Raw genomic sequence first — 57,671 nt, 5'->3', positions numbered from 1 at the left:
ACCTAAAAAACTAGAGTGGGGGCAAAAATCACGGGGGTAAAAAAAGCCACTGCATAGACAATGGCTGACTAATTATAATGACGTTAATTGCAAAATATGTGCAATTAAATATGACAATAATAAAAATTCTAATAGAAAATAACGGTGGAAATAAGAAGGTTATATTAACAGATTAGCGTGTTGGCTGTTTTTGCAATAAGTGCCTGATAAGTAGAGTTATTCTTTCTTTAATCCTATATCGTTTGCCAAATCAAGGCTGCGCTCTTCTTTAATCAAAATTTTCGCTAAAAATAATCCCAGCTCAAACAACAACCACATCGGAATGGCGAGCATCAACATCGACACGCCATCAGGTGGTGTAACGATTGCAGCGACGGCAAAACAGCCAACGATAATATAACGGCGTTTGTCTTCTAAGCTCTGAATGGAGACGACACCCGCCAATATCAATAGTAAAGTGACAACCGGAATCTCAAATGTCAGCCCAAATACCATAAAGAGCTTGAGGGAAAAACTTAAATAACTGTCGATATCTGTCATTGGTAAGACATTCTGCGGCGCAAACATGATAAAGAACTTTAAAACGCCTTTCAGTACAATAAAATAAGAGAAAGCCACGCCTGCATAAAATAAAAATATGGAAGACATCAGTACGGGAATAGCGACTTTCTTCTCTTTTTTATATAACCCAGGTGCCACAAACGACCAAATTTGATACAAGATATACGGCATGGCAAAAAAGGCCGCGACAAATATCGTTAAGCGTATCGGTGCCATAAAGTTAGAAGTGATATCAGTCGCAATCATCGTCGAATTGGTGGGCAACTGAGCAACTAATGGGTCAGATAAAAAATCATAGAGCTCGCGTGAAAATCCGACCAAGGCTAAAAATATCACCAATACCGCGACGCATATCTTAATCAGATGCCGACGCAACTCAATCAAATGCTCGGTAATCGGCATATCGCCCAGTGAGCTTAAGATGTCATCAGAGTCCTCATTATCAAGCGCCTCTGGTGCAGCCTTGCTCTCTGTATCCATTACTTTTTCTTGACGGCTTTTTTTACGTTTAAATAAACCCACTACTCAATCTCCTGCTTATTAACAGAAGCCTGTTTATGTAAAGGATTCTCTAAACGGTTGATAGCGCTGTTTAATAAAATGTCGGCTTTATAATTGGGTAAATAGGGCGGTTGCGGCAAACGTCGCGCTTTATCGTAAGCGCCAAGACGGAACCACATATTTTCCCAAGGTCTAGTTGTGATGGTTTGAATCACTTGATTGGCATTGTCACTACAGTTAGTTTTTAGACTATCGTCATTATCTTGAGCCGCTGACTCTGCTTGCTCAGACTCTTCTGACTTTTTATCTGACGGATAACTGTCATAGGTATAGTCAAACTCTTTTGGTGTTGCTAATGAATTATCGCGTTTTTCATTGTCACCGTTATCGTTTTCGGCATCTACTTCAGCATCCTTCACGTGACGCGCTGCTTTTAGATGCTGGTTTTGTGAGGATTCAAACTGTTGCATACTGCCGCGCATCTCTGCCATTTCACGTCGCATTTCCGCTTCAGTTCGGCGGATTTTGGCAAGCTCTTTTTGCATCAGTTGGCGAGTTTCAGCCAAATCAAGTTCCGCTTCGATTTCAGACTGCAAGGTAGAAACTGTGCGACGAATTTTGGCATACCATTGCCCAGCAGTGCGTGCCGCTTGGGGCAGCTTTTCTGGCCCCAAGACGATTAAGGCAATGACGCCAAAAAGCAATAATTCAGAAAACCCAATATCAAACATAAGCGTTAAATATCACTATCTAGATGCGACCAAGGTTATACCCAGAACTATACATTGTGCTTATCGTCAATAGGAGCAGGACTGATATCAGCGTCAGTCGCTTTATTGGCTGCCGGACGATCGGTTGTATGTGCATTACCATCATGATCGAGCACCACCTGCTTTTTAGCATGTTCGGTATTTTCGTCTTTGACGGCTTCTTTAAAACCTTTGACCGCGCCGCCCAAATCTTTACCGGCATTTCTTAGTTTGGAGGTGCCAAATACAACAACCACCACGACCAATAAAATCAGCCAATGCGTAATGGAAAAACTGCCCATAATGCTATCCTTATGTCTTGGTTTTCAGTCTTTATATGAATACGTTGAGTGTATAGAATATTGCTATCGTAAACAAAAGATATCGACATCTCATACGAAGTAACACGTCACTATATTATAACCTGCACTTGTGACAAAAAGGTGAAAGCAACAATAATCAAACAGGGCAGTGGTTTCGCTTGTTATTACTGTTAATACCCTCTTAAATGACAAAACATACTCATATTATAAATGTTATTGACCTTACAAAAGCTAGCGAGCGGCTTTTTCATCAATACCTGAGAGACCAAAGCGTCGACCTAGCTCATTTAATACCGCATCTGACTCTATATCGAACCAAGCCAAACCTACTAAGGTATGAAACCACACATCAGCGACTTCATAGATAAGCTCATAACGTGCTTCGTCATATTGGGTTTTATCAGTGCTTTCATCGCAATTAGCAAAGTCTTTGGCAGCGATAATGCTTTCTGTACTTTCTTCGCCCACTTTTTCTAAAATTTTATTGAGACCTTTGGCGTATAAGCTGGCTACGTATGAGCTGTCAGCATCTGCATGTTTACGTTCTGCCAATACACCATCGAGCTGTTGCAAAATAGAGTTAGTGGTGAGGCTACGGTTATTCTGATTGGTATCCGAATGAACTCTATTTTGAGATGGTACATTATTAATTTGAGGAGTAGCTTGTGCTGTAGCATTTGAATGATAAATTTCTGTTGGATCTTTCAATACTTTGTCGACCGTTTGCCACTCAGGGGTTTGCCCTGATAAATCCAAACGCTGATAAAAACAAGACTCACGACCAGTATGACAAGCGATACCACCTGCTTGAGTCACACTCAGCACAATCACATCGGCGTCACAATCTAGACGAATATCATGTACACGCTGCGTATGCCCAGAGGACTCGCCCTTGTGCCATAACTTGGCACGCGAACGTGAAAAGTATACTGCGGTCTGCGTTTGCGCAGTCAATTGTAGGGATTCGGCGTTCATCCACGCCATCATCAAAATACGTCCTGACACATGATCTTGCGCAATTGCAGGAATCAAACCATCAGCATTAAAATTCACGGCAGTCAGCCAAGCAGGTAAAGTCATCATCTATCGTCTTATAAGTAGAAAGTAGTCAGTAATAAAAAGCCGCTAAGTATTCGCTAAATAAAGGTCATTCAGCCTATCTATCATTTATGTGAGCGCTTTATCAGTGCGCAATCTCTACTTAAACACAGCTTAAGCTGACATTCAATATGTTAAATCAGTCATTAAAGCACAATTATACCTGAGCGGAGTTTTGATAAACCAATAATTGTAAATAATACCCAACTATTCACTTAGCTAACCTTAGTTTCTATTAACTGTCTATTGATAGTTTTTTGTAGCTCAGTTTTTACTTTTAAGCTTGTACTTTAAGCGGCTAACAATCAAGGTTTGGAAGATAAAAATAAGTGGTAGGGTGTTTGTTATTAGAAAGAACAACATACGATAAAGGCGGCCAAAACTTTCCTTGGCAAAACTGCGCATGATCTGTTAAAATAGCGCCTCCCACCTCGAGGCAAATAGAGGTTTAGTGCTTTTTTTCACAGCCACTATTCAGTTTTCACTATTTGACGACCAGGTTCTATCAAAGACAAAGAGGCAAATCATCATGAAAGTTAAGATGAAAACCAGAAGCGGTGCAGCTAAACGCTTCAAAAAAACAGCGAACGGCTTTAAGCGTAAGCAAGCATTCAAAAGCCATATCTTGACCAAGAAATCAGCTAAGCGTATTCGCCAGTTGCGCGGTCTGAAGATGGTGGACAAGTCTGACGAAGCAGCAGTTCGTCGTATGTGCCCATACATCTAATAGGCTATCGTCATTTATCTTTAATTAAGCGCTGTTTAATTAATAGCTACTGAATTAAAAATACCTGACTTTGCAATCTGATAACGATGTCTGTTATTCAACTATTTAATGACATCGTGACTCGCTTAACAGTAATTAAAGAAATCTTGGAGTAATTTATGGCCCGTGTAAAACGTGGTGTACAGGCGAATCGTCGTCACAAAAAAATCCTAAAACGCGCAAAAGGCTACTACGGTGCCCGTTCACGTGTTTACCGCGTAGCGGTACAAGCAGTGACCAAAGCTGGTCAGTATGCTTATCGTGACCGTCGCAACAAAAAACGTACTTTCCGTCGTCTTTGGATTGCACGTATCAATGCTGGTGCACGCTTAAACGGCTTAAGCTATAGCCGCTTTATCAATGGCATGAAAAAAGCTAACATTGCAATCGATCGTCGCGTACTTGCTGACATCGCTATGCATGATGCAGCAACTTTCACCGCATTGGTTGAAAAAGCTAAAGCGGAATTGGCCTAAATATTAACCGTCCTTTAGGTATTCAGCTTTTTTGATTACTTAAATGGGTAGGACTAATATTGATTAATAGTACGATATTAATAAAAGCTACCGCTGGTCGGTGGCTTTTTTTATATTAAATTATTTTACTGCCAGTTTTATCATCGCTAAGATGCAACATGCTTTTTATAAAGTTGCACTTTTCATTGTTTAAAATCATCATTAAAAGTCATTGTCTAAATATTCAAGCCATTTATATAACTTGCCCTTATATTAAAATGATTGGCTAAATGGTTTGCAATATTTGGTCAAATCCCTACAATTACCTATCACTATAATTAATAGTCCGTTTAAATCAGGAAGAATGCGTCTTATGACTACCCCTGCTGCTACCACCGATTTGTCGGCGCTACCGACCTTGTCCTCAGAGCTAAGCGAGCTTAATGAAGCGCAGCTAAATGAGTTGGCCAGCGCCGCTGAAGCGTTGGTTTTACAAGTAACCGATGTGCGTGCGTTGCAAGATTTGCGTGTACAATTAACGGGTAAAAAGAGCCCCTTAACTGGCTGGTCGAAGCAGATGGGCAAACTGAGTAGCGACGATAAAAAAACCTACGGCGGCTGGTTACACCAAGTGCGTAGCCGTATTCAAGATGCGTTAACAGCGCAGCAGCAGCAGCTAGAAGTCGCAGCATTAAACGCTAAACTTGCGAGCGAGAGTATTGATATCACTTTACCAGCTCGTGGTGGTCAAAAAGGTCATTTGCATCCAGTTACGATGATTACCCAGCGTATGCAGCAGTATTTTATACAAGCAGGTTTTAATGTCGCTACTGGCCCTGAAGTTGAGAGCGACTATTATAATTTTGAAGCGCTCAATATTCCGTCGCATCACCCAGCACGTGCGATGCATGACACCTTCTATTTTGATGCGCACTATCTACTACGTACGCACACCAGCCCAGTACAGATTCGTACCATGGAAAAGAACGAACCACCGATTCGCATTATTTGCCCCGGTCGCGTCTATCGCAACGACTCGGACCAAACCCACTCACCGATGTTCCATCAGCTAGAAGGTTTGATGGTTACCGAGTCGAGTACCTTTGCTGAGCTAAAAGGCTTGATTAGTGAGTTTTTAGAAGCATTTTTTGCCAAAGAGCTGACCGTGCGTTTCCGTCCTTCATTCTTCCCATTTACTGAGCCTTCTGCTGAAGTCGATATCCTCGATGATAATGGTAAATGGCTTGAGGTCATGGGCTGCGGTATGGTACATCCACAGGTGCTGACCAATTGCGGTATTGATAGCGATAAATACACTGGCTTTGCTTTTGGGATGGGTATTGAGCGCTTTGCGATGTTGTACTACGGTATCGATGATTTGCGCCTGTTCTTCCAAAACGACGTACGCTTCTTAAAGCAGTTTGGCTAGAGTGTTCTTTGTTTATATAAAAAGTGCTCCTTGTTAATATAACAAGTTAATTTGCCAAGCTTTAATCCAAAATCTTTATTATAAAATTCTGATCCGAGATATTTATGAAAATTAGCGAACAGTGGCTACGTCAATGGGTAAATCCCAACAATAGCAGTGAGCAATTGGCCGAACAACTCACCATGGCAGGGCTAGAGATTGATGATCGCTTTGCAGTCGCCCGTGCTTTTAGTGGTGTGGTCGTCGGTGAAGTCATCAGCGTCGAGCAGCATCCAGATGCTGATAAACTGCGTGTCACACAGGTCAATATTGGTGCATCTGAACCGTTACAAATCGTTTGCGGTGCACCCAATGTAACTGTTGGTATGAAAGCGCCAGTTGCAACCGTTGGTGCCGTTTTACCTTCTGATAATGGTGCAGGTTTTGAAATTAAAAACGGCAACCTACGCGGTGTCGACTCTAACGGTATGCTCTGCGGTGCGTCTGAAATTGATTTAACCGATAGTATCGATGGTCTGCTTGAATTGCCAGCTGATGCACCGATTGGTATGGATATCCGTGAATATTTGGGTTTAGACAATCAAATCTTAGATATCTCTATCACCCCAAACCGTGGTGATTGCTTTAGTGTACGCGGTATTGCGCGCGAGATATCAGTGATTAACGATTTACCAATGCAGTCGCCTGAGATTCCAACTAATGTAGCGGTGACGGATAACGGCGCAACTCTTGCCGTCACCGTTAGTGCAGTTGAGGCGTGCCCACGTTATTTATTACAGTCGATTAGCAATATTGATCGTAGCATCGATACCCCAAAGTGGATGCAAGATGCATTAGTGCAGTCGGGATTACGTTCGCACAATTTCTTGGTCGATGTGACCAACTATGTGTTGATGGAGTTGGGTCAACCGCTACATGCGTTTGATGCTGATACCATTGTTGGTGATATCGTTGTGCGTTTGGCAGAGCCTAGCGAGACCATTACCTTATTAAATGAGCAAACTATTATTCTAACCGGTGATGAATTGGTCATTGCTGATGATAAAGGCGCGCTTGCACTTGCTGGTATTATGGGTGGCCAGCGTAGCAGTGTCACTGATAGCACCACCAATATCGTCTTAGAAAGCGCTTTCTTTAATCCATTGGCAATCGCTGCACGCGCACGTCGTTTTGGTCTGCATACGGATGCCTCACAACGTTTCGAGCGTGGGGTAGACTTTGAGTTGCCAGAGCTAGCATTAGCGCGTGCTGTTGATTTAATTACCAGCGTCACAGGTAGCCAAGCGGGGCAAATAGTAAAAGCAGAAAGTAATGAAAACCTGCCAGCACGTGCGCCCATTACATTGCCAATCACTAAAGTTCGTGATGTCATCGGTATCGAGATTGAGCCAGCAGTGATGGTGCGTATTTTGACTCAATTAGGATTTGAGGTCGAGCAGCAAGCAGATAGCCTAATTTGTACGCCGCCATCGTATCGCTTTGATATGAGTATCAAAGAAGATTTGATTGAAGAGATTGCCCGTATCTATGGCTATGATAATATTCCAAGCGTCTTGCCGCATTTGCAAGTCAGCATGGATTATGATGATACGGCAGACTTAACGCATCAAATGAAGCTGGCATTGGTCGATAATGGCTATATGGAGGCGATCAGCTTTAGCTTTAGTGATGCCAAAATAGAAGCCTTGCTCGATGACAAAGCGCTCGGAGAAGTGTTAGCACTGGCCAATCCTATCTCTAGTGATTTAGCAGTAATGCGCCGTACTTTGCTGTCAAGCTTATTGCCTTGTGTGCAATATAACCTCAATCGCCAGCAGCCACGGGTACGCTTCTTCGAAACGGGTCTTAGCTTTGTTGGTCAAAGCATTAGCGAATTGGTGCAAACACCAAGTATTGCTTTGGTCGCAGTCGGCGATGTCTGGGACGAGCAAGCGTATCAAAACCGCGCCTTCGATTTTTACGATCTTAAGCATGATATTGAGCAATTATTACCCGCGCAAGTAGATAGTGCGCGTATCCGTTATGAGCGTAGCGCGCTTGCCTTCTTACATCCTGGTCAAAGCGCCAAGCTTTATATCGATGACCAGTATGTTGGTTGGTTGGGTCAACTGCATCCTAATACGGCCAAGCAGTTAGATTTGCCGGCTACTTGGGTGGCTCAATTATCACTTGCGCCGCTACTGACTCTTGTACGTGAGCAGCATGCCATCACTACCCCAAGCAAATTCCCGCAAGTACGTCGTGATATTGCCATCTTAGTCGATAGCGATACTAGCTTACAGACTTTGCAGTCGACGATACGCGCGGTAGCTGGTGAACTATTGACAGATTTATGGCTATTTGATGTTTATCAAGGTGATAAAGTGCCAACCGGTCAGCGTTCATTGGCTTTTGCTTTGATATGGCAGGACAGAACGCAGACACTATCTGATGAAGCGGTGAAAGCAGCAACCGATAAGGTAGTGCAAGCCCTAACCGAACAACACGCTGCCCAGTTGCGTGACAGCTAATATCTACTCATAAAAATATAAGATTCTCCATAGCCTCCTGATAAGTGAGGCTATGGCGCTTTGCTATTGGTAAAAACACATAACTAATAGAGATTTTTATACATAAATTACGTTAAGTGGTTATTAATAAAGGATTTTATTAAAATGACGGCAAAAAACCTTTATAATAGCTAACATTAATCTTCATACCGCTAAACCATGATATTCGACATCACGACATAGCATAGGAGTCGTACTGTGAGCACCTTAACCAAATCTGACATGATTGAGCATTTGATGAGTCATCTGAATCTGACACGTCAAGAAGGCCGCTGTTTGGTGGAGAACTTTTTTGATGAGTTGTCAGAGAGTTTGATTGATGGCAAAGAGGTCAAGCTTTCAGGCTTTGGCAACTTCGAGCTTAAAGATAAAAACAGCCGTCCCGGTCGTAACCCAAAGACAGGTGAGCCTGTTGCCGTATCGGCACGCCGCGTCGTCACCTTTAAAACCGGTCAAAAATTTCGTCAGCAGGTGGATGAGCGCTTATTTGATGAGTAAGCTTTGCTAATAGGTTATTTCTGTTGAGCCAATAGCGATGATTAAAGTCATCTTATTGGCTTTTTAGATTTATAAAGCCAATGAATTAACAGATAGGGTAATGAATACTATCCGGCTATTTTAGCGCCATAGCTCAACGTATTTTTACCTATTCCCTTTTTCGCCTAAACTTTTAAAAGCTGATAGAATCCTAAATAACAGACATAAAAAAAGAGAGCCTAAGCTCTCTTTTTTCACTGCAGTATTTTTATTATGAAAAATAAAAATTACTGAGCTGGTTCTTCAACTACAACTTCGTCAGCTGCGTCAACTGCTGGAGTTTCGCTAGCTACGTCAACGCTAGTAGTAGTACCGTCTACAGGTACTTCAGCATCAATTTCGTTAGTAGCAGTATTAGCTTGTGCATCAGCGATGTCAGCTTCAGCAGCGTCTACAGCTTCAACAGCATCAGCAGGAACAGCTTCGCCTTCAACAGCAGCTTGGTCTAGATTTTCTTGCGCGTCAGTTACTTCTTCTTTCGCGTCAGATAAATCTTCAGCAGCGTTTTCTTTGTTGCTATCACAGGCAGTAAGGCCCATAGTTGCAGTCATGATACCAGCTAGAGCAAGTAATTTTAAGTTCATAAGGTTTTCTCCGGGAAAATGAAATGATCAGTAGCAGCAAAAAAGGTTGAATATCCAAGATGTCTCAGAATTCAACTAGTATTAATCACAGCTACTCAGCTTCCACGCATTCTATATGATTTCTTTCTGGATAGAAAGGGCCTGTACAATTAAGTAACAATAAAATTGTAAATAGGGTTTTACTTTGCCTATTTACTATAATTTTTAATACAACTAGCCAAATTAATCGACGTATAATCAATAACATCAGTGTGATTTAAGAGCTTTCCTATCAAAGGTTTTCTCTAATGACTAGGATGCTATTTTATACCCATTTTTTGAGTATTGTTAGTACAAATACCATCAAATATAGCCATTGAATGATGAATATTAGCAAGGTATAAATAGCAATGGTATTCGTAAAAGCTTTTAATAAAAGTGATAAGAAATTAATCTTTAGGAATCAAGTAGTATGGACTTCAGAAGCACGGTTTGACCTCTTTTTTTACTACTAATGGTCAATGAAAAATTAAAAGCGGCAAAATAAAGTATGCAATCAAGGGATTGAGCGCAATATTATCTAATATCCATAACTATATAACAGCACTAACGACGATATGTATAGCAATATCTATATCTATCGTATTTTTTAGGAGAAATAGTATGAAATGGCAAGACAGACGCGGTAGCTCCAATGTACGCACAAGCACTGGCGGTGGTAAGATGATAGGTGGCGGTATTGGCGGTATTATTATCGCTGGTATTTTATGGTTGGTATTTGGCGTCAATCCGATGACCGCACTACAAACAGGGCAAGTGGTCGCGGGCGGTGGCAGTAATACCTCTACTGAGCCTGCAACCAGCGATGATCGTGATACACGCTTTGTAAAAGTAGTATTGGCGGATACGGAAGAAGTTTGGCATCAAATATTTAATGAAGCGGGCAGTACCTATAAAGAGCCATCACTGATTTTATTTAATGGGCAAGTAAGTTCCGCTTGTGGTAGCGCTAGTGCGGCAACCGGACCTTTTTATTGCCCAGGCGATCAAACGGTGTATTTGGATACGTCTTTCTTTGTAGAAATGCGCCAAAACTTAGGCATTACTGGCGATGAGCAAGGCTCTGGTGATAGTGAAAATCAAGGAAAAGCGGGAGATTTCGCTCAAGCGTATGTCATATCTCATGAAGTTGGTCATCATGTACAAACCTTGTTAGGTATTACCCAGCAAGTAAATGAAGCGAGCCGTCAAGTGACGCGCGCCCAAGCCAATAAGCTGTCGGTATTGCAAGAACTACAAGCGGATTGTTTTGCCGGCGTTTGGGCACAGCGTAATCAAGAGCGAGTGCAGTTCTTAGAGGCGGGCGACATCGATGAAGCTATTAACGCTGCTGGTCAAATCGGTGATGATCGCTTAGCGCGTGCCAGTGGTGGAGCAGTGGTACCTGATAACTTTACTCATGGCACCAGCCAGCAGCGCGTTCAGTGGTTTACTCGTGGATTAGAAAGCGGCAATATTCAATCTTGTGATACTTTTAGTGGGGCATTATAAATAGTGGAGCATTGTAAAAGTCTTGCGTAATTGATAAATATAAAAAAGCCTGCAATTAATTGCAGGCTTTTAGCTTTAATAACCCCAGTTCGGGATAAACCACATTGTAACTCATTGATACTATTTACAATGTGGCTACCTGTCCCTGCTGAGGCATATTTTTGATGGTGGGTTTATAGGGAAACCAGCAATAAGCAATTAAACCTGACAGCAAGTTTGTGATAAACCCCGTGACACTACGATGGCGTGAGTGTTCGATTTGGCACAAGTTTTTAAGCTCTCCAAACACCGTTTCAACCAAAGAGCGATGATTGAGTAGTGCCTCATCCATAGGCTCAAGTAATTGGGGTTTCATATTACGCCGAAGTTTGGTTATCAACGTGGTATCACTGTGTTTTGTGAGCCACGCGTTTAGTGCTTTACTGATGTATCCTCTATCACCAAACACCTTGCCAAACACAGACGTTGCCATATCCTTAACAGGCACTCTGTCATCGGTATTACCCGCAGTGACTTTAACAGATACAAGCTCGCCCTTATGATTGATAATGGCGTGTAGCTTAAAGCCATAGAACCAGCCCATGCTGCTTTTGCCTCGGGTTGCAAGTCCTTCAAAGACTTTATGACGGTAGATACGCTTGTTATGACAAACTGCTATCTTGGTTGAATCAATATAGCTGATACCCGTACAGTCACCCATTATGCTTTGCAAGTAGCTGCACAGTGGCATGATACTGCGCGGCACAAGCTCTATAAATCGCGAGTAGCTCGGCAGATTTGGAAACTCTCGTTTCATCATGCCTAGCATATGATGGTAGTAAAACGCCTTAAACTGTCGATAACGCAATTGATGAAACAGTACCAAGATGGTCATAATCTCTGCTACACTTATCTGGCATGCTCTTAACCTTTGGTGTCCCGTTGCGATTAAATGAGCGTCAAACTCAGGTTTGAATTGCTGATAAAAGTCGTCAATATGGCAGTATAGTTCGGTTAGGTTGTCCATGTAAGAAGTCCTTGTTGTGAAGTTTGTCTTGGTAAACTTACTTTAGCAACTTCGGGCTTCTTTTTTATCTTTTTTTTGAGCGCTTATCCCGAACTGGGGTTTTAATAGCTAGAAATTTCGTAATATAAAATCTTATAACATAGCTATTAAAATCTTAAAATAAATTAGCGGCGAGTTTGGTCAAGAATGTACGCGCCAGCGCCACCGATTGCAGCACCACCTAAGGCACCGCGAGCGATACCTTTACTATTGCTGCCACTTTTAAGAAGAGCACCAGCAGCTGCACCAGCGGCTGCGCCTTTAGCAGTGTTGTTTAAGCCAGAGTTATAACCATAACCATTATTAGCACAACCGCCCATCATAAGAGCAGAGCTAGCGATAGCTGTTAGTGCAAAAGTTTTAGCAAATTTCATGGTGTCACCTATTAAGTCGTCAAGTTTGAAATCCAATATACAGGATGTATCTAAATATGTCTGTACTACTTTGCATAATAGCCTGTTTATCTCTTTCTAGTCGTAGTAAAAAAGCTAATCTTTGCAAATAATCTGTAAAGTATGTTGCTTTACTATATCGTCGGTAGGGCTTTTGCTTACAGTCATTGTATTAATAATGAAAGTCCGCTAACTCTTTTTAAGGATTGTCTTAGCTATTTCTAAAATAGTTGATGGTTTTTAAAACTATAAGAAGAAAGTCTTTAAATAAACATTTAAAAGCAAAAAAGACCGCCCTAAGGCAGTCTTTATTTTTGTATATTCATTATCTAATCAAGCTAATAAAATACGACTATGAATTAGTTTTGTGATTTACGTTTCATTTGCTCAAAGAACTCGTCGTTGGTCTTAGCTTCTTTTAGACGGTCTAGCAAGAACTCAGTCGCTTGGACGCCATCCATTGGTTGAAGCAGTTTACGTAAAATCCAAACTTTACGTAGCTTGTCTTCATCAAGCAGGCGCTCTTCGCGGCGCGTGCCCGATTTTTTGATATTAATGGCTGGGAAGACGCGTTTTTCCGCCAAGTCACGCTCAAGCGTAATCTCTTGGTTACCGGTTCCTTTGAATTCTTCAAAGATAACGCTGTCCATTTTACTACCCGTATCAATCAGCGCACTGGCAATAATGGTCAAGCTGCCGCCTTCTTCGATGTTACGTGCCGCACCAAAGAAGCGCTTCGGACGCTCTAACGCATTGGCATCCAAACCACCGGTCAATACTTTACCTGATGATGGAATCACGGTGTTATAAGCACGCGCTAAACGAGTAATAGAGTCAAGTAAGATGACCACGTCTTGTTTGTGCTCAACCAAACGCTTGGCTTTTTCTATGACCATTTCAGCCACTTGTACGTGACGTTGTGGCGGCTCATCAAAGGTAGAGGCTACGACTTCACCGCGTACGGTACGCACCATTTCGGTCACTTCTTCTGGACGCTCATCAATCAAGAGTACGATTAAATAACACTCAGGGTTATTACGGGTAATCGATTGCGCGATGGTCTGTAGTAGCATCGTTTTACCGGCTTTTGGCGGGGCGACGATAATTGAACGCTGACCTTTACCAATTGGTGCAATTAGGTCAATAATACGACCAGTCAAATCTTCAGTCGTACCATTACCCAGCTCAAGTTTTAACTGCTCAGTAGGGAATAGCGGCGTTAAGTTCTCAAAAATCAGCTTATGACGCGAGCGATCAGGTGTATCAAAGTTAATCTCACCGACTTTTAACAGCGCAAAATAACGCTCAGAATCTTTTGGTGGACGAATGGTACCAGCGATACTGTCGCCAGTCTTTAAGGTAAAGCGACGTATTTGACTTGGGCTGACATAGATATCGTCAGGACCTGCTAAATAAGAGCCTTCAGATGAGCGCAAAAAGCCAAAACCATCAGGAAGAACCTCAAGCACGCCGTCACCATAAATGGCTTCACCGTTACGGGCATGGGTTTTTAAAATAGCAAAGATAATGTCTTGTTTACGGCTACGCGCCATATTATCAAGACCCATGTCTTTGGCGATGGCCAAAAGCTCAGCGATTGATTTTTTCTTTAATTCAGTAAGATTCATAGATAGGTCATTAGCAGTTGGTCAGATAAGAGATGCCATTATCAGCACAAATCAAGACGTTGGTTAAACAAGGGGATATAGGGCGATACAGGTATATACACAGCATTGGGGTTTATGTAGGATAGATTTTATGTGCCAGCTTATGGAAGCGTTGCAAGAAATATAGGCACGCTCATAAGAGGTAAAAATAAAGAAGTCTACATAAGAGTCTGCGTCAAAAACTCAATATCAGTAATTGTGTTTAATCATTGCGTTCAGTAGTGGTGTTTTATAATGACGATTGTGTTTTTGTTGATAAACACGAGGAGAATAGCGACAAGACACTTAGGAAAATAGTTAGTTTTCTCTTGTCAGCAGACTATACGACCTTCAGGCTGGCATTGTCAATAATTTTTGCCAAAAAATTCTTATAATCTCGTTTTTTGCTCAGAAAAGCAGCAAAAAAGCCATTATCTGCTGCAGACAATAGCTTTTTTGATGTCGGTTTTTATATAAAAATCTTTTAGTAAACAACTACTAGAAAACGATTATAGATGTTTATCTAGTACGGCTGCCAATGCTGCTTTTGGCTGTAGACCCATCACTGAATCGACTTTTTCGCCGTCTTTAAAGACAAATAAGGTAGGAATGTTGCGAATACCAAAACGGCTAGCCGCTTGTGGGTTATTATCGACATCGACTTTAACGATTTTAACTTTACCTTGGTACTCAGTCGCTAAATCTTCTAAAATAGGCGCAATGGCTTTACAAGGACCACACCAAGTTGCCCAAAAGTCTACTAGAACTGGCACGTCTGATTGTAGGACATCTTGGTCAAAGTTTGCATCGGTAGTGTTAACAATAAGGTCTGACATAATTTATCTCTCTTGTTTTATTATTTCTATTACCAACCATCGATATAAATATGAGGGTCATATTAAACAGATGAATGGCCAAAGAATGGTTAAGCAGGGGTGAAATTCTGCCATTATATTAACATGTTTGCTCAAAGTTGACAGACGCAGGCTGGTTAAATTGTTTAACAATTACTATTAGCACAATAAATCGAAACATAACGATACAGGTTATGTTTTATCTGTCACTTGTCATCGCTGTCGTCATTTTTAACGCAAATCCAGTCGTCGCTTTTAATACTGGTCAAATACTGATTCATTATTATATGTAATAGGTCATTCAAAGTCGATTTTGTTCAAAGTGAACTTTATTCAAAATTAAGGGTAGCTTTATTAACAATGGCTTTGATCTTGAAGTTAATGAATATCAAAACCTTATCAATATATAACCCATTACTATAAGTAGCTAAGTTTTATGCCTTTCACTGATAAAAAAATAGACGCCCTGAACGCTCAAGAAAATGCGTATCCACTGGAGTTTTTTCAAGAATTTGCGCAAGCTGTGACCGTTTATGAAGACGATGATATTTGGGTCGTCGATAAGCCTGCAGGACTATTGAGTGTCGATGGTAAAACGCTCAAGGTGAGCTTATTGGCACGGCTTGAGCGCGCCAATCCGGCGGTTAAGTTGATTCATCGTCTAGATATGGATACCTCAGGGCTGCTGATTTTTGCCAAAAATGCCGCCGCCCAAACCCATATCAGTAAGCAGTTTATTGAGCGGCTGCCACAAAAAAGCTATCAAGCACGTGTTTTTGGTCAGTGGCAAAGCGTCGGTGCTAAAGGGGAGATATCAGTGCCAGTACGTTATGAGCCTACAACCAAACCGCGTCATATCGTCGATCCTAATTGGCCAAAGCATGCATTAACGCTGTATGAGGTGCTGGCGCATGAAGAATGCAATGGTGAGCCAGTCACGCGCGTGCTGCTAAAGCCCGTGACCGGTCGCAGTCATCAGCTGCGCGTGCATATGGTATACGTCGGACATGTGATGATTGGCGACCCAATTTATGCCGAAGGTGCGGCATTAACCATTGCGTCACGGCTCAATTTACATGCCCAGCAGTTACGACTAAAGCATCCCACACTTGGTGCTTGGATGGATTGGGAAAGTCCAAGTCCCTTTTAAATGGCTTGCTGTTAAAATCAGTTTATAAAAACCATCATGTAAATTAAAACCCATCATGCAAAAACAAGGATCGTATTATGCTTGATATGAATACCGCCAAAAAGGCGCTTAAACAGCGCTTTAAATCTAAATCGTCGTCATCTGCCTCAAATATGCCAGTCGATTGTGAAGTGCTTATTATCGGCGCTGGTATTGCCGGTACCGGTATGGCGTGTCGATTACAGCAGCAAAAGCATAAAGCGCTGTTTGGCCATAAAAGTCCAAGTCGCTTAAAACAGCGAGCAAAAAACAAGCAGCAAAAAACCACCCAGAGATTTATAGTATTAGAAAAACGCGCAGATTTGGGTGGTACGTGGGATTTATTTACTTATCCTGGTGTACGTTCTGACTCCGATGCCTTGACCTTTGGTTATAGTTTCCGTCCGTGGTTGGACCATCGGGTATTGGCAAAAGGCGGTGATATTAAAAACTATATTGCCGATACGGCGCGCGAGTTTGGTGTCACTGAGCATATTCGCTATCAGCATGAAGTAAAGCAGCTATCATGGTCAAGCCATAACCAGCAGTGGACAGCGACGGTAAAAAATCATGTAAGTGGTGAGGTATTTACCTTAACGGCAAAGTTTGTCGTGGGTGCCACAGGCTACTATGATTATAAGCAAGGCTATCGTCCTGCTTTTGAAAACGAAGCAGATTTTCAAGGTGAAATCGTCCATCCACAGCATTGGCAAAATCTCAATTATGACGATAAAAAAGTGGTCATTATCGGTAGTGGCGCCACGGCCATGACGTTATTGCCAGCGCTAGTAGATGAGGCGGGCGAGCAGTGCGCGCAGCATGTTACGATGCTACAGCGGTCGCCGACCTACGTGGCAAGTGTACCCGGCGATGATTATGCGCTTGATTGGTTGGCAGGTAAGTTTTCGCCATTATCAAAAACGCAAGCTTATAAGCTACTGCGCGCGCGTAATGTGTTGATGCAACAAGGGACTTATCGAGCGGCTGTGTTTGCGCCAAAGGTGATGAAAGCATTATTAAAACGTGGCGTTAAAACCGAATTAAAGGGCAGCGGTATTGATATTGCGCACTTTATGCCTGCTTATAATCCGTGGGATGAGCGGCTTTGTGCCGTGCCAGACAGTGATTTGTTTATGGCATTACATGGCAACAGAGCCGCCGTAGTGACCGACCAAATCAGCCACTTTACCAAAACTGGCATTATGCTTAATTCTGGTAAACAACTCGATGCTGATATTATTGTGACCGCAACGGGGCTAAAGCTGCAAATGCTTGGCGGCGCTAAAGTATATATCGATGGGCAAGCAATCGATATCGGCTCGCGCATGACCTATAAGGCGGTGATGATTGAAGGCGTGCCAAATATGGTGGCACTATTTGGTTATACCAATGCTTCGTGGACGTTAAAAATCGATTTGGCTTGTCGGTATGTGCTGCGCTTGCTCAACCATATGCATAAGCACCGTTATCAGGTGGCATTACCGCAAGCAAAAACTGCACATAGCGAGGCGCATACGCAGCCAGATACGGTCATGGGTGCGCTATCGGCAGGTTATGTGCAGCGCGCGCAACACGAATTACCGAAACAAGGCGACATCTATCCTTGGCGGGTCACCAATAATTATCTGAGTGACCGCGTGATGCTAAAATACCGTAAGATAAAAGACGATTGGTTACGCTTTAGTCGTTAATCTTTATTAGTGGTTATCTTTTAATGCTTATCGATAAATTCTGAGACTTGCTTGCTTAAAATTTGCCATAATGTTTCTTGCGCGCTTTTGCTGCCCCAGGCGTTGTGTGGACTAAATATCACCCGCGGATGATTAGCAAGGGTTAATAGAGGGTCGTCTTTGACAAGCGGCTCTTGCTCAAATACATCAGTGGCATAACCGATAATTTGCTCGTTGTTAATGGCATCGGTCAGTGCTTGGCTATCGACGATACCGCCACGGGCGACGTTAACAATCAACGGCTGCTTAACCATCTTCCCTAAGGTATCTTTATTAATCAAATGCTTGGTTTGCTCGTTTAATGGGCAATGTAAGCTTAATACATCAGACTGCGCCAGTACCTCCTCAAACGCCGTATAGTCATCATTACGCGGCGTACGCCTTTGGTGCTCCGCCCACAATACCGTCATACCAAAGACGCGGGCGATTTCGGTGACGCGTTTGCCAATGTGACCAACACCAATAACACCAAGCGTCTTATCCTCCAAATCTATCAGCGGTATATCGAGCAAGCAAAAATTACCATTGTTTGCCCACGTACCATCAGCGACTTTTTCATGATAATGAATGCCAGCGCGCATGGCAGTTAGTATCAGCATAAAGGTATGCTCGGGCACGCTTTTGACCGCGTAACCCGCGACGTTATATAGCGCAACATCATGCTTAGAGCAGGCGTCTTGATCGACATTATTCATGCCTGTTGCGGTCAGTTGGATAAGCTTAAGCTTGGGCAAATTGGCGATGATGTCAGCGCTGATTTGGACTTTATTGGTAAAAATAATGTCGGCATCTTGACAGCGCTCAATAATCAGCTCCCGAGGCGTATCATCGTAGGTAATGTAGTCAGTAACGCCAGCGGGTGCTGGCAAGTCGACATTGTCAGAGAAAGTACCTTTGTCTAAAAAAACCGCTTGCATGATGCTTCCTTATCTCATTGTTATTTTAAATAGGCTGACATAGTTATCCGCTTAATGTAGCACGTTGCAGGGTTTAGTCAAAAAGCGTGTCAAAAACCCCGTTAAAAGCACGTCAAAAAGCCTACAGCAAAAAACCTCTACTTCAAGGTGAAGTAGAGGTTTTATTTTATGAAACAGTCGTTTTTGTGCGTATATTGTTTTTGTGCTTATAAAGAAAAACGCTTACGCAGTTTACCAATCAGACTACGTACGCGACTGCTTAAATCAATGCGCACATCGTTTTCAGGGTCATGTTCGACTTCATAACGTTTGACCAATTCAGGGCTGGCTTTTAATTTCGCATGATGCTGGAACGCACGATTGACGCTAATTTCAAGTAGGCTGGCGCGCATTGGTTTTGGTAAGCAGCGATAGACCTGACCTTTATTAATCAAATCAATCAACAAGCCTGCATCTTGGAATTCAGTCTGTACTAAAACCACTAAATGCGGCGCATCTTGTTTTAAGGTAAAGATAATCGGCGCGATATTTTCGCCGCTGACATTGATGTCGGTAATACACACGCCGATATCTTCATTGGCCAAATAATCGTAAGCTTCTTCTAAGCCTTTAGCATGCAATACTCTATAACTGTTAGAAAATTGCTTACGTATTTGCTCAATCAGATCGTTGGTCTCATCGATGACCAATAGCGTTTGCTTGTTGCCTGAGCTGTCGAATTGCTCAGCGTCTTCGTCTGGGTTATAGGTCAAAGCAATTTCGGTGGCGCGACCAATGACCGCAAGTAGCTCCTCAGATTTACAAGGCTTGGTCAAATAACGATAAATCTCACCATCGTTAATAGAGCCGATAATTGCATTCAAATCAGCGTAGCCGGTTAATAAAATGCGCATGGTAGACGGCGATACTTCTTTGACTTCACGCAAGATATCTACACCCACGCGCTCAGGCATGCGTTGGTCACTAACCGCCACGTGTACGTGGTTGTTTTTGATATAGTCGATATACTCAGTCGGGTCAGTAGTGATAAAAACGTCATGCGTTTTACGAAACAACAGTTTCATCGAACGTAAAATACGTTGTTCATCGTCAATAAACGCCAACTTCGGCTTTGGTTCAGATCCTAGCTCAGCGCTAGAGGTTTCCATTTCATTTTCAAATTCATTCATGATGTTATCCTTATGATGAAGAATAGTGCTACAACTGCCAATGATTATTTATATTGGATGGCGCGTAGCCATGTTTAACTTATTTAATTTGGGGCTTACGCGATCAAGCTTAACCCAGCGCTTACGCCGCTAGGCTTTGTTCGGTTAAATCATTATCAATTGGTAGCGTTAAGGTAAAGGTGGTGCCAACGCCTTCGGTCGAGACGGCTTTAATGTCGCCATTATGCTGCTCCATAATCTGCTGACTGATTGCCATACCAAGACCTGTACCTTCACCTGCGCCTTTAGTGGTAAAGAACGGCTCAAAGATTTGATTAAGAATCTCTGGACTCATACCTTTACCGTTATCGCTGACATCGATATATACATTGCTGTTATCGGCGCGCGTGCGCACTTCGATTTTGCCATCCGGTTTTTCTCCCATGGCTTGCGCGGCGTTATTGAGCAAGTTTACCAAGACTTGGTTAATTTGCGATGGTGAGCATTTAACCTCAGGTGTCGGGGCAAAGTCAGTGACAATTTCTTGATGTCTAATAGAGTTACCAGCGATTTTCAATGACGCTTCGATACACTCACGCACATCGATTGTTTTCACTTTTGACTCATCAAGACGGGCAAAGTTACGCAAGTTTAGGACCATTTCTGTGATTTGCTCGACACCAAATAGCGAATCTTTAATCAGCTCTTTAAGCTCAGCGGACAAATCATCTTCTTGGATTTCATCGGAAGCACGGACGATATCAGCCAATAGCTTATCAATTTTGCCATCAGCAGTGGCGTCAGTTTTAACGGCTTTTAACCCCTGTACCAACTCAATCAGCTCTTCATATTGCTCAGTCAACTGACCGATAATTTCAAGGTTGTTTTGCACGTAAGACAATGGTGTATTTACTTCATGGGCAACACCCGCAACCATTTGACCTAAAGTCGCCATTTTTTCTGAACGAATCAATTGCAGCTGTGAGTTTTTCAGCTCTTTTAGCGTGTCTTGTAGCTCAGCCGTACGTTCTTCAACTTTAATCTCTAGCTGCTGGTTAATATTGGCAAGCTTACCTTCGTTAGATTGGATACGGTCTAGTAGGTCATTAATAGAGCCGTTTACCAGTCCAATCTCGTTACGACCTTCCACGAATTTAACGTCGCTTAGCTTATTATATTGCTTATCGTTAATCAGGTTTTCCGCTTGCGAGATTTTATCGGTGGTTTCTTTTAATGGTTTAAACGCTAAATAAGTGAGCATAAAGTAAATCAAACCAGCGGTGATGAGTAGTGCCAGTGCAATCCAGTTAATTAGGTTTTTACTTAGATTGTCAGCGATGGCGTTAATTTCAGCATCAGGCTGGACGACTATAAGTTTCCAATAAGTCTCAGGAATCTCAAACACATAGGCTTGGCTACCATTATAGTAGCTGTCTTTTTCTAACTCAAAGCTCTGCAATAAACGGCTGTCCATCGCATTTTGTTTGTTTTCACCGTTATTTAAGTAAGCGGCGTAGTTGACGAGATAATAACCTTTTGACGTACCGGTTTCGGCTTTATCAAGCGTGGTCAATACCTGCTGAACTTGCGGTGATACGCTGGCGGCAACGCGCTCGATAGTTTCGTTACGCTGAGTATCTAAGAAGTTTAGTACCGGATTCCAAGCAGGGTCAGAGTTAATAACTTGCTTGATATCAAGTGGTGTACCGGTTTTTTCGTCGATATAGCTTAAGCGCTCAGGGTTAGATGAGGCGATAACTTTATCACTGTTATCCAAGAGTAAAATATAACCTGAACCAGAGCTTTCACTTAACTTAACGATGTTTTCTTGCAGCTGGTTTAGGGTAAAGTTGACGGTACTGGCACCCCAGAACTGGTTGTCACGCTCAATAGCGACACCGCAACTCATCGCCAGCTCGCCTTTGGTTTGGCTCGCGCGTACATGGTTCCAGATACAGCTTTCAGGTTTGAGCAATTTCAAAACGCTAAACCAGTCTTCTTGATAATAAGGATTGGCAGGATTTGGATCGCTGAGTACCGCTTGATAATCGCCATTTTGACGCACCATCAAAAACGGATGGGTCGCAGTATTTGCGCCCAATGCGCCTTTTTCGGGCCAAATGCCGCCACTACCTAATAAGTTATAATCGCGTTTATCAAAGGCGTTGGCGGTACTGGCTTGCAAAATTGCTTCTTGTGGTGGCAGCGTTTGCGCGCTTTGCTGCAATAGCAAGGCACTACGCATCACGCGATTGATATCAGCTGAAATACTATTTACCGCTGTATTACCACGCTCAGCGACCAGTTTTGCTGATTCAAGGCGAATTTTTTCATAGCCTTCTTTATCAACAACATACACAACAACCGCTAGTACGACCGCAAAAGCAATAAATAGAATGGTCGTTACTTGGGTACTGACTTGGTTAAAAAAGCCAACTTTTTTGGAGGCACTCATGAGGGGATTGTCCTTGGATGATCGTGACCACAAAGCAGACTGCGGATAATATTTGCTGCTAGCAATCGATGATGTGGTTATACATCAGCTCTATAAAAATGGGATTTGAGCATCAATACAGCATTGTAATCGGTTAAAATTTTTATAACTAATAGGAATTTAGAAATTATTAATTCATAACTTAATAGAATATATTGAACAATATTAGGCCTATTTGGTGATTTAAGAGACGTTCATAATCGTTTTTAAGTGTTTAAAAGATATAGAAATTAAGCGCTACTACTAAAACGGCTATCAATAAGCTGATAAAGTAAATGGAATAAATAGAGAATAAGATTGGCTAATAAGTTTTAATAACAATAAGAAATGTTATATTGCATATATTAACAATATAGAAACAATTTTATGATAGCAATATTTTGTGCTTAGTTGCGAGGTTTTTACGTACTTGCGAGTCGTTATATGTTGATTTCTAAAAATTTACTTAAGCTGAGTGTTGCAATAATCTTGCCAAAAACTGCTCTTGAAAAGTCAACTTAACGCACTCATCTAGGCGCTAACGTTATATAATGGTCTGTTTTATCATTCGACCTAGCTTTTAAGTTGGGTGCCCCTGATATCGCCAATGACCAGCAGCTTATTAATGACATTGAGCTATCGAGCTATTAATTAAGCCAGTAACGCTAGCTTGACCAGTAAACATAGCTTGCTTCATTAACTATCTATTTTCTTATCATCTGAGTACAAAAGACATCGCCTTATGACTATCTCTATCGCTTCATTGCACAGCACCGAATTCGCCGTTGGTCAACGTTATTTATCTGATACGGAGTCTGAGCTTGGCTTGGGGGTGGTCATCGATGTAGACGACCGCTGTGTGCATATCCTATTTCCGCAAAGTGAAGAGACCCGCGTCTATGCCAAAAATTCTGCACCGTTGTCGCGGGTGGTGTTCAAAGAAGGCGATAGCATTTCTGACCAAGCCGGTAAAACCTATACCGTAACCGCGGTCGAAGAAGTGATGGGTGTGCTTAAATACAGTGTCGATGAGCACGAGCGCGGCATTATGGAAACCCGTCTAGCAGCCAATATCACGCTTGCCAAGCCGCTTGAGCGTCTGCTTGCTGGTCGTATTGAACGTGGTGATTGGTATGAGCTACGCCAAGATATCCTGCGTATGCAGTCGGCGCTTGCCGGTCATCCGCTCAAAGGCTTGATGGGCGCGCGCGTCGATATTATTGAGCATCAGCTTTATATCGCTCATGAAGTTGGCAAACGTATCGCGCCACGTGTGTTGCTTGCTGATGAAGTAGGTCTGGGTAAAACCATTGAAGCGGGTTTGATTATTCATCAGCAGCTATTGACTGGCAAAGCTGAGCGCGTATTAATCCTTGTACCAGACAGTTTGCAATATCAGTGGATGATTGAGCTACGCCGTCGTTTTAACCTAAACTTTGCTTTGTTTGATTTGGTGCGTACGGCAGCGATTAAAGAACACGACCCTGAGCAAAACGTTTTTACTACTGAGCAATGTATCATTGCGGGCATGGATTTATTACTTGACCATCCTGACTTGTATGACCAAGCGATGGAAGCAGGGTTTGATTTATTGGTGGTCGATGAAGCGCATCATCTGCATTGGGATGAGGTGCAAGGCGGCAATGATAAATATGACTTAATTGCTGACTTTGCTGAAGAAACACCGGGTGTCATGCTATTGACAGCAACGCCTGAACAGCTTGGCGCGCAAAGTCACTTTGCCCGCCTGCGTTTATTAGACCCAGCCCGCTTTGATGACTTGGATGAATTTATTGATGGTCAAGAAGCCTTTGCCGAAACAGCAGCGGTTGCTAGTGTCTTAATCGAAGATAAGCCCTTAAGCGACAGTCAAATTGCGGCATTAGGCAGCTTGCTTACTATTAGTATCGATGAATTAGCAAACATTAACGAAGATGAAAAACTACGTACTTATGCGCTCAATGAACTCCTTGACCGTCATGGTACCGGACGTATTTTATTCCGTAATACCCGTGAAAGCGTCAAAGGCTTTTATGGTCGTAGCAGCCAGCCGTATCCATTGCCGCTACCTGAAGCATGGGTCGATAGCTATCAAACCAATGGTAAATTGCGCGAGCAACTTTGGGGCGAAGAAAATCAACCTGATGGTAGCTGGTTAGAAGATGACCCGCGTGTGCCGTGGTTGATTGATATCTTAAAGGGTGAGCTTAAGCATAAAAAAGTGCTATTGATTGCCCGTAGTGGTGCGACGGTTGAAAGTTTAGAGGCGGTATTGCGCCTGCATGCCGGTATTAAGACCGCTATTTTTACCGAGCAGATGACTTTACTTGAACGTGACCAAGCAGCAGCGTTCTTTGCCGATAGTGAAGGCGCGCAGATATTATTATGCTCGGAGATTGGTTCAGAAGGTCGTAACTTCCAGTTTGCAAGCCAATTGATATTGTGGGATTTACCGGCCAATCCAGATACCTTAGAGCAGCGTATCGGTCGCCTAGACCGTATTGGGCAAACGCAGCAGATTATGCTGCACGTCCCTTATGTCCAAGGTACCGCGCAAGAGCGTCTCTATCGGTGGTATAACGATGCACTAAATATGTTTAATCAGATTTCACCGACTGCGCAGAGCGTGCAAGAGCAATATATCCAAGACCTAAAGCCGATGCTCGAAGGCGCAGATAACGACGCTAACCGTACGATATTGCAAGATATTATTGATTCGGCGCTACAGACGCGTTTGGATCTAGAGGCGCAGTTGCAAGCCGGTCGCGATCGTCTTTTAGAGTACAACTCATGCCGTCCGCGTGTCGCTGGTCGTATCGCTGATGCCATGCGTGAATTCGATGGGCATAATCTATTGCCGCAATTTATCGAGCGCTTTTTTGCTTCCGCCAATATTGACCACAATATCCAGCGTGATGGTTCGTGGGTGATTGCACCGATTGATAGCACCGAGATTAGCGATTATATTGACGGTCTGCCACTGGGTGATGAAGACGGCATGACCTTGACCTTTGAGCGTGAACAAGCGCTGCAGCGTGAAGATATCGAATTTATCACTCATGAGCATCCATTGATGCGCGCCATTTATGAGCTGGCAAGTACCAGCACCTTTGGTAATACCACCGTTGCGATGCTAAAAAGCGCTGCCGTACCACAAGGTATGGTATTGCTTGAGGTGAACTTCCGCGTCGAAGCCATTGCGCCAAGGTTACTTAATTTGCCTGCAACCTTAACCACGCAAAATATCCGTGTCTTTATCAGTGAGCAGGGCAGTGATTTATCAGCCCGTATCAGCGCCGATATGATTATGCCGCACATTGAACGTTTGGATAAAAACCGCGCCCGCCAAGTGATTAAAGTACGCGGCGATGTGATTGAGCAGCGCTATTATGAAGCAGAGGACATTGCCCGTCAGCAGTTGGCTGATATTGGCGAACAAGCCAGTGCCCGTTTTAGCCAGCAGTGGTCGCGTGAAATCAAACGTTTAAAGCATCTGCAAACGATTAATCCTAACGTCCGCCCAGAAGAGATTGAGCGCTTAGAGCAATTAAAAGCTCAAGGTGAACAAGCATTAGGTAATTTATCGCTCGTGCCAGACTCTATTCGTGTGCTGGTCGCTGTAAAACCATAGTTTTAAGGCCAATAAAAAGCGAGGTGTCTAATCGTCTCGTTTTTTATTTATGTTTGCTGTGTTAGATAGTGGTTTTCTCATTATGATTAAGCTACTAAAATTAAACTACTAAACCGAACCACTAAGCGGCGACTGTCTAGTCAAAATCTCTAATATTCGTTAAGATGATTGTCTTTTCGCTTTATAATGAGTTACCAGTAATCATTTTACTGGTCATTTATTATGTGCTCTAAGCGTTATCTTGTAGATTACTGCAAGCCATTACATATTATTTTAAATTAAAATGCCGAATTGGCTTAAGCCATATCGTATTGATATCGTTGAGTGCTTATATCCAAATGCTTGGCGTTATTGATCAAAATAAGGAAACCTATCGTCATGTCTGATTATCCGCAACTGATCGATGAGCTGCTCGCTACCGTCGCGCTTATCGAAGTCAGCCCTGATGTTTTTGAAGGTAAAAGCCACGACTATGTGGGCAGCCGTATTTTTGGTGGGCAAGTGCTGGCGCAAGCGATTATGGCCGCTTCGCATACGCTCGATAAAGACAAACCTTGTCATTCACTGCACGGTTACTTTTTGCGCGGTGGTGATATCAATCAGCCGGTGATTTATCAAGTACGCCGCCTGCGTGATGGTCGCAGTCTGTCTGCGCGTGAAGTAACGGCAATTCAGTATAAAGAAGTACGCGGTAAAGCGCCTGTCGAGCAAGTGATATTTTCGATGATTGCTTCATTTTCACCGATGGAAGAAGGCTTAGAATATCAAGAAGATATGCCCGTTTATCCGCCGCCAGAAGATTTGCTTGCCGAGCAAGATTTAAAAGAAGAATATGTTGGCAAAGTCCCAGATGCTCTCAAAGCGCGCTTTATGCGTCATCGTCATGTCGAGATTAAACCGATCAAACCGCGTGATCCGATTCATCCAGAACCGATGAAGCCTAAGCAAGCAAACTGGCTGCGTATCCGTGAGCTTGGTAAGCAGCCAGTGGCCATTCAGCAAGCATTATTGGCGTTTTCGTCTGATTTCTACTTGGTAGGTACGGGGCTGATGTCACACGGTGTTAGCTTTATGACCAGTGGTTTGCAAGCGGCCAGTATCGACCATTCGATGCATTTCCATCGTGAGTTTGATTTGAATAATTGGTTGCTATACGATATGTGGAGTGATACCACTTCTAATGCCAAAGGCCTAAACCACGGTCAGTTTTGGCAAGATGGTCGATTGGTAGCGACGGTACAACAAGAAGGTTTGATGCGGTTGCGGGTACCGAAGTCTTAAGCTTTTCAGTTCTATAATAAAAAAGCTTCGATAATAAAAAAAGCGACTCAGAATATATTTTGAGTCGCTTTTTTTAGGAGTTTTATTTGGTTGCAATAACCTATTATTCTAAAATCTTAACCATCGCTCGTGGTAATCCAAGCGTTGCTTGCGCATCACTCGCATTTAACCAGTTAATATTAATTTCTGCCGCTTGCAAGGCTTTAGTTAAAGCAGTCACTTGCTCATTAGCTAAAGTCAGTGATTGCGGGGTTAAATACCAGTGAAAATGGGTTAATGAATGTTTAATAGGCGCGTCATCAAGTAAGGTTTTATTAATGGGTGCTGCTGCTAAATTATTCTTATCCAACCATTCATTGATAATCTGCTCAGCCGTGGTAAATTCTGCTTCGTAGACTTTTTCATTACTAGCAACTTCTAATTTCGTATCATCTTTAGTTTGTGACTCTTTGGCACTCGTCTTACTACTACCTTTACCATCAACTTTCCTTATAAATTCTAATGGTAAACTCCACAGACCACCCCAAATACCATTATCAGGACGCTGTAGCCAAAGTATTTTGCCGTCCATATCTTTAATCAATAGCGCATTGCTAAACTTGCTTGGTTTGGGCTGTTTTTTCGCTTTGACCGGATAATCAGTTTCGCGACCTTGCGCATGGGCAAGACAATCCTCTTGCAATGGACATAATAGACAAGCAGGCTTGCTACGGGTACATAAGGTTGCGCCCATATCCATCATGGCTTGCGCAAACAATCCTGAGTTCTCTCTTGGTGTTAAATGCTCCGCCAACGCCCACAGATCTTTGGTAGTAGTGGATTTAGTGATATCACCATCGATAGCTGCCCAGCGTGTGAGGACACGTTTGACATTGCCATCACAGATCACACCATAACGATGCAAGCCCATTGCCATAATCGCCCCAGCGGTAGAAGGCCCAACGCCAGAAATCGCTTCCCAACCTGCTAGTGTCTGCGGAAATTCGCCCGTTTCATTGATAATCTCAACCAACTGCTTCGCGCCTTTGTGCAAATTACGCGCCCGCGCATAATAGCCAAGCCCCGCCCAATGCTCCGCCACCATATCCCATTCTGCTGCGGCTAAATCCTGCACGGTCGGAAACGACGCCATAAAACGGGCAAAGTAGGGTAGCACTGTCGTTACCTGCGTTTGCTGAAGCATGACTTCGGATAGCCAAACAATATAAGGATTGGGCGTGTCAGTTTGGTGTTGTTGCCACGGTAAATCGTGGCGACCGTTTATTTCAAACCAAGCGAGTAGGCGAGGTGCGAAGGAGTTGAGGGAATTCGTAGAGTGGCTAAAGGTAATTTCAGAAGAGGTAGAATTGGCAGTTAGCTGGGTCATAGGCTCTATTATTTAGTGATTTTAAGGTAAGTAATTATACCTTATATAGGGTTTTTCTACGACCTAGCTATTGCATATTTCTATTAAATAACATAATAAAAATAACTACTTAACGATATCAAAAAGTAAGAGGTTGTTGATTGTGTGGTCTACATAATTATAGATATAGCTATCTTCTGATATATAACCAAAAAAGGGGTCTTTTTCCGACTCTAAATTAAACTTATTTAAAATTCGCTCTAATATAAACTGGCCCTGATTACCTGTCTGGTGATCTTCTCTAGGAATATAAATATTATTATTACTATTTAATTTATCAAAAACCATCAAAATTAAACTTCTTACATAGTTTTGTTCTACGATAATATGATCTTTAGGTAAGACTAAACGAGTACAACCCATAAAGTCTAAAAAGTCCTTACTAATAATATTTTTGTTTGAAACTTGCTGAAGAATTTTTTTGTCTATAATGTAAACAAATGATAAAAATACCATCATAATCTGCTCGCTGCTTGGCGACTGACTTATTTCTTTATCTTCAAATACAACTAAAGTTTCTACACAACGAACGATCTGCTCAATATTTCTTAACGACATTCCACCGACATCAAGAAACGTCGGAATCTCATAAATGTATTCATTATCCTTAAAATCTTGTGGAATGACCTTACTAGCTTGCACCGTGGCACGAAAATAAGTAACGTTGTTTTCAATTGATCTGCCTTCAATATCTTTGATAGTCGTGGGCAGTTTAATTTGATATTTAAAGAATTTATACAGGTAGTCTTGTGAGTTGGTTTCACTTCCATAGCTGTGTTTAATAGTGGCTTTAAGCTGCTCAGCATTAGTAATCAATACAATTTGTACATTTTTAACGTCAAAAACGTGTTTGATGGTTTCTAACATCATTACTGCGAAATCAGGTCGACAACGGTCAAGCTCATCAATTAGTAAAATGATTGGGGTTTCTGCTGATATCTTGATGAGTGCATCTTTTAAAGTAGCTAAATTCTTTTCTGCTTCTACCTGATCTTTAATTAGAGACTCAAGGGATTGATCGATAAGTGAGCTAGAGCCATCTTTTATTTCATTAAGCCCATCTGTTAGTGCATCAGGAATATCTACTACATATCTACCGAATACAAAGCCGACAGCTGCTTTTAAACCTACTCCAGTAACAAGTCTTAAATAAGGTATTGCTTTTCTAATAAATTCACTTTTTTCTTTGTCATTACTGTGGAATCTAGCAACTTCTGCAATAAGTGCTAAGAGTGGTTCGTTAGCATGGTCAGCTTGAAAAGCATTAACATAGCCAACTTTATAATTGTTAGAGCTATCGTCTTCAATTAGGTTTTTTAGCTTAAAGCAGAACTCAGTTTTTCCTGTACCCCATTTACCATCAATTATCAAAGGGGAGACATCAATATCTGAGTTCAATAGCCTAATTATTTTTTCAGCGATTGGCTTACGTGAGAACTCGTCTCTAGCATCAAAGGTTAAGGCTTTCATTTGAGTATAATCTGTCATCTTAACCCTCAAGTATATTTAGAGATAGCCTCAAACCTACTTCCGATTCTTCCGCGTTTTCAATCGACGTAAGCGTTTCTCTTCTTCTTTAGCGATTCTTTTCTCTTCTGCAGCGATGCGTTGCTCAGCGACGACAAGCTCTTCAGCTTCGGTCATTGCTGGCGTTTCTAACGTAATGCGCCCAATTTTAGCGCTACGTAATTCATTCACGAGAATCTCAGACATGCGGTAAGTATCGACTTTATTGCCCGCGCGCACACAGCCTCGATTGCGCCCAGCGATTTCAAAAAACTCCCAATCCGTCTTAGGTAATTCGTCAATTTTATAGCGGGTTTTTAGCAGCTCAGGATAGGCTTGCATTAGGTACTCAGCGGTATAACTGGCCACATCGGCGAAGTCAAAAGCGGTATCACGAATACCGCCGGTCGCTGCCAAGCGATAGCCAGAGTTTTCGTTTTCAACCTTTGGCCATAGCATACCAGGGGTGTCATAGAGCATGATGTCATCGTCAAGTTTAATTAGCTGCTGCGACTTGGTTACAGCGGGCTCGTCACCGGTTCTTGCCACCGCGCGTCCAGCCAAGGTATTAATCAGAGTCGATTTACCGACGTTTGGAATACCCATTATCATGGCTTTAATTTGACGACCGGTGCCAACTTTATTGGGCACGAGGTGTTTACAGATTGCGATGATACGTTTGACGTCATCGGCTTTATTATTGTCGCAAGCGATGGCTTTTACCCCATCTTGTTGCTCAAGATATTCCATCCACGCTTTGGTCAATTCAGGATCGGCAAGGTCAGCTTTATTTAGAATTTTGATGACCGGTTTTTCGCCGCGTAATGCCGCAACCATGGGGTTTTCGCTACTATAAGGAATACGCGCGTCAATCACTTCAATGACGACGTCCATTTGCGGCATGATTTCTTTGATTTCGTTACGGGCTTTGTTCATATGCCCAGGGAACCACTGAATACTTGCTCTCTTATCCATCTGCTTTACTAACCTTTTATAAAAAATGCTAAAAGTAAGACGATTGTCATTTACTTTTTAATGGCGTCCAGTTTACTACATAAGCAAAGTAATGACGCTAAAAAGTAATGATGCTAAAAGTGCTCACGTTAACATTTCATTTAATGCTCAGAGCAGACTATCCTTCAGACTCGTCTGCTAAATCCTCGCGTGCTGGCGGTAGCGGTGCTAAATAACCAATGACTAAGATTAAGCTACCCGCGCCAAGGAAAGAAATTACTCGCCAAATCGCCTCAGTTTGCGATAAATCAACCAAGACCAATTTTAAGACCACAATACCCAGTAAGCCAATACCCATAAACCATAGCGTACGCTGCCCATAGCGGCTAGCAATAATAGTGGCGACCAAGGCAATGAGCGTCCATAAAATGGTTAGTCCCGTCTGTACTTGTTCGCTATTCCAAGTGCCTCCTGTAACGTCGTATAAACCGCCAGTCCATAGCGGCGTGCCAATAAATGCATGTAATGTTCTGACTAACATACTAGAGCCTATCCAAAGGCCAATCAGCGCTAAGACAATTAATAGCATATCGTTTTTAGGAATGGCGCTTAATAGGCTTCTCGATTGCATCTCATGTGGCTGACGGAGCAAATAAACGCCCAAGCCGTAAAACACCACCAACCATAACGTCATATCATATAAATTAAATAGCGGAAAGTAGGGCAAGCCCCAAATCATGCCATCGTAAGTAAAGTTGGTAAAAATAGCCCAGCCTAAAGTGATAGGTACAAAGATTTTGGCACTGTCTAATAGTGCCTGATGCCAATCAAACCAATAAGGCGCAAATGCTGACGAAGGAGTTTTTTGTTCTATATTATCGTCTTTAAATTTTTGAGATTGGATATGTCGATAAGTTACATACAACCCTATTAGCATAAAGGCAACCGGAACTAAAATAGTCATCACACCTTTTGAATCAGGCAAGCCATAATGCATAGCTTCTGCCAATAGGATGATTCCCGCCCCAAGCCAGCTCGCGCTATCGTAGGCTTTTAATTCTGCTTCTTTATGCCATGTTCTTAACCACAATTGCCCAACCGCCAACCAGCCTATGAGTAGCGTGATAAATATCGGCCAATGAAAGGTTGTCCATTGATAGCTAAACTCATAATTTTGCGGCAGTTGAAATATCAGCATCGCATAAAATAGTAGCAATAACCCATGGCTAAACTGCCTAATCTCGCGCCACGAATGATAGTGATTAATTGCCTGATAAATAATTATGCTGGTTAACGTGGCTAATCCTAGCAGTGCCGTTGTTGCCAATCGCCAGCTTACAAACCATTGGTCAAAATCGATGACCAATACATACAGCAACCAACCCATCGCGGTAAAGGTCAAAAAGCGACTCAAAATTGGACTTCGCCACATCAGGTTAAACACCATGCTTTGGCTATTAACACTGGTTAGCCATCGCTGAGCGGCTTGGCTACCGATTCCCAGTGATTGAGCGACGGTTGCTGTTGCGTCAGACATTGAACCTGCAGTTGTATTTTGCTGTGAAACGCGGTTTAGACTGTTATCTAAAGTGGTAGGCGAGTTGCTGGCGCGTAAGATAAACATCGTTGCTAGATAGCTGAGCGCCGAAATCGTCAAGGCTAGCGTTGGATAGTCTTTGATAGTAAAGAGTATATTTATCATTAGCATGGCGATACTAAGCATCTGCAATAACAATCCAAACAATACTGACCATGCGCGTAGTGAGCGCCGACCAAACCATACCAAAGCCAGCCCTTGCACTGACCAGCCGAAGGCAATCCATTCTGCATTTAATGCTAGCGGAATCACCAACGCCAAAAAACCAAACCCTAACGCCAACATGCCCTCAGTAATTAAGGCATAACGCTGACTACGCTGCACAAATACCCATCCAATGCTCAAATAAATCACCGCTAAAACAGCACTGGTGATGGTCAAAGCGTTAGAAATATCTTCTAATAGTACTGAAAATAAACCAAAGGCCAATATCGGCACGGAAAATAGTAAGCCGGTATCAATAGGGAATACATAGCTGTTGTTTACTAAATGAACCTTACCTATGTGGTTGACGTTGTTTGAACCATTAAAATTATCTACAGTATCGGCAATATCTGTATGGGCGAGACATGCTTCATTCAGCGTGTTATAAGCGATGATTTGTTGTGCATAGCGAATGACGACAAATAAATATAGCATTACATGCAGCGCGACCAGTAATACCAATGACCAACGCTGCGCCTCAATAACAGTGCTTAAGCTTTCCGTTGCACCCCAATAGTATGCCAGTCCAAAAGTGACCACCACGCCGAGCAGATTAAGCATTTTCCAAGTACGGTAATGCGCAATGACGGCAATGGTGACGTTTAATAATAGATAGTAGCTAAACAAGGTCACTAAATTACCAATATCGCTACTGGTCAATATTGGCGCAAAAAATCCGCCAGAAAGCGCTAACAATGCCAACGGCAAGGCGTTTTGGCGTACAGCTAAGCCGATAGTAAGGGCTGATAATATGCCAAGTCCCATAAAGCTGGGCACACTTGCCAGTACTTGATAGACGCTATAAGCAAAAAAGGTGGTTAAATAAGCAATCGCTAAACCTGCGCCTTGTAAGGTGATGCCATAAGCAAAGCGATTTTTTGCTAATTTTAATCCTAACGCCGCCAGCCCTAAGCCAATGATGCCAATGCCAATGAGCTTTATAGTAATGGGGATTTCGATATAATCGCTTAACAAGCGCAGTAATAACACCACACCGACGAGCAATACCAACACCCCAACGCGCACTACTAGGTTGCCACCGAAAAACCAATTTTGCATAGAGTGAATCAGTGAGGTGACGATAGGCAAGGAGCGTTCGTCTGGCTCTATGGTTGAAACGGGGTTTTTCGATTCTACCGGTTTTGGCTTTAAGCCGAAGTTTTCTATAGGTTCGGCAATAGGGTCAGCGGATGTAGCCGATTCTACTGCTGCTAATGGTAGTGGCGGTAGTATTGGTAACCGCGAGGTTGGATAGGTATCGGGCGGCACAGTTGGTGCTGAGTCAGAACGGCTCTCTTGAATAGGATTTATATACGCAGATTGAGAAGTCTCAGCTATCGTCACACTATCTTTGTGCTGCTCAAGCTCAGCTTGTAGCGCTATCATATCGTGGCGCAGCTGCTCAATTTGCCGATTAATCTTGCTATATAGCACTATAACGACGATTAATAAAACAATAAAAGCCAGCCAACCCAGCGGGCTCATTAATAGATATAGCATCCTCGTCACTCAATCCACTTGATAATAAAGTGATAATGACGCTATTTGCTAATAAGCACAAGATTAGTCGTTGTAGTTATTGTATATGGCGACAAAAAAGGGTCACCTCCTGAGAGAGCGACCCTTATTTTTTCATGTTGTCTTTATTTATAATAATCTTAATTTACAACAACTTTAAAATTATTGACCGAGATTGGTTTTCATAAATTCAAGCATATTTTCCCAGCTTTGCTTGGCAGCGGCTTCGTTATAGCCCAAATCTACCCCATTTTTGGCAGCGCGCTCATCGGCATGCGGATTAGTAAAACCATGCTTGGCGTTGTCATAGACATCGATGGTGTAATCAACATCGGCGGCATCTAGTTCTGATTTTAAGCCCTCTATCGCCTCCATTGAGACCATTGAATCATCACGACCATGAGCAACCAATACTTTGGCTTTGAAGTTTTTATCGGCTGGTTGCTTGGGTGATGGATTACCATGGAAAGTAGCGACTGTTTTTAATGGCATACCTTCGCGTGCCATATCAAGGACGACTTTACCGCCAAAGCAAAAGCCAATAGCGCCTAGATTATCGCCATCAACCGCCATCTGGTCGCTAAAGTCATTCAGGATTAAACGGCAGCGCGCCATCAGCATGTCTTGATCGGCAAGTACTTGCTCCATCCACATATTGGCTTGAGCGGCATCAGTAGTGAGTTTGCCTTCACCGTAGACGTCCATCGCCACGGCGGCATAGCCTGCTTCTGCCAAGCGCTCAACCACCGATTTTGGATGCTCGACCACGCCCCACCATTCTGGCGCGACCAAAATACCCGCTACTGGCTTATCATCTGAGGCAGATTCTGGTAGCGCCACATAGCTGATAAGTTGGACGTTATTTTCAGTGGTACTGATTAATTCAAAGGTCTTAATTGACATATTATTGTCCTTTTTTATGTTATGAGTGTTGTTTTATAAATATCAATAATGCGTATGTTTGCTCAATCCTTTTGTTTACTCGTACTACCTTAACGCCCAATCTAGTCAAAAACAGCTATAATACTGTAACGCTCTTTATCAAAATGTCTCTTTATAAAAAATCGACTATAACGCTATGACTATCAACTTGTTAAATCAATCTGCTGCCAATTTAAACGCTGATTCTGTTCTGCCGCTGAAACCTTCTGTAGATGCTGTTTTAGATTCAGGGTCAAAACCAATCGTCAGCCTCTTTCCTGCTAGCAATACTAGCAGTGACAATAACAATGACAATTGTAATGAATCGACTGAAATATTGCGTCCACAGTTTTGGTCACGCTTTACGCTGTCAGAATTAAACCATAGCGAATGGGAAGCATTGTGTGATGGCTGCGGCAGTTGCTGCCTCATTAAATATATCGATGATGAGAACGTCAGCGATGACAATAATCATGAAGCAGAAATGGTCGAATATACCGATGTGACTTGCCAGCTGATGGATTGTGCGACGGGCTATTGCCAGCATTACGCCACCCGTCAAGAACACGTGCCCGATTGTATTCAGCTGACCATGGACAATTTACCGCAAATGATGTGGCTGCCATCGCACTGTGCCTATAAGCGCTTATATAAAGGACAAGGCTTGCCAAGTTGGCATTTATTATTGACTGGGGACGCGGTGGCGACCCAGCAGCAAATGCGCGCTGCCAATGTCGGCGTAGCAGGGCGCTGTGTTTCTGAGATTGGTATGTCTGATGAAGAGATGGAAACGCGGGTAGTAAATTGGGTCAATCCTTAGCATCAGCCGCCAATTTAGCACTTGCTTCAGCACCCGCTTGCGAATCAGCCAGTGGCGGTATAGGAATATCTTGCCGAATCTGCTCAGAGAATTTACGGCTATTTGTAACGCTATTTCCTGCTTGATTATCAAAGCCGCGAACCTTGGCGTTGATATGGGTGCGCTCGTACCACGTGTCCATTGACCAAGGCTGAGCGTCTTTGTGAGGATTGGCGTCGAGCATGCCAACATCGTATAAATAGTTTGGCAACCAACCCGATACCCAAATCCGATAATCCCATGGCAAGCGGTCGCCACTGACAATACGCGCCATATAAAAAATAATATTGGTACAGTTGCTCATCAACGTATTGTACCAAGCTGGCTTGGCATTCAATTCATCGGCAGCCGTTAAATAAGACTCAAATAACGATTTGACCTCATGCTGCTGTAGGTTGCTGACCGGAAACAGATAAACTTGCTCACCGCGGGCATTAGTACGCGTGTAGATAATGTCGCGCTCTTCTGCGGCAATTAGGCTTAACTCAAAACGTCTAAAAAATCCTGCCAGTGCCGAAAACGATTCGCCATTTTCTTTACGAATCTCAAACGAGAAGGCAAGCGGTCTATCATCTTCAAAGCGGAAACTGACCAAAGTATGCGCAATCAATGGCCCCATCCAATAAGAGTTGGTGACATCGACGCCAGACAGCTTTGAAATATCAATGGTGCGCGTGTCCCAATGTGCAGTTGCTTCCTTATCCGTATGCCAATCGAAATTACGTACATTGCTGAAAGTAACCAAATCAGAATTAGTGGCATCGCGCTCATAAGTAACCCGTTGACTGACCTCAGGCATCCAGTCGCGATCTTGCTCGGGCTCGATAGACATAAACCAGCCAAGACCGACGAACCAAATAGCCGTGTATAAACCCATTAGCCATTTGCTTGCTGCTCTTCTGCTCGTGTTTTGGCTGGTTTGGGCATTAGTGATTGATTGACTAGTCGATTGCTGATTATTCAAACGTTTAGCAGTTTTTGGCCAATAGCGGCTACCAAGCAGGGTTATTAATACGCCAACAATGACGATAGTTGCCAGCCACGTGATGATCGAGCGCATCCCAAATTGATACCAAAGCGCCATTAACAGCCAAATGGCAGATAGCAGCAAAGTAGTAACGATTAAAAACTGCACAAGGTAATAGCGCCAAGTCCGCTTTTGCTGGCGACCATAAGCTGCACCATGTTCTGAGCGATTGCTGTTTGAGAGCGGCGTGAGCAGGCGAGAAAAAAAGGCACGTAGCGACATAGATTTAACTTTGAGGTATAAAGGCTTTGACCATAGCAAAGTTTATAACACACTGACAATACAATTTGAGTGAATTTGTCGTTGAATGTCAGCAAGCCTTGCGATAAAGTGAAACTTATTAAGCTGATCTGTTTATATTTATTATTTAATCATCTAATGATAAACGACCGGTTTTATTTATTACTTTAATCCCCATCTACATTTTTTATGATTTTACATAATATTCATATTGCTATTAACTAATTACTATTAACTAAAGAGGTTAAATCACATCACCATGTCTGACGACACTCCCAGCCCGAGTAGTTGGTCGATGCGCGGCTTAAAACGCTGGCTATCGACCGCCCCCGAAACCCGTGATGAACTGATTCGTTTGGTACAGGACTCGCGTCAATTCTTAGAGCCTGATACCGTCGATATGCTAGAAGGCGTCCTTGATCTGCCTGCGACCCAAGTTCGCGAAATCATGACCCCGCGCCCGCAAGTGGTTGGGCTGCATGAAAGCACCAGTCTTGCTGAAGTAATGGACATCATTCTTGAGACCACGCACTCGCGCTATCCGGTATTTGATAGCCAAGATGATGACGCGGTTATCGGTATCTTATTGGCAAAAGATTTGATTCCTATCCTTGTGCATATGGTGCGCAACCAAGAAGACAAAATCGATAGCAAACGCCTCAGAGACCTTGTGCGTCAGCCACTCTATATCAGTGAGACGGCGCGTTCTGATACCTTGTTACGTTCCTTGCAGCGCACCCAAGTGCATATGGCGATTGTCGTTGATGAGTTTGGTAACTTTGGCGGTGTGGTGACCATGGAAGACTTACTCGAGGAAATCGTTGGTGATATCGTCGATGAACATGATGACTTCGATGAAGACAGTGATATTAATAATATCGTCGCCGACCCTGAAAAGCCAAACACTTGGCGCGTGCAAGCGTCGACCGTGATTGAAGACTGTAATGATGAGCTTGGTAGTCACTTTGATGATACCGATGTCGATACCATGGGTGGTTTGGTTATGCACGCACTTGGCTACGTGGGTGATTTAGAAGGTGAAAGCGTGGTTATCGATGATTGGCAAATTACTATTACCGATGTCGAAGGACGCTTTATTCAAAATTTAGAGCTCACCAAAGTCAATCCTGACCAGCAAATATTAATAGGCAGTCATTAATTTATTATTGATTACCACTTAAGCTTTGGACTTAAACATAAAAAAACACGATCGAATCGTGTTTTTTTTGCTTTTAAAAATGCTTTTGTGCAACGCAAATTTACCTATTAAGTGATTTAGACTGGTATCATGAGCAGGTTTAATTTTTGAGCGCTGTATTGAGCAATTCATGCCTGGCTGTCAATTAAGCGCTAACTGAATAAATCAAAGTTAATATCTAAGTTTTATAAGCTTTAAATGACTGAATAATAAGGTTTTGGATAACTGCTATGCGTCTGTCTACTGTTGATTTGCAAAAACGTCTAAACCCCGATAAGCCAAAGGGCTTACCTATGGTGCTGACTATATTAATTGCGTTGCTGGCAGGCGCAGTATTTATCTTTGCCCTTGCGCCTTACGGCTTTTGGCCTGTGGCTTTGATATCGCCCGCTATTTTGTATGCGCTATTGATGCCTGATATGACTGGCAAGCGAGCTTTTCTTATCGGTCAGGCTTATGGCACTGGGCTTTGGTGTGTCGGAGCGTTTTGGCTCTATACCTCTATTCATGTTTATGGCGATACCCCAGTATGGCTGGCGCTGATTATGATTGCGCTGATGGGCTTGGGTATGGGATTATTCCATGGCTTTTTGGCGTTAATTTTCAATCGGGTCGTTGGTAAGCAGCCGTTATCATTTGCCGCGCTTTGGGTATTACAAGAATGGATGAAGACATGGCTATTTACGGGTTTTCCGTGGTTATTTGTCGGTTATGCGTTTACTGAGCAGTATTGGCTATCGTCATTAGCGCCCGTTGCTGGCGTGTTTGCGGTTTCTTTTGTTGCGATATTACTGGCGGCAAGTTTGGTTGAACTGCTGCGTCGCCGCGGTGGTTATATGATTCCTACCATCGCGTTGTTGGTTGTCAGCTGCGCATTATGGTTGATAAATCCACAATGGACGAAACCAAAAGGCACGCCTGATTTATCGGTGTCATTAATCCAAGGCAATATTCCGCAGGATTTAAAATGGTTAACCGAATATCAGGTAGAAACGCTAAAAATTTATGCGACTTTGAGCAGTACCGAATGGGGCAGCGATATTATCTTGTGGCCAGAATCTTCCATTCCCATGTTTCAAGATGAAGCGGTAGGCTTTATTAATGAGATGGTAAAAATGGCCAAAGAAACAGACACCACTTGGGTGACTGGTATCCCTTATAAGGATGAAGCGGCTTTTAATGCCAAAACTGATAAATACCCACCATTTTATAATAGTGTGATTGCTTTAGGTGCCGATGCAGAGGGCATGTATAAAAAGCAGCGTTTAGTACCCTTTGGTGAGTATATTCCTTTTGAAGGAATGTTAGATATTCTACCCAATCTAGCGGGTAGCCAAGATATCATGAGCTACAGTCGCGGTAGTGACAATCAATCGCCATTGCGGGTACGCGGTCATAATTTGGGCGCGGCAGTGTGCTATGAGGTTGCGTATCCTGATACCACCCGCAAAAACGCTATTAATACCGACTTTTTATTGACCATCTCAAACGATGCATGGTTTGGTAGCTCGGCAGGTCCGCTACAGCATCTGCAAATGGTACAAATGCGCGCGCTTGAGAATGGTCGCTGGTTTATGCGCGCCACCAACACCGGTGTCACCGCCATCATTGACCACAAAGGTCGTATCGTGAAGCGCGCGCCGCAGTTTGAGCGCACGGTATTACGCGGTAATGTACAGGCGCGGGTCGGTAATACGCCGTTTATGCGCGTTGGTAATTATCCTGTTTTAATCATTATTGCGCTTCTGCTATTATTAAGCTATCTTGGCAAGCGTGCGAGCCCGCGTAAACGCTTAGAGCACGATTAGCAGCTTATCAAAGCAGGCAGTATAGAGTCAGTTAAAGAGTTGATTTAAATTTTTTCGCTAATAAATCCTTTAAATAGTTAAGGGTTTTCACAAATCGACATAAATTACGATATAATAGGTCAATATTTTAAATATTTTGTGCAAGGTGGATAAGGTATGTCAGAACATATTGTCGAAAACAACCCTAAAAGAGAGTTCTTGTTTGCTTTAGGCGGTGTAGGGTTATTTTTAGGTATCGTCTTATTGATTGGTATTTCTGGCTTCTTACGTCCAGCGGGTGAGCATATCACTGCTGAGACGACTGAAGCAGCGGCCGCCGCTGAAACCGGCGCGACTAATGAGAAGGCTGATACAGCCGAAACAGCTGCCGCGCCAGTCGAAGAGACGGATGCCGCAGCGACCGCTACGCCAGCAGATGCTACGGTAACGCCAGCTGCAGATACTGACGGTACGGTGGTTGCCGCTGAATCTGGTACGGCAACTGCTGAAGGTACAGTTAATCAAGCAACAGTCGCTGATGATGCTGACTTAACCGCTACGCCAGCCGATGCTGATTTGGACGCCGGTAAGACTGGAGAAATAACGCATACTTGGAAGGCTGAAGAGTAAGCTTGTTACTGAAGTATTTTGTTATTAAGATGAAATATTTATATAAACGATAAACATAGTTAGATACCCATAATTAAGTACAACTGTTATGACGATACTTTATTCTAAGAGTTAAAATACTCTAGAAGCTAAAAATAAAAACCTGCGCTTGGTTAACTGAGCGCAGGTTTTTTTGTAGGTATTTGTGTAATTATTGAATAACTTTTTCTTTACTTGATTATAACCAAGTGAAACAATAATGCGCCTATGTGACCGCTTATCTAAATAATTGGGAGTTTGGTCGTCATTACAGTGGTCTTTAAAGGAATAAAGTTATGAGCACAGACTCACAATCGAACGCTAGTGCTGCTGAATTAGTAGCATTGGACAATGGCTTTATGGGGCATCCTAAACCCTTAAGCTCGTTATTTTTCACAGAGATGTGGGAGCGTTTTTCTTATTATAGTATTCGTCCATTATTAGTACTCTTTATGGTGGCGACAGTTGGCAGTGGTGGTTTTGGTTTCGATGAAGCAACGGCTTCTGCCATCTACGGTATTTTTGCCGGTTCATTATATTTGGCGGCAGTGCCGGGCGGCTGGCTCGCTGACAACTGGCTTGGTCAGGAGCGCGCGCTGTGGTGGGGCAGTATCATTATTGCGCTTGGACATTTATGCATTGCGTTGTCGGCTATGTTTGGCATGGTGCTATTCTTTGTCGGTTTGATGTTTATCGTCATTGGTTCAGGATTGTTTAAGACCTGTATTACAGTCATGGTTGGGGCGTTATATCCCGAAACGGATAATCGCCGTGACGCAGGATTTACTTTGTTTTATATGGGCATCAATATCGGCGCGCTATTGGCAGCGCTGATTGTTGGGGTATTTAGAGAAAAAGGTATGTGGCATGCAGGGTTTGGAGTCGGTGGTTTGGGTATGCTGGCTTCCTTACTGATTTACCGTTTTTCCGCCAGAAAGACATTAAATCGTTATGCACGTGCCAAAAATATCACCGCTGACTGGGAACAGGCGACTGACCGCTTCAAAAACGTAGGTCGCTGGGTGCTAGGCTTTGTTGGTGTTTTGGTGGCATTGGTCGTGCTAATTAGCACGGGTTTGATGCCCTTTAATCCGATATTGGTCGCCGAGTATATGACCTATACCATTGCTGCTGTGGTGCTGCTATATTTTGCGGTGATGTTTATGTCATCACGGTTGAGCTCCTCTGATAAAAAACGCTTACTGGTTTGTCTATTATTGATTATTGGTTCGACCTTGTTTTGGTCAAGTTTTGATCAGCAGCCGACCTCGTTTAACTTATTTGCTGATCGCTATACTGATTTAGAAGTCATGGGTTTTCATATCCCAAGTATCTGGTTTCAGTCGTTAAATCCGTTATTTATTTTATTATTAGCGCCCATTATCAGTATCTTATGGGTGAAGCTCGGTGCTAAAGGTCTTGAGCCTAACAGTATGGTGAAATTTGCTATCGGTATGTTGTTAGCTGCTGCAGGTTTTGGGCTAATGATTATGGCTTCAAAAAGTATCTTGGTTGCTCCCGGTGCTTTAGCATCGCCACTGTGGTTGGTTGGCAGTTTGTTTTTACTGACGCTAGGTGAGCTGGCATTAAGCCCTGTTGGCATGTCATCAATGACGCGCTTGGCACCTGAAGGTATGCAAGGTCAAATCATGGGGCTGTTTTTTGCTTCTATTGCCATGGGTAACTTGGTCGCTGCCTTCTTTGGTAGCCATGTTACCGCTGATAAAATCGAAGGCTTACCAGATTTATTCTCTATTATGACCATGTTCTTGGTAGTGACCGCGCTGATTTTATTGGCATTGTCAAAACCGATGAGCAATATGATTAAAAACAGCAGTAATATTAGAATGTAAGCAATGAACGTAAATAAGAGGCTAATATAAGCACAAGAGTATTATTGCTATTTATAGCAGCCGCTTGATAAGTGATAAAAATACAGAAGCTACTAAACAGTGGCTTCTTTTATTTTGAGTCATCCGTCATTTTTACGATTCGTTCATGATTAAATGGGTATTGCTGTTAAAGGTATTTATAAGTTGGTTATCATCCCCATATCGTTATATGCGCTATGTTGTATCTGTAGCAAACTTAATAAACACCCGTTCAATTAACCGCTAATAATCAGCTGATGATGTCAGTTTATAATAACAATATATCGAGAACGTATCGATTATGCGGCACTGTAGTGAGATGAGTCTCTCCTACTTATGCAATGTTTTACGTAGCGTTTTATGTAGCTCTGTGCTCGTGCTTTTATACTAAATTTTTATATAAAATAAGGGACGTTATGTCTACTCAAGAAGTAACTTCGAAAACTGAAATTCAACAGCGTATTACCAGCTTGCGTGATGCTATTGCGGCGCAAGACCTAACGGCGATTATCGTGCCGTCAGCAGACCCGCATTTATCTGAGTACTTGCCTGAATATTGGCAAGCACGCTTATGGTTATCAGGATTTACAGGTTCAGTCGGTACGCTGGTTGTTACCGCTGATTTCGCTGGGCTGTGGACGGACAGCCGTTATTGGGTACACGCCGCGCATCAGCTAGAAGGCACGGGTATTACTTTAGAGAAACTGGCTCCCGGTCAGCCAAACCATATCGATTGGCTCGCTGCGCACTTGGCCGAGGGCGATAGTGTCGCCGTTGACGGTAATGTGCTGTCTATTGCTGAGCAAGATAGACTGCTTGATGCTTTTGATGCCAACGATATTACCTTAATCACTGAGCGTGATGTATTGACAGACATATGGAGCGATCGTCCAGCGCTACCATCAGCACAGCTATACCAACACGATGCGCAATTTGTTGCGCAGTCTGCGACTTCAAAACTTGCCGCCGTGCGCGCAGGTATGGCGGATGCAGGCGCAAGCCATCATTTGCTTTCAAGCTTAGATGACATCGCTTGGTTGACCAACTTACGCGGCGCTGATGTTGATTATAATCCTGTGTTTTTAGCGCATATGCTGATTGATGCGAATAAAGCGACCTTGTTTATTGATAACAATAAAGTTAGTGCTGACGTTGAAAAAGCTCTTAACGATAGCGGCATCACGCTTGCTGACTATAACGCTGTACAGGAGGCATTGAGTGCGCTGACGCCAGAAGACTTGTTATTATTAGACTCAAGCAAAGTGGCAGTAGATACGCTATCCCAAATGGGCGACGGTATAGGCTTTATTGAGCAAATGGCGCCGAGTACTTTGCTCAAATCGGTCAAATCTGATGCTGATATCGATCATGTGCGTGAAGCCATGCGTCAAGACGGCGCGGCATTAAGTCAATTCTTTGCTAAATTTGAGCAGCGCCTAGCAGATGGCGAGCGCTTAAGTGAGCTTGATGTCGATAGCATGCTTATCGAAGTACGTAGTCAGCAGCCGCATTATGTCTCGCCAAGCTTTCCAACGATTGCAGGTTTTAATGAAAACGGCGCATTGCCACATTACCGCGCGACGCCAGAAAAATTCAGCTACCTTGATGTCGCTGAGGGCGAGGGCGGATTGTTATTGATTGACTCAGGTGCCCAGTATCAAAACGGTACCACAGATATCACCCGCGTGGTCGGTATTGGTCAACTAAGCAGCGAGCATAAACGTGATTTCACCACCGTGTTAAAAGCGCATATCGCTTTAGCAAAAGCACATTTCCCTGATGGCATTGCCTCACCACTCATTGATGCTATTTGCCGTGCACCATTATGGCAAGCGCAGATGGATTATGGTCATGGCACGGGTCATGGCGTTGGTTATTTCTTGAACGTCCATGAAGGCCCGCAAGTGATTGCTTATAGCGCTAGCACGCCAAAAGAGCGCGCGATGAAAGAAGGCATGATATCCAGTAATGAGCCGGGTCTATACCGCGAAGGCAAATGGGGTATCCGTATCGAAAACTTGATGGTTAATATGCCCGTGGGCAATCCTACTGAGACTGAGTTTGGTCAATTCTTAAACTTTGAAACCATCACTTATTGCCCAATTGATACACGCTTGATTGAATCGTCATTATTAACTCAAGTCGAGATTGATTGGTTGAATAATTATCATAGCCAAGTCTATGCAGAGCTAAAAGACCGCGTTGAAGGTGCGGCACTTGACTGGCTGACTGAGCGTACCAAGGCTATCTAAAGTAAACGCTTATATTTGCGAATTTAAAACAAAAAAGCCCCGTAAATTTACGGGGCTTTTTCTATTCTAGAGATTTATTGCTATCGGTTTCTAAACGGAAAGCAGTATTTAGCTTTTTTTCGAATCTTTGTTAGTTCCTACTTTATCTTCGCTTAGATGTTGGGTCACCTCGGCACGCAGCCAAGATTTTAAATTCTCAGACATCAGCATCATCTGCTCACTGAGATAATCATCAATTTGTATTTCAAGCTCACGGATTAATTCTGGCGGAGTCGCGCCAAGCTTTGCGTCTTTTAAAGACAGATGAATGCCAGCGTCTGCAACCGCTTTATCGATAACGGTTTTCATATTATTATTGTTCACGGCATTTGCAGGCTCGTGAATTGACCTTTTATCAGCATCAGTTTTCGTCGCGTCCGATTTTGCATCTAATGTTTCAATTCTTTGATGGTTCTCAACACGACTATCAGTAACCGACTTTTCTACTTCGCTAGTGTCATTTTTGCTAGTAACATTCTTGCTAATATCATTGTAATCAATACTGGCAGATTTATTATTAGCGAGTTGCTCATTGTGCTGTTGCTCTTTTTGCGCCGCTTCTGCTTCTTTTAATTTGGCTTCTTCTTTAACCTTAGTGTCTGCTGCTGCTTTTGCCTGTTTCTCTTTTTCTAAACGTTCTTTTTCTAAACGCTGTTCTGCTTCCAAATGTTGTTTTTCGGCAGCCGCTTGCTCTTGGGCTTTTTTGTCGGCAATTGCTTTGGCAATCGCTTGTTCAGCTTCATGGTTTTCATAAAGATTATCAAGATGGGCATCTAAGTCATGAGTGCTAAAAACAAAAGTTTCAAATGGTGTGTCATGCTGGAGTAGGGTGGTGATGTCGGTGAGCTCTTGGATGATAGAGGCGCGTATAGGGTCTGGTGCACACGTCCAGCGCTGATAAAATTGAGGAGAAAATGAGTAGCTTGACATGGTATCGTCCATAAATGTTGCAAAAATTACCCCTTATCATACGCAAGTATGATAAGGGGCTGCAAGTGGTCAAACGTAGTAAATCTGACACCAAGGTTACAACAGCTAGAATGCAGGCTTTCGGGTGTTACTGCTTGATAGGCCAACGGGCAAATATCAACGAGCCGTTAGTGCCTCCAAAGCCAAAGCTATTGGATACCACATACTGTAGATTTTCAACCTTACGCGATTGGTTAGCCACATAATCAAGATTACAGTTGTCTTCGACGTTGTCTAAATTAATGGTCGGCGGTACATGCTGATGCTGTAGGGCAAGGATGGTGAATATCGCTTCGATACCACCAGCAGCACCCAGCAAATGACCAGTCATCGATTTGGTTGAGCTGACCAGAATACTGTCTTTAACGGACGCAAAAACGGTTTCAATAGCAATGGATTCAGCAACATCGCCAGCAGGGGTACTGGTGCCATGGGCGTTGACGTAGCCAACACTCGATGGCTCAATACCGGCATCGTTTAAGGCATTTCGCATGGCTCTTGCTGCCCCGCTACCATTTTCTGGTGGCGCAGTAATGTGGCTTGCATCATCACTCATACCAAAGCCAACCAGCTCAGCCAATATTGTCGCACCGCGTGCTTTAGCATGCGCAAGGCTTTCAAGTACGACGACACCCGCGCCATCACCAAGTACAAAACCATCACGCTCTTTATCAAAAGGACGCGAGGCTTTGGTCGGCTCGTCATTACGAGTTGAGAGGGCGTGCATCGCCCCAAAACCCGATATACCAAGCGGGCTTGAGCCTTTTTCACTGCCACCAGCTAGCATCACATCGGCATCGCCGTAAGCAATCAAACGCGCTGCAAGACCGATAGCATGGGTCGCGGTGGTACAAGCAGTCGAGGTCGCAAGGTTTGGGCCTTTCAAAGTATGCTTAATGGCAACCAAGCCTGCTGCCATATTGACGATAGAGCCAGGAATAATAAAAGGCGACACTTTCAGCGCGCCTTTTTCACGCAAGGTATCACGGCTGTTTTCAATGGTTTGGATACCACCGATACCTGAGCCTATAATCACACCAAAACGCTCTTGATCGACGCCGTGTACAGGCGCATCAACCGCACTGACTTCATTGATGTATCCCGCATCTTTTAATGCCATTGCGGAGGCCGCAACGGCATAATGCATAAATTCATCATAGCGGCGCGCGTCTTTGGCATTCATATATTGTTTGGCGTCAAAATCCTTGACCACGCCAGCTATCTGTGCACGATAGTCGGTCGCATCAAAATGCGTTATTTTAGCAATACCACTTTCACCATTGAGCAATTTTTTCCACGTGCTTTCGACATCAAGGCCAAGTGGCGTGATAGCACCCATACCGGTAATCACCACGCGCAACTCATCAGAGCGCTCGTAGTGCGGTGGTTTCTGTCTTGGCTTATGCGCCTGTGTGTCGACATTATTTGTCGTTTGCTCGATAACTGAGTCGGTCGGTAAACTGCTATGCTGGCTCATGCGCTGTATCCTGTACTTAAGGTCCTAAGAGGATGTTATTTCTGAAGCCATTATAAAACACATAAGTGTACGTATGTAAACTAAAATTTGGCCCATCAGGCAAAACAGACTTGACCCAATACCACACCTTTACTTGCACCAGTCACCGCTGGCAAGTTACCGGTTTCACCCATCAGTGTTTGCCTTGCGAGCCATGCAAAGGCGACGGCTTCTACCCAAGCTGGATTCAGTCCTAAGCTGGCAGTGGTTTCTACCGTGCAATGGGGTAGGTGCGCTTGTAAGCGAGTCATCAAATAATCATTCAATGCACCGCCACCGCAGACATAAACCGAGCTATTTTCTTTTGCATTAATAAACCTATTAATTTGCATACTGGCACTCATCGCCGTCAATTCAGTAAGCGTGGCCTGTACATCGGCTGATGAATAGCGAATATGAGCAGATGCTTGGTCGAATTTTTGTAGTTCATTCTGTAGCCATTCTAGGTTAAAGTCTTCACGCCCTGTGCTTTTAGGATACGTTCGAGCAAAAAACGGATGCTCTATCAGCTGGTTAAGTAGCGGCTCAACGACTTGTCCTGACTGCGCCCACGCGCCACCCGCATCATAATCTTTATCAGTATGCAATGCTGTCCACGCATCGAGTAATAAATTGGCAGGGCCGGTATCATAACCAATCACTTTATCTACTTGTTTAGGATTTGAGGTGTTATTAGCACTAGCGCTCGCTGGCAAGACGGTGATATTAGCAATACCGCCCAAGTTTAATAACACCCGTGTGCTATCAGGCGTGGCAAATAAAGCCTGATGAAAGGCAGGAACCAAAGGTGCACCTTGACCACCGACGGCCATATCGCGGCGGCGGAAATCACTGACAACACTAATGCCTGTAAGCTCGGCGATGATATTGGCATCGACCAATTGTAAGCTAAAACCCATCTGCGGACGATGGCGAACGGTTTGCCCATGACATCCAATCGCTAGCACCGACTCTACATCGGTATTTGATTGCTGTAATAAGGTATTAACTACTTCACTGGCAAACTCGGCATATTCTTTGCTTGCCCAACCGAACCAATCTAACTCGCTGCTGGGTTCACCTGCCGTTGGTAATAATTGATTTACGCCATTGGGCTGACATAAGGCTAATAACACCTCACGCAGGCGTGGCGGGAAGTCCTGACTAAGCGTTGCTAACAGTCGCAGCGGTTGCTGAGTATCTGTTTCAGCACTACTATCATTACCAAATTGACAAAGCACGGCATCCATACCATCTAGGCTGGTACCAGACATCATGCCGATATATAAACCATCATCAAAGTTTTCAAACACCGTTTGCTCCAGTGCATCGGTCAAGGTGGCATAATTTAAGTCGTCAATATGCTCTAAGCTATTTTCTAGACCGTCATCTAAAGTATTGTCTAAAATGTTGTCTAAACCATTGTCTAAGTTTATAGTCGAATTAGTATCAGCAATCGATGCAGGGTTGGTCATGGCAATTTACCTTAAAAAACGCTAGTATATCCCTCAAATTCTAACATCTTTTACTGGCTACGAGATTCTAAATAGCCCAAACGCTTTATCCTTTTAATAAAGACCATAAAGAGAGCATCATGACCACTCAAACCTACACCCTAGAAGAACAACTTGCCTTGATTCAGCGCGGTACGCAAGAAATCCTATCTGAAGAGGATTTGGTTAAGAAGTTGAAACTGAATCGCCCGCTACGTATCAAAGCAGGCTTTGATCCTACCGCGCCTGACCTGCATTTGGGTCATACAGTACTGATTAATAAGCTTAAGCATTTTCAAGATTTGGGTCATGAGATTTATTTTCTAATCGGCGATTATACCGCCAAGATTGGTGACCCTTCTGGTAAGAACAGCACACGTCCGCCATTGACCGATGAGCAAATTAAAGTTAATGCTCAAACGTATGCCGAGCAAGTATTTAAGATTTTGGATAAAGAAAAAACCAAGATTGTCTTTAACTCTGAATGGTTTAAAGACATGTCAGCGGGCGATATGATTCAGCTTTCTAGCCAATTGACCGTCTCGCGTATGCTTGAGCGTGATGATTTCTCAAAACGCTATGCGGCGCAAACCCCAATTGCCATCCATGAGTTCTTATACCCATTGGTTCAAGGCTATGATTCTATCGCCCTAAAAGCCGACGTCGAGCTAGGCGGTACCGATCAAACTTTTAATATTTTGATGGGACGTACCTTGCAAGGTCGTTATGGTCAAGAGCCACAAGTTTGTATCACCGTGCCGATTTTGGAAGGGCTAGACGGCGTTAATAAAATGTCTAAGTCATTGAATAACTACGTTGGTATTTATGATGCACCGGGCACCATGTACCAAAAGCTACTGTCTATGCCAGATACCTTAATCCGTCGCTACTTTGAATTTTTGAGCTTTAAGCCCATGGAAGAAGTCGAAGCGCTAATGACAGAGATGGAAAACGGTCGCAACCCACAAGAAATCAAACGTATCCTAGCAGAAGAACTAATCGAGCGCTTCCACGATGCCGATGCGGCTGCCAATGCGCACAAATCAGCGGGTAACGTACTTGCTGATGGCGAATTGCCAGTCGATTTACCAGAAGTGACGTTAGAGTTAGAAGGGCAGGACGCATTGTTTATCACGCAGATATTAAATCAAGCAGGGCTTGCCAAAAACAGCTCATCAGCTAAAGATATGATTAAACGCGGCGCGGTAAAAGTAGATGGCGAAGTCGTCGACGCAGGCTTTAGCCTAACTGCAGGGCAAACTGTCGTTATCCAAGCGGGCAAAAAGGCTTATGCGAAATTGACGGTAGGATAGTTTTATGAGAAGATTTTTACAATTTTAAATTTTAAATAAGTCTATAATCTATATTATAGACTTATTTTTTCATAAGGATGTTCTAAGAAAATTATGGCTAACTGTCAATTAGTGACACATTCTCCAATAGCTTTAAGTCATTATCGACAACAGATGTCGCTATCTGTAGATTTACTCGCCAAAAAATCAAGCACTAACTCAAAGAAAATTATTAAAGGTGAGTCGGAGGCAGAAGTTTTTACTGTAAAACAGCTAGAGCGTATCGCTAAAACTCTTGTTTTACCTACTTACTATCTTACTTTGAACACTATTTATGATAAAAGTATTCCGAAGTATATCGACTATCGAAATTATTCAGATAAACATGCTGATGACGAAGATGTATATGAATTAAATAAACTTATTAGTGAGGTTTATAAGGATAGAGAAAACCTTCTACATGTATATGATGTTATAGATGAAAGCCTTGGAAGTTTTCAGCTAGATTTGTTAGGAAATAATGCACAGGAAGATGCTCAACGTATTCGAAACTTTCTGGATGTTGAAAATGCTCATTTGACTGTTGAAGGTAGTGATTACTATAGAGCATGGCGTTTGTTACTAGAGAAAAAAGATGTTCTAGTTTTGGAGAAGTCTCGACTCAGCATTGGTTCTGAAGGTTTGTCTCTTTTCTATGATATTTTGCCAATTGTAGTGATTATTACATCAGGTCAGACTCCATCAAGAAAATTATTTACTTTGATTCATGAGTTAGTGCACCTAGGTTTGCGTCAGAGTGCTTTGGATGGCAATATTTTAGAAGCAAATAATCAAACAGAGCGTTATTGTAATGAAGTAGCAGGTCATGTATTAGTACCTACTTCAGTTATAAATAAACTTTACGATGAAAAAAAAGGGTTGATTGATAATATCGAGCAAATTCGAAAGACTATTAAAGTTAGTTACGATGCTATCGCCATACAATTAAAACAGGTCGGAAAAATATCGAAAGATGACTTGAATGCATATTTTGTTAGTAAGCAAGTAAAAATGGATGAAAACGATAGTGGCTTCCGAAGTAGTTATAAGAAACATACTACCTATAACCATTTCGGTAAAATTTATATTCAGCAAGTTTTTTCAGCAGTTTGGGAAGATGCGTTAAGCTTAGGTGGTGCTATGAAAATTCTCGGTATCGAAAGAATGAGTGATTTGGAGCATCTAGAGAAAAAGGCGTTTAACCAATGAGTTTAATTTGCTGTATAGACACTAATGCATTATTAGACATATGCTACCGGTATTATCCTAGTGGTACTTTCAAAAAACTATGGAGCGATTTAGAAGATGCTGTTGTAGCAAATCAAGTACGTTTTATACAGTCTGAGCATATCAATAAGGAAATTGAAGCAAAGCTTATCCAGTTTAAATACCCTAGAAATAATTATGATGATTTCATGAGTAGGTTTAGAGTAGATGTCATAGGAATCAGTGATTATGCTCAAGCTCAGCTGAGTTTAAAGGGTGATTTAGCCAGCAATATTCCTTTTATTACTAAGAAGCCTGGTTCTTTCTTAGATAATTTAGATGAAGATTTATCGAACATATCTTTGGCAGCTCTTAAAAATGCAAAAGTAATAACTAGTGAGCAAGGTTTTAATAGGGATATCACAAGTCCTGCATTATCTAAAACAACACAGTTAAAAATTCCTGATGTATGTAAGTATAAAAATATTCCTTGCAGTAATTGGCTCGAAATATTTAGTCATTTAGGCATGAGATTTTAAATGATAATTCCCCAAGGCATTTACCGCCATTATAAAGGCAACCTATACCAAGTCTTGCATACTGCTCAGCATTCAGAAACTGAGGAATCGCTAGTGGTTTATCGTTGCCTGTATGGTGAGTATGGAGTTTGGGTGCGACCATTAGCGATGTTTACGGAAACTGTTAAAGTTGATGGTAAAGAAGTACCACGTTTTGAGTTAATTAAAGCATTAGCTGATTAATGTTTCAAAAAATTTAAAGCTCTTTGCCCAAATAAAAAGCGACCCGTTAAGGTCGCTTTTTTTATATGAATCAACAATTAACCCTGTAAAAATCCTTTTAATACCTTATAAAATCCGATTGGCTCATCCATTGGCACGGCATGACCTGAGCGCGGCAGCACAACCTCAGTTGCATTGGGTAGCATCTGGGTGATTTTTTGCTGCCACTTAGCATCATACAGCTTAGAGCGTCCGCCAATTAGATTGACCACTGGAATGGTGACCCGCTCTAGCGCGCCGCGAAAGTCATAGGGCAATGTCAAATAGGCTTGCAAGCAACGCATCTTATGATGCCAAATACTGTGATCATAAAGCGCAAGTTTGGGATCGTTTTTATAAGTCATCACTTGTATAAAAGCTTTTGAGCGCGTGCGATTAACGGACAACAGAGAAAATAGCCGTTCAACATCCGTAGCACGGCGTTTTAGGGCAAAAGGCAAATGGGTAAAGCTTTCGACGTCAGCATAAGGCAACGTCCTATCAATCACCTCATGAAAGATATCGAATACTTCTTGCTGCCGCGTGCCAAACAATCCACCTTGCCAATCAGGCTGATTATGGATAGCAGGACTTTGGTCAATATTTAAATAGCGGCTGACTCTTTCGCTACCATAACGCTCAAAGTACGCCCACATCACTTGCGCGCCCATCGAGATGGCGGCAACTGGTACAGATTCTATATTGTGTGCCAAGCAAACTTGCTCAATCACGACACTGATATCATCGGCATATTGCCTTACAAAATCAAATTGGGTCAGCTTGATATCTTTTGCCGCCCCAAATCCTCGTAGATGCGGCAGGTAAAATGCATATTTGCCAACCAAGGGTAAAATAAACGGTAAAAACTCACGTGCATCCATCCCATAAGCATGCAGTAATATTACAGGTTTGCCACTGCCTATGACTGACACTGGTAGCAAAATACCATCAGACAAAGCGATATGAATCGTTTTCAACTGGTAGTTAGCAGGTAAGTTAATTAAGTTGGTTTTCATAAGGTGATAACCCTTGTTTTCATTAAACGGTTTTATAAAGCCGATTGAGCCGAAATGCGTTATCTTAAAAGTACTTATTCCACTAATGAAAGACTGTTATATTAGAGTAGGTAACTGACCATAGCATAAAATCCGTTTAGTGGTGAAAGCAGCTTAGATTTAAAAGCAGCGACTTATTATGCGCTGTAACCAATCGAATTAAGTATCAGTAAATGAAATATAAGGATATTAAGGTATGAACAAGTCGATGTTACCATTGCTTGATAGTAGCCTATATCCACAAATCTGGCAGCAGCAAACATTTAACAATGCGGAAGCTTTATTGCTAGCCATGCTCACGGCAGATACCACAGCAGATGCCGACGCTTTCACAAAGCAATTACTAGCAAATGACATTTATCAAGACTGGATTAATGCCAGCGTATTTGGACGTTACTTGCATCGTAATTTTACGGCGTTCTCTCAGCAAACAGAAGACAGCTTTAATAGTGATATGCCTGCACTATTTCGTCAGGAACTAATGCGACACGCGCAGTATTTACCATTAGAGCAGGTATTGTTTTTTGCAGGCGATTTACCAAAAAGCGTGCGCCAGACAAAGGTTTTAATCACAACGCTCAACCCTGCTACTGCCATCATTGATGCTCAGAAGTTAAGTGCAAAAACTACTATGAATAATCCGACCATGATTATCAATCAGGTAGTGATTAGAGGTAAGCAAGTCTTAGGATTTCCGATACGCCACAATAAACGTACCAGCGAGCGCTTGCGTAATGAAGTGCTAATTTTAGACTTTCAGGATTTGCGCTTGGTCAATGAGATGAATGTCATAACCAAAAAAAGAAGCAATATAGGTGAGACTATATTGCTTCGGTCTTATGAATTACGTTAATGGGCTAAAGGATCGGCTAAACCTTTAAGAGTCTTGCTTGGCAATCGTTAGACCATTATAAGTTTGAGCAACTGGCATGACTTCTAAGCGATTGACGTTAATATGGGCAGGCGACTCGATCAGCCATAATAAGATATCGCCAATATCATCACCGGTCATGGTTTTAAAGCCATCATAAACCTTGGCGGCTTTATCATCATCGCCATGATAGCGCACGTTTGAAAACTCAGTACCCGCGACATTACCTGGTTCAAGGTTGGTCACGCGCACTTGCGTACCGATTAAGTCCGCGCGAAGATTGAGGCTAAACTGTTTGACAAAAGCTTTGGTCGCACCATAGACGTTACCACCGAAGTAAGGCCAACTGCCGGCAATCGAGCCGACATTAATGATATAACCGCTATCGCGTGCGACCATCGCTGGCAAGACCGCATGGGTCACCGCTATCAGACCTTTAATATTGGTATCGGTCATACGCATCCAGTCATCAAGACTGGCATTTTGCGCAGGCTCTGTGCCAAGTGCTAGTCCCGCATTATTCACCAAGACATCAATTTGACTAAAGTTGTCAGGCAAATCAGCAATGATTTGCGGGATAGCAGCCGTGTCACTCACATCCATAACCACAGGTAAAAATGCCTCGCCCAAAGTGTCTGCCAAAGCATTGAGCTTATCAAGGCGTCTGGCACAGCCAATCACGCGATGACCATTGGCAACCAAACGCTCTGCCAACGCTTTACCGAAACCTGCGCTTGCTCCTGTAATCAATACGTTCATCTTATATCCTTATCATTGATGTCTTGTGCTTAGGTCATAGTTTTTATGACGACGGCTTATCTTGGTTTATTTACTTTTTCTTACTTGTTAAATAGTTGCTTACCAAAGATTTTATCACCCGCATCGCCCAAACCTGGGATGATATAGCCGTGCTCGTCCAAATGACTGTCTAGTGCGGCGGTATAAATGGTCACGTCAGGATGGGCTTCATTGACCACACGCACGCCTTCAGGTGCGGCAACCAATACCAATGCTTTAATATTGGTACAGCCGTTTTTCTTCAGCATTTCAATAGTTGCAACCATTGAGCCACCAGTGGCTAGCATGGGGTCAATAATAAGGGCTGGGCGTTTGTCCATGTGGCTGACAAATTTTTCAAAGAACGGCACAGGTTGCAAAGTTTCTTCATCGCGCTGTAAACCGACGACAGATATTTTTGCCGTAGGAATCAAATCGAGCACCCCGTCTAACATGCCAATACCCGCACGTAAGATCGGTACAATCGTTGCCGTCTTACCGATGATTTGCTCACCAGTGATTTCACCACACCAGCCTTCCATCGGAAAGGTTTCAATTTCAAAATCACGGCTTGCTTCATATGCCATCAAGCGTGCAAGCTCTTTGGTCAATGTGCGAAATTTATAAGTACTACAGTCTTTTTCACGCATAAGGCTGAGTTTATGACGGACTAACGGATGATTGATGACAGTGATTTTTAAGTCGCTCATAAGGTCTCTCTTGGTTTTTGGTCTGATGCTTGCGCAGTTACTGCGGTTGCCATTAGTATAAAAGATACAAACACTTACCGCACTTCAACCCTATATCTAGCCCATAAATAGTAAGCTAAATACTTCAATAATAAAGTAAGCCAAATGCATTTATAACGAGATTGGTTTTATTTAAGCCGACTATGTTTGACTATAATCGCGCCCTAATAAATGAAGTAGTGTTTAGGCTTGCTATGATAGCAAGAAAACCGCTTTTCTGATGAAGAATCTTATGACTACACAACCATCCAACCTGCCTGATAATACTTATGAAATGGATAATAATTCGATATTGTCCGAAGTCCGCGCAGCAGAAGTAGAAACCCATCCGTTCGGTCCAGTGTTACCACCCGATGCCACCGTAATGATGATGGGCACATTTCCACCGACCGCTGATAAATGGGCAATGCGCTTTCACTATCCTAACTTTTATAATGATATGTGGCGTATCTATGGTAGTGTTTTTTTTGATGACGTGGATTATTTTAGAGTAGGGGATGAGAAGCGCTTTGATCCTGAACGTATTCGCGCCTTTATGTTCGAGCGCGGTATTGCTTCTTGTCCAACGGTTAATCAGGCTATTCGTGAAACGGGCAATGCCTCAGATAAAAACCTAACTGTCGTCACGCCAGTTGACCTAGATAATATCTTGCCACAAGTGCCAAAGGTTCAAACATTATTTACCACGGGCGGTAAAGCCACCGAGGTGCTACTAAATTTATTAGCCGAGCCGCCTGCCAAGTCTAAGTATCCTAAAACCAATCAAAGTATGGACTATCCTTACGAATGGCAGAGTGACAATAATCAAAAAGCCGATGTGAACAATCTTACCTTATATAGGTTGCCTTCAACATCACGCGCATACCCTTTAGCGTTAGATAAGAAAGTCGCTGCCTATAAAGACTTTTTTAAAAAGATAGGTAAACTATAAAAGTGCCATACATAGAAAAATGCTATATATAGGAGATAAGCGGTTTTAAGCAAAAAAGGCTATTTATGATAAAGGCAAAACTATTTTCAATCTTAACTGACTGATAAATAGAGGGTATTAATGATAAGTGGAGATAATCTTTGGAATAGCAGACAAACCCCCTTGACCCCCTACTAAAACCGCGTATAATGCCACCCAGTCGGAAGGGAAGGCGGATTGGAGAATAATTTATTATTCTAATCAACCTAACCAAGACTGAGTAAATCATTATTAACTTAAACCCAGTTTAAAACTAAATAAATTTACCTCTTGACTTACTGATTAAAGCGTCTATAATACGCACCTCATTAAGACAAACGGAATGACTTATATGTGAATGTTACATATAACAAACCTGACTAACTTACTGAAACAATTTATAAAAAAGCTTGACAAACCAAATCATTATGATATGATAGTCGGCTCGCTAGATAGGATAAGTTCTTAACTTAGACTGACTAGCAAAGAGAAATACCCTATATAATCATCTACTGGACGACAGTAGATTGACACTATTTAAAAGCATAACTAAAGAACAACTTGTGTGGATTTTTGCTGATTCAGAATGCTAAAAAATAAAGTT

At 42.7% G+C, this 57,671-nt stretch carries 46 protein-coding genes; 22 read left to right on the top strand and 24 right to left on the bottom strand.

Features of this window, described 5'->3' with window-relative positions; translation table 11 throughout:
- Positions 1 to 216: 216 nt before the first annotated feature.
- The 4 genes from tatC to hisIE form a co-directional block, all read right to left on the bottom strand.
- Positions 217 to 1,083, bottom strand: a complete 867-nt coding sequence (gene tatC / locus AC2FA3_RS11050) for a twin-arginine translocase subunit TatC (RefSeq protein WP_490509606.1) — start codon at positions 1,081 to 1,083, stop codon at positions 217 to 219.
- A complete protein-coding gene (tatB, locus tag AC2FA3_RS11045) occupies positions 1,083 to 1,793 on the bottom strand; it encodes a Sec-independent protein translocase protein TatB (RefSeq protein WP_490509604.1) in 711 nt (236 codons plus the stop codon). Before tatB ends, tatC begins: the two co-directional genes overlap by 1 nt.
- Positions 1,794 to 1,840: 47 nt before the next feature.
- Positions 1,841 to 2,113: a Sec-independent protein translocase subunit TatA gene (gene tatA / locus AC2FA3_RS11040; protein ID WP_149490834.1), complete on the bottom strand. Its 273-nt coding sequence runs from the start codon at positions 2,111 to 2,113 to the stop codon at positions 1,841 to 1,843.
- Between the two features lie 252 nt (positions 2,114 to 2,365).
- Entirely contained in the window at positions 2,366 to 3,217 is an 852-nt protein-coding gene (hisIE, locus tag AC2FA3_RS11035; protein ID WP_490509603.1) for a bifunctional phosphoribosyl-AMP cyclohydrolase/phosphoribosyl-ATP diphosphatase HisIE, read from the bottom strand.
- 556 nt (positions 3,218 to 3,773) lie between these two features.
- On the opposite strand from hisIE, the gene rpmI reads away from it, so the two are divergent.
- The 5 genes from rpmI to AC2FA3_RS11010 all read left to right on the top strand — a co-directional run bounded on the left by rpmI (position 3,774) and on the right by AC2FA3_RS11010 (position 8,929).
- Positions 3,774 to 3,959: a 50S ribosomal protein L35 gene (rpmI, locus tag AC2FA3_RS11030; protein ID WP_490509602.1), complete on the top strand. Its 186-nt coding sequence runs from the start codon at positions 3,774 to 3,776 to the stop codon at positions 3,957 to 3,959.
- A gap of 158 nt (positions 3,960 to 4,117) precedes the next feature.
- The gene (gene rplT / locus AC2FA3_RS11025; protein ID WP_011281252.1) at positions 4,118 to 4,474 is read left to right on the top strand and encodes a 50S ribosomal protein L20; all 357 of its coding nucleotides are present in this window, start codon (positions 4,118 to 4,120) and stop codon (positions 4,472 to 4,474) included.
- Between the two features lie 352 nt (positions 4,475 to 4,826).
- Positions 4,827 to 5,882 carry a phenylalanine--tRNA ligase subunit alpha gene (pheS, locus tag AC2FA3_RS11020; RefSeq protein WP_490509601.1) on the top strand — a complete coding sequence of 352 codons (1,056 nt, stop codon included), beginning with the start codon at positions 4,827 to 4,829 and terminating at the stop codon, positions 5,880 to 5,882.
- Positions 5,883 to 5,986: 104 nt separating this feature from the next.
- On the top strand, positions 5,987 to 8,392 hold the full coding sequence (gene pheT, locus AC2FA3_RS11015) for a phenylalanine--tRNA ligase subunit beta (RefSeq protein ID WP_490509600.1): 2,406 nt from the start codon (positions 5,987 to 5,989) through the stop codon (positions 8,390 to 8,392).
- 237 nt (positions 8,393 to 8,629) lie between these two features.
- Positions 8,630 to 8,929 (top strand): integration host factor subunit alpha, encoded by a 300-nt coding sequence (locus AC2FA3_RS11010; RefSeq protein ID WP_079692789.1) that lies wholly within the window; start codon positions 8,630 to 8,632, stop codon positions 8,927 to 8,929.
- A gap of 266 nt (positions 8,930 to 9,195) precedes the next feature.
- Here the strand turns inward: AC2FA3_RS11010 and AC2FA3_RS11005 are convergent, their stop codons facing one another.
- Complete coding sequence (locus AC2FA3_RS11005; RefSeq protein ID WP_490509599.1) at positions 9,196 to 9,552, bottom strand: hypothetical protein; 357 nt, start codon at positions 9,550 to 9,552, stop codon at positions 9,196 to 9,198.
- 642 nt (positions 9,553 to 10,194) lie between these two features.
- Between AC2FA3_RS11005 and ypfJ the strand changes: the two genes are divergently transcribed.
- Positions 10,195 to 11,082: a KPN_02809 family neutral zinc metallopeptidase gene (gene ypfJ, locus AC2FA3_RS11000; RefSeq protein ID WP_490509598.1), complete on the top strand. Its 888-nt coding sequence runs from the start codon at positions 10,195 to 10,197 to the stop codon at positions 11,080 to 11,082.
- 124 nt (positions 11,083 to 11,206) lie between these two features.
- On the opposite strand, the gene AC2FA3_RS10995 is transcribed toward ypfJ, so the two are convergent.
- From AC2FA3_RS10995 to trxA, 4 genes are all read right to left on the bottom strand, one after another.
- Complete coding sequence (locus tag AC2FA3_RS10995) at positions 11,207 to 12,088, bottom strand: IS982 family transposase (protein WP_490509596.1); 882 nt, start codon at positions 12,086 to 12,088, stop codon at positions 11,207 to 11,209.
- 164 nt (positions 12,089 to 12,252) lie between these two features.
- Entirely contained in the window at positions 12,253 to 12,501 is a 249-nt protein-coding gene (locus AC2FA3_RS10990) for a YMGG-like glycine zipper-containing protein (RefSeq protein WP_201546062.1), read from the bottom strand.
- Between the two features lie 377 nt (positions 12,502 to 12,878).
- Positions 12,879 to 14,147: a transcription termination factor Rho gene (gene rho, locus AC2FA3_RS10985; protein ID WP_201546064.1), complete on the bottom strand. Its 1,269-nt coding sequence runs from the start codon at positions 14,145 to 14,147 to the stop codon at positions 12,879 to 12,881.
- Positions 14,148 to 14,674: 527 nt separating this feature from the next.
- Positions 14,675 to 15,001, bottom strand: a complete 327-nt coding sequence (gene trxA / locus AC2FA3_RS10980; protein ID WP_183620986.1) for a thioredoxin — start codon at positions 14,999 to 15,001, stop codon at positions 14,675 to 14,677.
- A gap of 454 nt (positions 15,002 to 15,455) precedes the next feature.
- Here trxA and AC2FA3_RS10975 point away from each other — a divergent pair, with 454 nt between their 5' ends.
- Both AC2FA3_RS10975 and AC2FA3_RS10970 read left to right on the top strand, forming a co-directional pair.
- Positions 15,456 to 16,169 carry an RluA family pseudouridine synthase gene (locus AC2FA3_RS10975; protein ID WP_490509595.1) on the top strand — a complete coding sequence of 238 codons (714 nt, stop codon included), beginning with the start codon at positions 15,456 to 15,458 and terminating at the stop codon, positions 16,167 to 16,169.
- A 77-nt stretch (positions 16,170 to 16,246) separates the two neighbouring features.
- Positions 16,247 to 17,878 (top strand): flavin-containing monooxygenase, encoded by a 1,632-nt coding sequence (locus AC2FA3_RS10970; RefSeq protein ID WP_490509594.1) that lies wholly within the window; start codon positions 16,247 to 16,249, stop codon positions 17,876 to 17,878.
- Positions 17,879 to 17,898: 20 nt separating this feature from the next.
- Here the strand turns inward: AC2FA3_RS10970 and AC2FA3_RS10965 are convergent, their stop codons facing one another.
- The 3 genes from AC2FA3_RS10965 to AC2FA3_RS10955 form a co-directional block, all read right to left on the bottom strand.
- Positions 17,899 to 18,834, bottom strand: coding sequence for a D-2-hydroxyacid dehydrogenase (locus tag AC2FA3_RS10965; RefSeq protein WP_490509593.1), 936 nt, complete (start codon positions 18,832 to 18,834; stop codon positions 17,899 to 17,901).
- A 206-nt stretch (positions 18,835 to 19,040) separates the two neighbouring features.
- Positions 19,041 to 20,003: a response regulator gene (locus AC2FA3_RS10960; protein ID WP_490509592.1), complete on the bottom strand. Its 963-nt coding sequence runs from the start codon at positions 20,001 to 20,003 to the stop codon at positions 19,041 to 19,043.
- Between the two features lie 121 nt (positions 20,004 to 20,124).
- Entirely contained in the window at positions 20,125 to 22,437 is a 2,313-nt protein-coding gene (locus AC2FA3_RS10955) for an ATP-binding protein (protein WP_490509591.1), read from the bottom strand.
- A gap of 760 nt (positions 22,438 to 23,197) precedes the next feature.
- On the opposite strand from AC2FA3_RS10955, the gene rapA reads away from it, so the two are divergent.
- Together rapA and AC2FA3_RS10945 are read left to right on the top strand one after the other, a co-directional pair.
- A complete protein-coding gene (gene rapA, locus AC2FA3_RS10950; protein ID WP_490509590.1) occupies positions 23,198 to 26,086 on the top strand; it encodes an RNA polymerase-associated protein RapA in 2,889 nt (962 codons plus the stop codon).
- A 378-nt stretch (positions 26,087 to 26,464) separates the two neighbouring features.
- Positions 26,465 to 27,367, top strand: coding sequence for an acyl-CoA thioesterase (locus AC2FA3_RS10945; RefSeq protein ID WP_201546073.1), 903 nt, complete (start codon positions 26,465 to 26,467; stop codon positions 27,365 to 27,367).
- Positions 27,368 to 27,470: 103 nt separating this feature from the next.
- Here the strand turns inward: AC2FA3_RS10945 and mutY are convergent, their stop codons facing one another.
- The 5 genes from mutY to AC2FA3_RS10920 all read right to left on the bottom strand — a co-directional run bounded on the left by mutY (position 27,471) and on the right by AC2FA3_RS10920 (position 35,454).
- The gene (gene mutY, locus AC2FA3_RS10940) at positions 27,471 to 28,733 is read right to left on the bottom strand and encodes an A/G-specific adenine glycosylase (protein WP_490509589.1); all 1,263 of its coding nucleotides are present in this window, start codon (positions 28,731 to 28,733) and stop codon (positions 27,471 to 27,473) included.
- Positions 28,734 to 28,838: 105 nt separating this feature from the next.
- The gene (locus AC2FA3_RS10935) at positions 28,839 to 30,260 is read right to left on the bottom strand and encodes a KAP family P-loop NTPase fold protein (RefSeq protein ID WP_490509588.1); all 1,422 of its coding nucleotides are present in this window, start codon (positions 30,258 to 30,260) and stop codon (positions 28,839 to 28,841) included.
- A 36-nt stretch (positions 30,261 to 30,296) separates the two neighbouring features.
- A complete protein-coding gene (gene ylqF / locus AC2FA3_RS10930) occupies positions 30,297 to 31,253 on the bottom strand; it encodes a ribosome biogenesis GTPase YlqF (RefSeq protein ID WP_490509587.1) in 957 nt (318 codons plus the stop codon).
- 157 nt (positions 31,254 to 31,410) lie between these two features.
- Positions 31,411 to 34,518 (bottom strand): DUF2339 domain-containing protein, encoded by a 3,108-nt coding sequence (locus AC2FA3_RS10925; protein ID WP_490509586.1) that lies wholly within the window; start codon positions 34,516 to 34,518, stop codon positions 31,411 to 31,413.
- A gap of 195 nt (positions 34,519 to 34,713) precedes the next feature.
- The gene (locus AC2FA3_RS10920; protein WP_490509585.1) at positions 34,714 to 35,454 is read right to left on the bottom strand and encodes a dienelactone hydrolase family protein; all 741 of its coding nucleotides are present in this window, start codon (positions 35,452 to 35,454) and stop codon (positions 34,714 to 34,716) included.
- 175 nt (positions 35,455 to 35,629) lie between these two features.
- Here AC2FA3_RS10920 and AC2FA3_RS10915 point away from each other — a divergent pair, with 175 nt between their 5' ends.
- Positions 35,630 to 36,292 (top strand): YcgN family cysteine cluster protein, encoded by a 663-nt coding sequence (locus AC2FA3_RS10915; protein ID WP_490509584.1) that lies wholly within the window; start codon positions 35,630 to 35,632, stop codon positions 36,290 to 36,292.
- Here the strand turns inward: AC2FA3_RS10915 and AC2FA3_RS10910 are convergent.
- A complete protein-coding gene (locus AC2FA3_RS10910; RefSeq protein WP_490509583.1) occupies positions 36,282 to 37,580 on the bottom strand; it encodes an Lnb N-terminal periplasmic domain-containing protein in 1,299 nt (432 codons plus the stop codon). The genes AC2FA3_RS10915 and AC2FA3_RS10910 overlap by 11 nt on opposite strands.
- A gap of 277 nt (positions 37,581 to 37,857) precedes the next feature.
- On the opposite strand from AC2FA3_RS10910, the gene AC2FA3_RS10905 reads away from it, so the two are divergent.
- The 5 genes from AC2FA3_RS10905 to AC2FA3_RS10885 all read left to right on the top strand — a co-directional run bounded on the left by AC2FA3_RS10905 (position 37,858) and on the right by AC2FA3_RS10885 (position 45,354).
- Complete coding sequence (locus AC2FA3_RS10905) at positions 37,858 to 38,757, top strand: CorC family transporter (protein WP_201546095.1); 900 nt, start codon at positions 37,858 to 37,860, stop codon at positions 38,755 to 38,757.
- A gap of 269 nt (positions 38,758 to 39,026) precedes the next feature.
- Complete coding sequence (gene lnt, locus AC2FA3_RS10900; protein WP_490509582.1) at positions 39,027 to 40,604, top strand: apolipoprotein N-acyltransferase; 1,578 nt, start codon at positions 39,027 to 39,029, stop codon at positions 40,602 to 40,604.
- Positions 40,605 to 40,760: 156 nt separating this feature from the next.
- Complete coding sequence (locus tag AC2FA3_RS10895; RefSeq protein WP_490509581.1) at positions 40,761 to 41,213, top strand: hypothetical protein; 453 nt, start codon at positions 40,761 to 40,763, stop codon at positions 41,211 to 41,213.
- Between the two features lie 314 nt (positions 41,214 to 41,527).
- Entirely contained in the window at positions 41,528 to 43,084 is a 1,557-nt protein-coding gene (locus tag AC2FA3_RS10890; protein ID WP_490509580.1) for a peptide MFS transporter, read from the top strand.
- Positions 43,085 to 43,518: 434 nt separating this feature from the next.
- Entirely contained in the window at positions 43,519 to 45,354 is a 1,836-nt protein-coding gene (locus tag AC2FA3_RS10885) for an aminopeptidase P family protein (protein WP_490509579.1), read from the top strand.
- A 108-nt stretch (positions 45,355 to 45,462) separates the two neighbouring features.
- On the opposite strand, the gene AC2FA3_RS10880 is transcribed toward AC2FA3_RS10885, so the two are convergent.
- The 3 genes from AC2FA3_RS10880 to AC2FA3_RS10870 all read right to left on the bottom strand — a co-directional run bounded on the left by AC2FA3_RS10880 (position 45,463) and on the right by AC2FA3_RS10870 (position 49,332).
- Complete coding sequence (locus AC2FA3_RS10880) at positions 45,463 to 46,323, bottom strand: hypothetical protein (RefSeq protein WP_490509578.1); 861 nt, start codon at positions 46,321 to 46,323, stop codon at positions 45,463 to 45,465.
- Positions 46,324 to 46,450: 127 nt separating this feature from the next.
- The gene (gene fabF, locus AC2FA3_RS10875; RefSeq protein WP_490509577.1) at positions 46,451 to 47,839 is read right to left on the bottom strand and encodes a beta-ketoacyl-ACP synthase II; all 1,389 of its coding nucleotides are present in this window, start codon (positions 47,837 to 47,839) and stop codon (positions 46,451 to 46,453) included.
- A 95-nt stretch (positions 47,840 to 47,934) separates the two neighbouring features.
- Positions 47,935 to 49,332 carry an anhydro-N-acetylmuramic acid kinase gene (locus AC2FA3_RS10870; RefSeq protein ID WP_490509576.1) on the bottom strand — a complete coding sequence of 466 codons (1,398 nt, stop codon included), beginning with the start codon at positions 49,330 to 49,332 and terminating at the stop codon, positions 47,935 to 47,937.
- Between the two features lie 119 nt (positions 49,333 to 49,451).
- Here AC2FA3_RS10870 and tyrS point away from each other — a divergent pair, with 119 nt between their 5' ends.
- The 4 genes from tyrS (at position 49,452) to AC2FA3_RS10850 (ending at position 52,648) form a co-directional block, all read left to right on the top strand.
- Positions 49,452 to 50,663, top strand: coding sequence for a tyrosine--tRNA ligase (tyrS, locus tag AC2FA3_RS10865; RefSeq protein WP_490509575.1), 1,212 nt, complete (start codon positions 49,452 to 49,454; stop codon positions 50,661 to 50,663).
- A gap of 93 nt (positions 50,664 to 50,756) precedes the next feature.
- The gene (locus AC2FA3_RS10860) at positions 50,757 to 51,890 is read left to right on the top strand and encodes an ImmA/IrrE family metallo-endopeptidase (protein ID WP_490509574.1); all 1,134 of its coding nucleotides are present in this window, start codon (positions 50,757 to 50,759) and stop codon (positions 51,888 to 51,890) included.
- Positions 51,887 to 52,426, top strand: a complete 540-nt coding sequence (locus AC2FA3_RS10855) for a DUF4411 family protein (protein WP_490509573.1) — start codon at positions 51,887 to 51,889, stop codon at positions 52,424 to 52,426. The genes AC2FA3_RS10860 and AC2FA3_RS10855 overlap by 4 nt, the downstream gene beginning before the upstream one ends.
- Positions 52,427 to 52,648 (top strand): DUF1653 domain-containing protein, encoded by a 222-nt coding sequence (locus AC2FA3_RS10850; protein ID WP_490509572.1) that lies wholly within the window; start codon positions 52,427 to 52,429, stop codon positions 52,646 to 52,648.
- 77 nt (positions 52,649 to 52,725) lie between these two features.
- Here the strand turns inward: AC2FA3_RS10850 and AC2FA3_RS10845 are convergent, their stop codons facing one another.
- Positions 52,726 to 53,682 carry an alpha/beta fold hydrolase gene (locus tag AC2FA3_RS10845; protein ID WP_490509571.1) on the bottom strand — a complete coding sequence of 319 codons (957 nt, stop codon included), beginning with the start codon at positions 53,680 to 53,682 and terminating at the stop codon, positions 52,726 to 52,728.
- Positions 53,683 to 53,917: 235 nt separating this feature from the next.
- Here AC2FA3_RS10845 and AC2FA3_RS10840 point away from each other — a divergent pair, with 235 nt between their 5' ends.
- A complete protein-coding gene (locus AC2FA3_RS10840) occupies positions 53,918 to 54,574 on the top strand; it encodes a hypothetical protein (protein ID WP_490509570.1) in 657 nt (218 codons plus the stop codon).
- A 24-nt stretch (positions 54,575 to 54,598) separates the two neighbouring features.
- Here the strand turns inward: AC2FA3_RS10840 and AC2FA3_RS10835 are convergent, their stop codons facing one another.
- Together AC2FA3_RS10835 and upp are read right to left on the bottom strand one after the other, a co-directional pair.
- A complete protein-coding gene (locus AC2FA3_RS10835) occupies positions 54,599 to 55,351 on the bottom strand; it encodes an SDR family NAD(P)-dependent oxidoreductase (protein WP_490509569.1) in 753 nt (250 codons plus the stop codon).
- 80 nt (positions 55,352 to 55,431) lie between these two features.
- Positions 55,432 to 56,079, bottom strand: a complete 648-nt coding sequence (gene upp / locus AC2FA3_RS10830; protein WP_490509568.1) for a uracil phosphoribosyltransferase — start codon at positions 56,077 to 56,079, stop codon at positions 55,432 to 55,434.
- A gap of 271 nt (positions 56,080 to 56,350) precedes the next feature.
- Here upp and AC2FA3_RS10825 point away from each other — a divergent pair, with 271 nt between their 5' ends.
- A complete protein-coding gene (locus AC2FA3_RS10825; RefSeq protein WP_490509567.1) occupies positions 56,351 to 57,049 on the top strand; it encodes a hypothetical protein in 699 nt (232 codons plus the stop codon).
- The last annotated feature ends 622 nt before the right edge of the window (positions 57,050 to 57,671 follow it).

This window comes from Janibacter sp. CoH_79_TC_3, assembly GCF_058197955.1.
Note: the sequence above shows the minus strand (reverse complement) of the source record. Positions and strands in the feature narration are given on the sequence as shown.

Excerpts from the sequence above, each read along its gene's own strand:
- tatB (WP_490509604.1), bottom strand. The coding sequence starts at position 1,793 with ATGTTTGATATTGGGTTTTCTGAATTATTGCTTTTTGGCGTCATTGCC.
- tatA (WP_149490834.1), bottom strand. The coding sequence starts at position 2,113 with ATGGGCAGTTTTTCCATTACGCATTGGCTGATTTTATTGGTCGTGGTG.
- hisIE (WP_490509603.1), bottom strand. The coding sequence starts at position 3,217 with ATGATGACTTTACCTGCTTGGCTGACTGCCGTGAATTTTAATGCTGAT.
- rpmI (WP_490509602.1), top strand. The coding sequence starts at position 3,774 with ATGAAAACCAGAAGCGGTGCAGCTAAACGCTTCAAAAAAACAGCGAAC.
- rplT (WP_011281252.1), top strand. The coding sequence starts at position 4,118 with ATGGCCCGTGTAAAACGTGGTGTACAGGCGAATCGTCGTCACAAAAAA.
- pheS (WP_490509601.1), top strand. The coding sequence starts at position 4,827 with ATGACTACCCCTGCTGCTACCACCGATTTGTCGGCGCTACCGACCTTG.
- pheT (WP_490509600.1), top strand. The coding sequence starts at position 5,987 with ATGAAAATTAGCGAACAGTGGCTACGTCAATGGGTAAATCCCAACAAT.
- AC2FA3_RS11005 (WP_490509599.1), bottom strand. The coding sequence starts at position 9,552 with ATGAACTTAAAATTACTTGCTCTAGCTGGTATCATGACTGCAACTATG.
- ypfJ (WP_490509598.1), top strand. The coding sequence starts at position 10,195 with ATGAAATGGCAAGACAGACGCGGTAGCTCCAATGTACGCACAAGCACT.
- AC2FA3_RS10995 (WP_490509596.1), bottom strand. The coding sequence starts at position 12,088 with ATGGACAACCTAACCGAACTATACTGCCATATTGACGACTTTTATCAG.
- AC2FA3_RS10990 (WP_201546062.1), bottom strand. The coding sequence starts at position 12,501 with ATGAAATTTGCTAAAACTTTTGCACTAACAGCTATCGCTAGCTCTGCT.
- rho (WP_201546064.1), bottom strand. The coding sequence starts at position 14,147 with ATGAATCTTACTGAATTAAAGAAAAAATCAATCGCTGAGCTTTTGGCC.
- trxA (WP_183620986.1), bottom strand. The coding sequence starts at position 15,001 with ATGTCAGACCTTATTGTTAACACTACCGATGCAAACTTTGACCAAGAT.
- AC2FA3_RS10975 (WP_490509595.1), top strand. The coding sequence starts at position 15,456 with ATGCCTTTCACTGATAAAAAAATAGACGCCCTGAACGCTCAAGAAAAT.
- AC2FA3_RS10970 (WP_490509594.1), top strand. The coding sequence starts at position 16,247 with ATGCTTGATATGAATACCGCCAAAAAGGCGCTTAAACAGCGCTTTAAA.
- AC2FA3_RS10965 (WP_490509593.1), bottom strand. The coding sequence starts at position 18,834 with ATGCAAGCGGTTTTTTTAGACAAAGGTACTTTCTCTGACAATGTCGAC.
- AC2FA3_RS10960 (WP_490509592.1), bottom strand. The coding sequence starts at position 20,003 with ATGAATGAATTTGAAAATGAAATGGAAACCTCTAGCGCTGAGCTAGGA.
- AC2FA3_RS10955 (WP_490509591.1), bottom strand. The coding sequence starts at position 22,437 with ATGAGTGCCTCCAAAAAAGTTGGCTTTTTTAACCAAGTCAGTACCCAA.
- rapA (WP_490509590.1), top strand. The coding sequence starts at position 23,198 with ATGACTATCTCTATCGCTTCATTGCACAGCACCGAATTCGCCGTTGGT.
- AC2FA3_RS10945 (WP_201546073.1), top strand. The coding sequence starts at position 26,465 with ATGTCTGATTATCCGCAACTGATCGATGAGCTGCTCGCTACCGTCGCG.
- mutY (WP_490509589.1), bottom strand. The coding sequence starts at position 28,733 with ATGACCCAGCTAACTGCCAATTCTACCTCTTCTGAAATTACCTTTAGC.
- AC2FA3_RS10935 (WP_490509588.1), bottom strand. The coding sequence starts at position 30,260 with ATGACAGATTATACTCAAATGAAAGCCTTAACCTTTGATGCTAGAGAC.
- ylqF (WP_490509587.1), bottom strand. The coding sequence starts at position 31,253 with ATGGATAAGAGAGCAAGTATTCAGTGGTTCCCTGGGCATATGAACAAA.
- AC2FA3_RS10925 (WP_490509586.1), bottom strand. The coding sequence starts at position 34,518 with ATGAGCCCGCTGGGTTGGCTGGCTTTTATTGTTTTATTAATCGTCGTT.
- AC2FA3_RS10920 (WP_490509585.1), bottom strand. The coding sequence starts at position 35,454 with ATGTCAATTAAGACCTTTGAATTAATCAGTACCACTGAAAATAACGTC.
- AC2FA3_RS10915 (WP_490509584.1), top strand. The coding sequence starts at position 35,630 with ATGACTATCAACTTGTTAAATCAATCTGCTGCCAATTTAAACGCTGAT.
- AC2FA3_RS10910 (WP_490509583.1), bottom strand. The coding sequence starts at position 37,580 with ATGTCGCTACGTGCCTTTTTTTCTCGCCTGCTCACGCCGCTCTCAAAC.
- AC2FA3_RS10905 (WP_201546095.1), top strand. The coding sequence starts at position 37,858 with ATGTCTGACGACACTCCCAGCCCGAGTAGTTGGTCGATGCGCGGCTTA.
- lnt (WP_490509582.1), top strand. The coding sequence starts at position 39,027 with ATGCGTCTGTCTACTGTTGATTTGCAAAAACGTCTAAACCCCGATAAG.
- AC2FA3_RS10895 (WP_490509581.1), top strand. The coding sequence starts at position 40,761 with ATGTCAGAACATATTGTCGAAAACAACCCTAAAAGAGAGTTCTTGTTT.
- AC2FA3_RS10890 (WP_490509580.1), top strand. The coding sequence starts at position 41,528 with ATGAGCACAGACTCACAATCGAACGCTAGTGCTGCTGAATTAGTAGCA.
- AC2FA3_RS10885 (WP_490509579.1), top strand. The coding sequence starts at position 43,519 with ATGTCTACTCAAGAAGTAACTTCGAAAACTGAAATTCAACAGCGTATT.
- AC2FA3_RS10880 (WP_490509578.1), bottom strand. The coding sequence starts at position 46,323 with ATGTCAAGCTACTCATTTTCTCCTCAATTTTATCAGCGCTGGACGTGT.
- fabF (WP_490509577.1), bottom strand. The coding sequence starts at position 47,839 with ATGAGCCAGCATAGCAGTTTACCGACCGACTCAGTTATCGAGCAAACG.
- AC2FA3_RS10870 (WP_490509576.1), bottom strand. The coding sequence starts at position 49,332 with ATGACCAACCCTGCATCGATTGCTGATACTAATTCGACTATAAACTTA.
- tyrS (WP_490509575.1), top strand. The coding sequence starts at position 49,452 with ATGACCACTCAAACCTACACCCTAGAAGAACAACTTGCCTTGATTCAG.
- AC2FA3_RS10860 (WP_490509574.1), top strand. The coding sequence starts at position 50,757 with ATGGCTAACTGTCAATTAGTGACACATTCTCCAATAGCTTTAAGTCAT.
- AC2FA3_RS10855 (WP_490509573.1), top strand. The coding sequence starts at position 51,887 with ATGAGTTTAATTTGCTGTATAGACACTAATGCATTATTAGACATATGC.
- AC2FA3_RS10850 (WP_490509572.1), top strand. The coding sequence starts at position 52,427 with ATGATAATTCCCCAAGGCATTTACCGCCATTATAAAGGCAACCTATAC.
- AC2FA3_RS10845 (WP_490509571.1), bottom strand. The coding sequence starts at position 53,682 with ATGAAAACCAACTTAATTAACTTACCTGCTAACTACCAGTTGAAAACG.
- AC2FA3_RS10840 (WP_490509570.1), top strand. The coding sequence starts at position 53,918 with ATGAACAAGTCGATGTTACCATTGCTTGATAGTAGCCTATATCCACAA.
- AC2FA3_RS10835 (WP_490509569.1), bottom strand. The coding sequence starts at position 55,351 with ATGAACGTATTGATTACAGGAGCAAGCGCAGGTTTCGGTAAAGCGTTG.
- upp (WP_490509568.1), bottom strand. The coding sequence starts at position 56,079 with ATGAGCGACTTAAAAATCACTGTCATCAATCATCCGTTAGTCCGTCAT.
- AC2FA3_RS10825 (WP_490509567.1), top strand. The coding sequence starts at position 56,351 with ATGACTACACAACCATCCAACCTGCCTGATAATACTTATGAAATGGAT.